Raw genomic sequence first — 56,581 nt, 5'->3', positions numbered from 1 at the left:
CGCGCAACCCCCTTTACAGGAGCTTGGCATGAGTGATGACGAACCCGCACGGGAACCTATCGTCGAGGATGCGCGGATCGATGCGCTCGAAGCGCGGCTTAACGCCGCGCAGAGCCGCGAAGAACAGCGTAACCGGCCGAAGATAACGGGCGCCGATGCGAATTACCGCAGCGGCAATCGTGTCCTCGCCGATCTTCTGGGCGGTATTCTCGGTGGTTCGGTTATCGGTTGGGCCATTGGCTGGTTCACCGAAACCAATCCGTGGGGCCTGTTGGTGGGACTGTTCCTTGGGATAGTCGTGGCCTTCAGAAACATTATTCGCGCGGCAAACCAGCGCCCCGATGCATAATCCCAGCCGGGATTGCTAAGGGCGCTGTTCACATGGATTAGGGACTTACCGGACGTGTCAGCCGAACAGGCCAAGGTCGACCCGATGCACCAGTTCACGATCGAACCGCTTGGCGGTTCGCAGGGCTGGGAAATTGCGGGCTATAACATCGCCTTCACCAACAGTGCGCTGTGGATGCTCATCACCACGGTGGTGCTGTTCCTCTTCGTGCTGGGCGGCATGAAACGCGAACTGGTGCCCGGGCGCTGGCAGATGATGGTGGAAAGCTTCACCGGCTTCATCGATTCCATGCTGGAGGCCAATGTCGGCAAGGCCGGGCGCAAATATGTGCCCTATATCTTCAGCCTGTTCATGTTCATCCTGTTCGCCAATATGCTCGGCCTGCTGCCGCTGGGCATCGTGGGCATTCACCCGTTTACCTTCACCAGCCACTTTACCGTCACCGGCGTGCTGGCGATCCTCAGCTTCACCATCGTGCTGGTGGTGGGCTTCTGGAAGCACGGGCTGCATTTCTTCAGCCTGTTCGTGCCGCAGGGCACCCCGCTGCCGATGATCCCGATCATCGCGCCGATCGAATTTATCTCGTTCATGGTGCGCCCCTTCAGCCTCGGCCTGCGACTGTTCGTGGCCATGATGGCCGGGCACGTGCTGCTTGAAGTGCTGTCGAGCTTTGTTATCGACGGCACCAATGCTGGCTTCCTGTGGGCCGGTGTGGTTGGCCTTCCCAGCTTCCTCCTGATGGTCGGCATCTGCGCTCTTGAGCTGCTGGTGGCCGGTATTCAGGCCTATGTCTTCGCGCTATTGACGTCGCTGTATATCAATGACGCCGAGAATCTTCACTAAGTCCTCATCTTAACAATCTGTCTTTCAAGGAGTTTTCAAATGGAACAAGAAGCTGCAAAGCTCATCGGTGCTGGCCTCGCTGCAATTGGTGCCGGCATGGCCGCCATCGGCGTTGGTAACGTCTTCGGCTCGTTCCTGGAAAGCGCACTGCGCAATCCGGGTGCTGCCGACGGCCAGCAGGGCCGCCTGTTCATTGGCTTCGCCGCTGCCGAGCTGCTCGGCCTGTTGGCATTCGTCGTTGCCATGATCCTGATCTTCGTCGCTTAATCGCTTCGAAATCTGACTACGTCGGCCGGGACCGTCCCGGCCGGCGCCACAATTCCCAGCACCCGTTTCTCGAGAGCTGAAATGCCCCAGATTGCACAGCTTGCCGAAACCTATTCGAGCCAGATTTTCTGGCTGTTCGTGTTTTTCGGCCTCACCTTTTTTGTCATCGGCCGGGGCATGGTCCCCAAGGTGATGGATACGGTGGCCCAGCGCGACCAGCAGATCGCCGGTGACCTTGCCGCGGCCCGCACCGCGCGCGATGCCGCCGACGCGGAAGAAGAGGCCTGGCGGGTGCGTGAAAACGAAAACCGCGCCGCTGCTCAGGCGATCATCGCTCAGGCGAAGGCGGAAGGTGCTGCTGCCTCGGAAAAGAAAGTCGGCGCCGCGCAGAAGCGGATCGACACCAAGGTTGCGCAGGCAGAAGTCAGCATTGACGAAGCCCGTAATGCGGCGCTGGCCGAAGTTGAATCGGTCGCTGTCGAGGCGGCTCAGGACATTGTTGCCCGGCTTGCCGGTGTGATAGTGACCAAGCCCACGGCTGCCAAGGCCGTCAAGGAGGCGATGGCTCATGGCTGATACCGTACCAGAAGTCTTCACCACCGAAGCGGCTGAAGCCTATACCGAAGAAGGCCACGGCGGCGCTCCGACGCATGTCGAACCCGAGCTGTGGGGCCTTGCGCCTTTCCAGGTTGTTTCGGTTGCGATGTTTGTCCTGCTGCTGATCGCGTTTTTCGGTGCCAAGGTTCACAAGACCATTGGCGGCGGGCTCGATGCCCGGATCGCTGCAATCCGCACGCAGCTTGACGAAGCCAAGCAGCTGCGCGCCGAGGCTGAAACTTTGCGCGATGAATACGCTGCCAAGATCAAGGGTGCCGAACAGGACGCCGAAGCCATGATGACCAACGCCCGGCACGAAGCCGATGCGCTGCTCGCCAAGGCCGAAGCCGACAGCACTGCAATGGTCGAACGTCGCAAGCGGATGGCCGAAGACAAGATCTCCGCCGCCGAACGCGAAGCGGTAGAGGAAGTGCGCAACCGCGCCGTCTTCGCTGCCACGACGGCCAGCCGCAAGCTGATCGCTGCCAAGCACGATGCCGAGGCTGACCGCGCGCTCGCCGATCAGGTTATCGCCAACATCTAACCGCCCGTAAGGGATCCGGTTCAGAAATTATCCTTCGCCGCCCGCAGCGCGGCGAAGGTTTCTGCCGCATTGTTACCACCCCAGCGATCCCGTAGAACCGCCGTGTCTGCACGCAGGAAGGGGTTGGTCGCCAGTTCGCGGCCCAAGTCTGTCGGGACCGTAGGCTCGCCCTGTGCGCGCTTGGCGTCGATCTCACTGGCATAGCGCTGCAACTCCGCATTGTCCGGATCGGCATGCAGCGCGAACTTCGCATTCGCCTGCGTATATTCATGCGCGCAGTACAGCGCGGTGTCGGCGGGCAGCTGGCGGATACGGTCAAGGCTGTCCCAGAATTGCTGCGGCTGGCCTTCGAACATCCGTCCGCAACCCAGCGCGAACACGCTGTCGCCGACAAAGGCGATGTTCGCTTGGGGCAGGTGATAGGCGATGTGGCCATTGGTGTGGCCCGACACGTCGATCACGCGCGCCTGCCACTGGCCCAGCCGCGCTGTGTCGCCATCAGCCACCACGGTATCGATTGGCGCAATCCGCTCAACCTCTGCCGGGGCGACCACTGTGGCACCGCTGGCTGCGACGATGGCGGCGTTTCCGCCTGCATGGTCGGGATGCCAATGGGTGTTCCAGATCTGTGTGATCCGCCAGCCCTTGGCCTGTGCCTGACGCAGATATTCCGCGCCGTCGGGCGTGTCTATCGCTGCGGTTTCGCCGCTGTCAGGATCGTGCAGCAGGAAGCCGTAATTGTCCGACAGGCACGGGAACTGATGAATTTCCAACATGGCGGCGCTTGTATCGCTTGCGGTCCATGTAGGAAAGGCCCGCCTGCCGGGTGGGCAAGCGGGCCTTTCGAATGAACCCTGAAAGGGGGAGGAAGGCTTAGTCTTCCTTCTTGCCCTTCAGCGCTTCGCCAAGGATGTCGCCAAGCGAGGCACCCGAATTGGACGAACCGAACTGTTCCACAGCTTCCTTCTCTTCGGCGATCTGACGCGCCTTGATCGAGAAGTTGGGCTTTTTCGAACGGTCGAAACCGATGACCAGTGCGTCGACCTTCTGGCCGGGCTGGAAACGATCGGGACGCTGTTCGTCGCGGTCGCGGCCAAGGTCCGAACGCTTGATGAAGCCGGTCGCGCCGTCTTCGCCAACCTGGACTTCCAGGCCGCCATCGCGAACTTCCAGAACGTTGACGGTAACGACTTCGTTCTTGCGCAGCGAGCTGCCGGCACCGGCTTCGGTGGGCGCGCCCTTTTCGAGCTGCTTCATGCCCAGGCTGATGCGTTCCTTGTCGGTGTCGACGTCAAGCACGATGGCTTCGACTTCTTCACCCTTTCGGTGCAGCGCCAGTGCGTCTTCGCCCGAGATGCCCCAGGCGATGTCCGACATGTGGACCATGCCATCGACGTCGCCGTCGAGCCCGATAAACAGGCCGAACTCGGTCGCGTTCTTGACTTCGCCATTGACCTTGGTGCCCACCGGATGCTTCTCGGCGAACTCTTCCCAAGGATTGCGCTGGGCCTGCTTGAGACCAAGCGAGATACGACGCTTTTCGCTATCGACCTCGAGCACCATGACTTCGACTTCCTGCGAGGTCGAAACGATCTTGCCGGGGTGCACGTTCTTCTTGGTCCAGCTCATTTCCGAAACATGGACCAGGCCTTCGATGCCCGCTTCGATTTCGACGAAGGCGCCGTATTCGGTGATGTTGGTGACGGTGCCCGACATCTTCATGCCAACCGGATACTTGGCGGCAACACCGTCCCACGGATCGCTTTCCAGCTGCTTCATGCCCAGGCTGATGCGCTGGGTGTCTTCGTTGATGCGAATGATCTGAACGGTCACGGTCTGGCCGATTTCGATCATCTCGGTGGGGTGATTGACGCGCTTGTAGCTCATGTCGGTGACATGCAGCAGACCGTCGATCCCGCCGAGATCGACGAACGCACCGTAATCGGTGATGTTCTTGACCACGCCTTCGATAACCTGGCTCTCGGCCAGCTTGTCGATCAGTTCGCTGCGCTGTTCAGCGCGGGTTTCTTCCAGAACGGCGCGGCGCGAAACAACGATGTTGCCGCGGCGGCGATCCATCTTGAGGATCTGGAAGGGCTGCGGCACATCCATCAGCGGGGCGACATCGCGCACGGGGCGGATATCAACCTGCGAACCGGGCAGGAAGGCTACGGCACCGTCGAGGTCGACGGTGAAGCCGCCTTTGACGCGGCCGAAGATGCGGCCTTCGACGCGCTTGCCTTCGCCAAATTCGCTTTCCAGCTTGTCCCAGGCGGCTTCGCGGCGGGCGCGGTCGCGGCTGAGCATTGCTTCGCCGTCGGCATTTTCAACGCGGTCGACATAAACTTCGACTTCGCTGCCGACCGACAGGCCGTGCGCGTCTTCACCGCGCATAAATTCCTTGAGATCGACGCGGCCTTCGCTCTTCAGGCCGACATCGACAACCGCCATGCCATTTTCGATGGCGGTAACGGTGCCTTTGACAACGCGGCCTTCAAAACCGCCATCCTCGGCACCGCCGAGTTGCTCGTTGAGCATTGCTTCAAAATCGTCGCGTGTGGGATTGGCTACAGTCGCCATAAATTGTTAATCCTGTTTACGTCTTGCTACCGGCCGCCGGTTTTACCGGGGTCTTTTCTCCGCACCGGCGGGATTGCCGGATGCGGGCCAAAAGGGCCGAAATGTTTCCGCGGGGCCGGGTGCGCCCGCGAAAGCCCCGGACCAGCGCGCAAGCGAAGGTCATGGGGCGGCCGCGCGCATAGGCGCAAGGCGGCACGAAAGCAAGTGAAAGCCGTGCGGTGGGCGGTGAGACCTGGACCGGGTGTTACACGGTCCTGAAGCAAAAAACTGACTGGTGCGGTGGACCGACGTAACACGGATTCAATTGGGTTGTGCGATGCGGTCATTCGGGCACGCTGGCAAAGCGGCGCGCTGTAGGAAAATCATTTCGTGCGTGCACACTCAACCATGGCAATTGCCGCAGCGATGGCGGCATCCCGGTCCAGCGCGCTGGTGTCGATCACCATCGCATCGGGGGCGGGAACCAGCGGGGCGACGGCGCGGGTACTGTCGCGTTCGTCACGGCGGCGCAAATCGTCTTCGATCGCCTCCAGCGTCACTGCCTCGCCGCGTTCGCACATCTCGGCAAAGCGTCGCTGGGCGCGTGCCGCAACACTGGCCGTGATGAACAGCTTGGCCTCTGCCTCGGGCGCGATGACAGTACCGATATCGCGGCCATCGAGGACCGCGCCGCCCGGCTGCGTGGCGAAAGCGCGCTGGCGTTCGTAGAGCGCGGTGCGGACTGCGGGATGGACCGAGACACGGCTTGCCCAGCCGCCATTGTCTTCGCTGCGCAATTGCGGATCGTCGAGCAAGGCGGCGGGAAAATCGGTCGCTGCCAGCGCATCGGCGCTGTCATTGGGATCGCCGCCATTCAGGAACACCTGCCGCCCGACTGCGCGGTACAGCAGCCCGGTATCGAGATGCGGCAAGCCGAAATGCGCCGCCAGTGCCTTCGCAATCGTGCCCTTGCCCGATGCGGTGGGTCCGTCGACGGCGATGATCATGGGGCTTCTGTCACGCCTGGGCTGCGAGAACGCAGCGCCTTGACGATCCCGAAGGCGGCGATGATCATCCACACGATCTCCAGCACCATTGTCGGCAGGTTGTAATTCACTGTCAGCGACACCGCGAGCAGGGCGGCGCCGATAAAGTTCACTGCATTGAACAGCAGCAGATTCATCCGCGTCGCCATATTGCTATAGGCAAAAGCGGCGACGATGCAGAAGCTGCCGGCGAAACCGATGAGGTCCGCGGCGAAAGACGATATTCCGGGCATTATTGGGCTCCAGCCTTGTCGAGCAAAGCGATGAAATTGGGGAAGCTGGTGGCGATGGGATCGCTGCTGTCGATGGTCACGCCGCTGTCGCTGGCCAGTCCTGCGACTGCCAGGCTCATGGCGATACGGTGGTCGAGGTGGGTGGTGACAGGGCCGCCGCCGGGCAGCGCCGCGCCGCCCGTGCCGGTGATCACCAATCCGTCACCGCATTCTTCGACCTGTGCACCGACCAGTGTCAGCGCCGCTGCCATGGCGGAGAGGCGATCGCTTTCCTTGACGCGCAATTCGTCGAGGCCGCTGGTAGTGGTCGTGCCCTGCGCCAGCGCGGCAGCGACAAACAGCACGGGAAATTCATCGATCATGCTGGGCGCGGTTTCGGGATCGACTGTGATGCCGGTCAGTGCCGAGTGGCGGACGTGCAGATCCGCAACCGGCTCGCCGCCAATCTCGCGCTGGTCCAGTTCTTCGATACTGCCGCCCATCTGGCGCAGCACGTGAAAGATGCCACTGCGGGTTGGGTTCAGTCCGACATTCTCGATCACCAGATCGCTGTCCGGCACCAGCAATGCGGCAACTGCGAAGAACGCGGCGGAAGAGGGATCACCCGGCACCGTGATGTCGCAGGGCGATAGATCGCAGGGGCCGTGGATACGGATAGTGCGCTCGCCGCCTGCCTCCTCGACCGTAAGTTTCGCGCCGAAACCGCGCAGCATCCGCTCGGTATGGTCGCGGGTCGGGACTGGCTCGATCACGGTGGTGATGCCCGGTGTATTCAGGCCTGCCAGCAGAACGGCGCTTTTCACCTGCGCACTGGCGACAGAGAGCCGGTAAGTGATCGGCACAGCGGGCTGCATCCCCTCCATCATCAGCGGCAGTGTGCCGCCGGGGGAGGGGGTGATGCTGGCACCCATCTGGCTGAGCGGGTCGATCACCCGGCCCATCGGACGCCTGGAAAGGCTGGCGTCACCTGTAAAGGCAGCGGTAATGCCGTGGCTGGCGACCAGTCCCATCAGCAGCCGGGTTGAGGTGCCCGAATTGCCCATGTCCAGCGCGCTTGTCGGTTGCAGCAGGCCGCCTACACCCACGCCGTCGACCACCCAGTCATCTCCATCCTGCTCGATCCGCGCGCCCATCTCGCGCAGGGCAGCAGCGGTGGCGAGCACGTCTTCGCCCTCAAGAAGGCCGGAAATCCGGCTGCGACCCACGGCCAGCGCGCCGAACATCAGCGCGCGGTGGCTGATCGACTTGTCGCCGGGTACGCGGATGCGGCCGGTCAGCGGGCCTCGGGAGAAAAAACGATGCGTGGTCAAGCGAGGGGTGCCTTGCTGGAGTGGCGGATGCGCGCGGGTCTTTGACAGTGGCAATGCGTTCTGGCAAGGCGCGCGCGCTGTTGATTCCTGCCTTGCGGGATCCCATCAAGTAAGAGAATTTTTCGCTCCGCCGCACTCGGCGGGGCTCATCTGAGGAATACACATGGTCAAACCGGAATGGGGCACCAAGCGGACCTGCCCGAAGTGTGGCACCCGCTTTTACGATCTGACGAAGGACGAGCCCGTCACCTGCATCGAATGCGGCGAAGAATGGTCGCCCGAGCCGGTGCTGAAGTCGAAGCAGCCGATCCCCTTCGAAGAGGAAAAGAAGAAGGACGCCAAGCCGGATAGCGATCTGGCTGATGACGATCTGGAAGATCTGGCCGACGACGACGAAGAGGCTTCACCAGACAACGAGGTTGATCTGGGCGGCGACGACGATCTTGGGGTCAAGGCCGGCAAGGACGATGACGAAGTCGACAACACCTGATTTTAGCTCTTGCCTTGTGAGGGGTGGCCCCATAAAGGGCCACTCCCGCAAGCATGGCGCGCCTTTCCGGGTGTGCCGCGCAGAATGACTGGGGCCTTAGCTCAGCTGGGAGAGCGCCTGCATGGCATGCAGGAGGTCAGCGGTTCGATCCCGCTAGGCTCCACCATTCGCCTTCGGATGTGACGATATCCCGCTGTTATCGCGGCGTGATTTCAACACACCTGAAAAGACATTCGGGTTTCATCGGGGCATGTCCCCACGCTGGCTGACGAGGTTTCGTCCGCCGGCGTTTTTCGCGTTTCGGGGCTTTCGGGCACTGGAATTGTTTATTTTTACGGTGCCCGTTGGCACCGGCAGGGAGTTGATCGGTCATGTTCGATAGCCTGTCAGACCGGCTTGGTACTGTCTTCGACCGCTTGCGCGGACGCGGCGCGCTGTCCGAACAGGATGTGCGCGATGCGATGCGCGAAGTGCGCGTGGCATTGCTGGAGGCCGACGTTGCGCTTCCCGTGGTGCGCCGTTTCATCGATGCGGTTACCGAAAAGGCAATTGGCCAGGATGTGTTGCGTTCGGTCACGCCGGGCCAGCAAGTCGTCAAGATCGTCGATGACGAACTGGTCGATATGCTGGGCGGGACCGAGGTCGAAGGCCTCACGCTGGATGCCAAGCCGCCGGTCGTGATCATGATGGTCGGCCTGCAGGGTTCGGGCAAGACCACCACAACCGCCAAGCTGGGCAAGCTGCTCAAGGAAAAGCACGGCAAGAAGGCGCTGATGGCGTCGCTGGACGTCAACCGTCCCGCCGCGCAGGAACAGCTGGCGGTGCTGGGCGAACAGATCAGCGTTGCCACTCTGCCGATCGTACAGGGCCAGCAGCCAGTCGATATTGCGCGCCGGGCGATGGATGCAGCCAAGCTGCAAGCCGCCGATATCCTGCTGCTCGACACTGCAGGCCGCCTGCATGTCGATGAGGCACTGATGGCCGAAATGAAGGCGGTCGCCTCGGTCTCAACCCCGACCGAAGTGCTGCTGGTGGTCGACAGCCTCACCGGGCAGGACGCGGTCAATGTCGCGCAGAGCTTCAGCGGCGAAGTGCCGTTGACCGGCGTGGTGCTGACGCGGATGGACGGCGATGCCCGCGGCGGCGCGGCGCTGTCGATGCGCTATGTCACTGGCAAGCCGATCAAGTTTGCCGGCACGGGCGAAAAGCTCGACGCGATCGAAGCCTTCGATCCCAAGCGGGTCGCTGGCCGCATTCTGGGCATGGGCGATGTCGTCTCGCTGGTCGAAAAGGCCGCCGCGACGATCAATGAAGAAGACGCCGAAGCCATGGCGCGCAAGATGGCGAAAGGTCAGTTCGACCTGGACGATCTGCGCATGCAGCTGAAGCAGATGCAGAACATGGGCGGCCTTGGCGCGCTGGCCGGGATGATGCCGGGCATGAAGAAAGCCAAGGCGGCGCTGGCATCGTCGGATATGGACGATAAGGTGCTGATCCATATGGACGCGATCATCGGATCGATGACCGCCAAGGAACGCGCCAATCCCGCGCTGCTGAACGCCAAACGCAAGAAGCGCGTGGCAGCGGGTTCCGGCACGCAGGTGCAAGAGGTCAACAAGGTGCTGAAGATGCATCAGGAAATGGCCCGCGCAATGAAGCAGATCAAGAAGATGGGCGGGCTCAAAGGGCTTGGCGCATTGTTCGGCAAAGGCGGGATGGGCGCGGCGATGCCAGGGCTTGGCGGTCCCGGTGCAGCAGGCGGAATGGGCGGTTTGCCGCCCGGTCTTCCCGGTCTGCCAAATTCAAAGAAATAACAGCAAATTCAGTTTAGTATTCTAGAAAGGTAAGTTTTATGTCAGTTGCAATTCGTCTTTCGCGCGGTGGCGCCAAGAAGCGTCCTTATTACCGTATCGTCGTTGCCGACAGCCGCAGCGCGCGTGACGGCAAGTATCTGGAACAGATCGGCACCTACAACCCGCTGCTCGCCAAGGATGACGAGAAGCGCGTTCAGGTAAACGAAGACCGCGCCCGTCACTGGCTGTCGGTTGGTGCGCAGCCTTCGGACCGCGTTGCCCGCTTCCTCGACAAGGCCGGTGTGCGCGAGCGTGAAGCCCGCAACAACCCGAACAAGGCCGAGCCTGGCGAAAAGGCCAAGGAACGCGCCGAAGAGAAGGTGACCAAGGCAGCCGAAGCCGAAGAAGCCAAGAAGGCCGCTGAAGAAGCCGCCAAGGAAGCCAAGAAGGCTGCCGAGGAAGAAGCCAAGGCCGCTGCTGAAGCGCCTGCCGCTGAAGAAGCTCCCGCCGAGGAAGCCTCGCCCGCAGAGGAAGCCAAAGCTGACGAAGCTCCGGCTGAAGAAGCTAAGGCCGAAGACGCCAAGGCTGACCAAGCCACTGAAGAAAAGTCGGAAGGCTAAGCCTTTCCGATGTCTGACAAGCCCGTCACGCTCGCTGCCATTATTGGTGCGCACGGCGTGACGGGCGACGTCCGCCTCAAACTGTTCGGCGATGGGCTGGATGCGCTCAAGGCGCACAAGAGTTTCAACGAGGGCGCGCTGACCCCCACCAAGCTGCGCAGCGACAACAAGGGCGGCGCGGTCGCCCGCTTCGCCGAATGCAGCGACCGTAATGCGGCAGAAGCCCTGCGCGGCACGGTGCTGACCGTGCCCGTGGCTGCGCTGCCCAAGCTGGACGACGGCGAATTCTATTATTCGGACCTGCTGGGCCTGCCCGTGGTCACCGATAGCGGTGAGCCGGTCGGCACAGTGGCTGCGGTGGAAAATTTCGGCGCGACCGACATCGTCGAAATTCTCAAGCCCGATGGCAAAACCTTTATGGTCCCGCTGACCGGGCAGGCGGTGCCTGAATGGGATCAGACAAGACTGGTCATTGCGGAGCCATTCTGGGACAAATGACGGCGATGACCGCTGTCGGATCAGACCTGTGGCAACGCCTTGCCGCCTATGAAATCGGGCCAGCCGCCACAGCGCTGTCCTTCACCGACCGTCTCGCCCGTGAAAACCGCTGGGACCGCACATATACTCAGCGTGTGATCCGCGAATACAAGCGGTTCTGTTACCTTGCTGTGATCGCCGGGCATCCGGTGACGCCGTCCGATGCGGTGGATCAGGCTTGGCATCTCCATCTGACCTACAGCCGCGACTATTGGGAGCGGTTTTGCCCGCAGGCGCTGGGTGCACCATTGCATCACGGACCGACCGCCGGGGGCGGGGCGGAGCGCACCCGCTATTACGATCAATATGCCGCGACGCTGAAAAGCTATGAGGAGAGTTTTGGCAAGCCGCCGCCTGGCGATATCTGGCCCGCCGCCGCGCGCCGGTTTGGCGTCGATCCAAAGGCTTTCCGGATCAATCCTGCCGATGCTATCATTATGCCGCGCCGCTGGGCGCGGTGGTTGGTTTTGGCGGCAATTCTGGCCGCTGCAATGATATTTCTGGCCGGGAGAATGGCATGATCGAGACGAGTTTTTCCGGCTATTCGGGCGGCGATTTCCTGCTGTTCTATGCCGCCCTTCTGGTGGCTGCGATTGTCGCCGGGCTGTGGATTCCCGGCTTCCTTCGTCCCGAAGGGCGCGGCGGGCAACTGACCGAGGCGACTGGCCTTGCCTATCTGGCGGGCGGCTCCAAACGGCTCGCAGATGCGGTGATTGCCCGGCTGATTGGCAGCGGCGCGATGGAGGTGTCGGGCAAAAGCAGCTTTGCCATTATGCAGGCCGAAGCTGGCCAGAATGCCGCCGAACGCGCGGTATTGCGCGGCGGCGGCGAGGTGAGCTTCAAAGCGGCGCGCGAGACGATCACCACCTATGGGGATAATCTCGATGCCGATCTGGTGGCGCAGGGTTTGCTGATCGAGCCGGGCGAACGCGGGCGGCTGCGGATGATGGCGGTGCTGCCCTATCTGCTGGTTATTGCGATTGGTCTATGGCGCGCCTTTGCAGGCAATGCGCAGGGTGAGCCTATCGGGTTTCTCATCGCCCTGATGGTCCTGACCGCAGTGCTGGCTCTATGGCGTTATATCCGCTTCGATCCGCGCACTCAGGCCGGGCAGGCGTTGCTGGCTGAGCGCAAGGCGGTTTCGGACCGCATTCGCAACGCGCCGACCGGACCAGAGCTTGGCCACAGCGTTGCACTGTTCGGAACGGCGGTACTGGTCGGCACGCCCTATGCCGATTTGCACGCCATGCGCCGGTCAGCCGATGGCGCGGGTTCGATTGGCGATTCGGGCGGCGATTCTGTCGATGGCGGCGGTGCTGGCGGCTGCGGCGGCGGTGGTTGCGGAGGCTGCGGCGGTTAACGCCTGAGCGGCTTTTCCTCCGCAAGATGGTTGCGGATGGTGGTCGCGGCAATGCCTGCCTGACCCATCGCGGCGCTGATCTGGTCCAGTCCGACCACTACATCGCCCGCAGCAAACAGCCCCGGCACGCTGGTTTCCAGATGGTCGCCCACCTTGATGCACCCTTCGTCGGTGACAGCCGCGCCTGCGCCCACCGCCAGTTCGGAGCGGATGTGCGAACCAAGCGCCGGATAGACGCTGTCGAATGCCACACGTTCGCTCTCGGTATCGAAGGCAAGTGTCTCGCCCTCGATTGCAAAATCGCTGCATGGCCCGGCCACCCGGACAATCCCGGCATCGTCCAGCTTGGCCGAACAGGCATCGTCCAGATCATGGTCACCTTGCGGGCTGATCAGTGTGATATCCTTGGTAAAGCTGCGCAGGAACAGTGCCTCGGCGGTCCCGTGGTCGCTGGTGCCCAGCACGGCCACGCGCTTGTCGGTTACCTCATAGCCATCGCAGACCGGGCAATAGCGCAGCAGGCCGCGCGCCAGCGCCGCGTCATGCACATCATCCGCCAGCGCGTCTGGGCGGCGGTTGACCACTCCGGTGGCCAGCAGGACCGAGCGTGCGCGGTAAGTGCCACTGTCGGTGCCGATCACAAAGCCCGCTTCGGTCGCCGCGAGATGTTCGACGCGCTTCTCTTCACGCATCGCCCCATACTTGCGCGCCTGTTCGCGCATGTTACGCAGCAATTCCTTGCCCTCGATCCCCTCGGGATAACCGGCATGATTGTGCGTGCGCGGGATCCACGCAGCGCGGCTGGTCCCGCAATCGAACAGACGGATGGAAAGGTGAAAGCGCGCAAGATAAATCGCCGCAGTCAGACCAGCAGGGCCAGCACCAATGATGATGCAATCGTCGATGGTTTCGGTGTCACTCATTGCGCTTGGTAACGCACGGGATAGCAAAGCGCTCCTAGCCTTGCGCATTTTGCCGCGCTAGGCGATGCGGCATGACCTTCGCCGCCACCATCCTCACGCTTTACCCCGAGATGTTTCCAGGGCCGCTGCGGCTGTCGCTGGCGGGGCGGGCTTATGAGGAGCAGAAGTGGTCGCTCGATACCATCCAGATCCGCGACTTTGCCAGCGACAAGCATCGCACTGTCGATGATACCCCGGCGGGCGGCGGGGCGGGCATGGTGCTGAAAGCAGATGTGCTGGCCGCTGCTATCGATCATGCGCGACTGCTGCAGCCCAAGGCGCCGGTGCTGGCGATGACCCCGCGCGGCAAGCCGATCACGCAGGCGCGCATCCGCGAGCTGGTGGCGGGTCCGGGCGTCACCATCCTGTGCGGCCGCTTCGAAGGCTTCGACGAGCGGATATTTGCCGGACGCGAGGTTGAGGAAGTCAGCCTGAGCGACATCGTCCTGTCGGGCGGCGAACCCGCCGCGCTGGCCATATTAGACGCTTGCATTCGCCTGCTCCCCGGCGTAATGGGCGCGCCGTCGAGCGGTACCGAGGAATCCTTCGAACAAGGATTGCTGGAATACCCTCAATATACCCGACCTCCAGAATGGGAAGGGCGCACGATCCCTGAAGTGCTGCGATCGGGGGATCATGCGAAGATCGCGGCGTGGCGTAAAGCCATGTCGGAAGATCACACACGGTTACGCAGGCCAGACCTTTGGGATCGCCACACTGGTGATCGGGACTGACTTGCCTCTGGCGCGCGGCGGTAAAATAGGAAATTAGGTCATGAACCTGATCCAGCAACTGGAGGCAGAAGCCATCCAGAACCTCGGGAAAGATATTCCCGAATTCCGCGCCGGTGATACCGTGCGTGTCGGCGTAAAGGTTGTCGAAGGCACCCGTGAGCGCGTCCAGAATTTCGAAGGCGTTGTGATTGCCCGGTCGAACCGCGGCATGGGCAGCAACTTCACCGTCCGCAAGATGAGCTTCAGCGAAGGAGTGGAACGCGTTTTCCCGCTGTATTCGCCCATCGTGGACAGCATCACCGTGGTCCGCCGCGGTATCGTGCGCCGTGCGAAGCTTTACTATCTTCGCGGCCGCACCGGCAAGCGCGCGCGTATTGCCGAGCGTCGGGACAACACGCCCAAGAAATAAGGGCAACCCAAGCGGTTTCGAAAGGGGCGCTCCGGATTACCGGGGTGCCCCTTTTTCGTTGCGCTTTGCAGCCCGCATTGCGAGGAGCCGCATGGCGGCGCGGCGATCCGGCATCTTGTGCTCTGGATTGCACTGCGCCGCTTGCCATGATGGGATGAGGGGTTGGTTTTGATATGCGCTCGATTTTATTTGCAGCTACCGCGCTGTTTTCCTCCGCTGGGCTCCACGCGCAGGATGCGGCTGTGAGCCAGCCTGCGGAGCTTACCTTCGAGCGTGTTTTCGCCAGCCCGGGCCTTGATGGACCGGCACCGCGCGGGGTCAAGCTGTCGCCTGACGGGCGCTATCTAACGCTGCTGCGCAACCGTGTGGAGGACAAGGAGCGCTATGATCTGTGGGGCTATGACCGCACCACAGGCGAATGGCGAATGCTGGTCGATAGCGAGCAGCTGGGCACCGGGCGCGAATTGTCCGAGGCAGAGAAAATGCAGCGCGAGCGCGCGCGGATCGGCAGCCTGAAAGGGATCGTCGATTACCAGTGGAGCGCAGATGGCAAGGCAGTCCTCGTGCCGCTGGACGGTGATCTCTATCTGGCGCGGCTGGGCGGCGAGACGGTTCGCCTGACCGACACCGAAGCCAGCGAACTCAATCCCGCGCTAAGCGAGCAGGGCGGCTTCGTATCCTTTGTGCGCGAAGGGCGGCTTTGGGTCGGCCCGGTTGGCGGCGCGGCGCAGCCGATCACACCGCAAGAGGGCAAGGAGACCATCCGCTGGGGCGAGGCAGAGTTTGTCGCGCAAGAGGAAATGGGACGGCTTACCGGCTATTGGTGGCACCCCCAGGACCGCCGCCTCGCGGTCGAGCGGTTCGATGAGAGCGGCGTTGGTGTCGTCACCCGCGCAGCCATCGGCGCAACCGGGACCAAGGTTTTCGAACAACGCTATCCCGTGGCGGGGAGCGCCAATGCAGTGGTCGAGCTTTATGTGATGGACCCCGATGGCAAGAACCGCGTGAAGGTCGATCTCGGGCCGGATACCGACATCTACATCCCGCGCGTCGACTGGTCGCCCGATGGCAATGCGCTGTATGTCCAGCGCCAGAACCGCGATCAGACCGTGCTCGATATGCTCAAGGTTGATCCGGCGACAGGTGCCAGCCAAGTTCTGTTTACCGAGCGAGCGGCGGCGCAGGATTACTGGATCAACCTTTCCGATAATTACAAATGGCTCGATGACGGATCGCTGCTATGGTGGTCAGAACGTGACGGGTACGGGCATTTCTATCGCTTTGCCGATGGCACATGGAACAAGCTGACCAGCGGCGAGTGGGTAGTGACCAAGCTGGTCGGCGTCAATCAGGCGCAGGGGCGCGTGTATTTCCAGGGCACAAAGGACGATGTGCTGGCGCAGCAGGTCTATGGCTTCAGTCTGGCCAATCCCTCCGCGATCACCCAGCTGACGGACAGCGCCTATGTCAATTCGGCGACTATGGACGAGAAAGCGCAGACGCTGCTTGTCTCGCGGTCAAAGCCCGATCAGCCGACGCAGAGCTATATTGCCGATGCAGCGGGTCAGCGGCTCGCGTGGATTGAGGAGAACGCGCTGGATGGGGATCACCCCTACGCGCCCTTCGTTGCCAGCCACCTTATGCCCGAATTCGGCACCATTCGCGCGGAAGACGGGACCACGCTTCATTACAAGATGATCAAGCCAGAGATGGAGCCGGGCAAGCGTTATCCGGTCTATTTCTACCATTATGGCGGGCCGGGTCCGCAATTGGTCCAGCGCAATTGGACCGGCGCACTGGAACAGGCGATTGCTGACAAAGGCTACATCTATTTCGAGCTCGACAATCGCGGCAGCGCAAATCGCGGGGTGGCTTTCGAACAGCCGATCTATCGCGCTATGGGCAGCGTCGAAGTTGCCGACCAGAAGGCGGGCGCGCTGTTCCTCAAGTCGCTGCCGTTCGTCGATCCGGCCAAGATCGCAATAGATGGCTGGTCCTACGGCGGATACATGACCCTGAAGCAGCTTCAGGCCGATCCCGGCCTTTATGCAGCGGGTATCTCGGGCGCGCCGGTGACCAAATGGGAGCTGTATGACACCCATTATACCGAACGCTATATGGGAACGCCTCAGGCCGATGGCGCGGCCTATGCCAAGAGCGCGGTAATCGCGGATTCGGTTAAGATCGCCGATCCATTGTTGCTGATCCACGGCATGGCGGATGACAATGTGGTGTTTGAAAATGCTACTGCACTGATAGCCGAAATGCAGGGTGCGAATGTTCCGTTCGAAATGATGCTCTATCCCGGCTTTACGCACCGCGTGTCGGGCGAGCAGATCAGCCCGCATCGCTACAACACGGTGTTCCGCTTCCTCGAAGCGCATGGGGTGACCCCGCCGCAGTGAGTTTGTGTGATCAGGGCTTCACCTGGCAAAAGCACCGCTGTCATTGCGAAACCGCCACGGGGCGCTATCTCGGCCCGGCAATCTGATTGGAGAAATATTTTGGGTTATCGTGTCGTTGTGGTGGGTGCCACGGGCAATGTCGGGCGCGAGCTGATGCAGGTGCTGGCCGAGCGCGAGTTCCCGATTGATGAGCTGGCGGCGGTTGCCAGCAGCCGTTCGCAAGGCAGCGAAGTGGAGTTTGGCGACACGGGCCGGATGCTCAAATGCCATAATATCGAACATTTCGATTGGGCCGGCTGGGACATCGCTTTGTTCGCGGCTGGATCGGGCGTGGCCAAGGATTACGCGCCCAAGGCGGCTGCGGCGGGCTGCGTGGTAATCGATAATTCTTCGCTTTACCGCATGGACCCGGACGTCCCGCTGATCGTGCCCGAAGTGAACCCCGACGCGATCCACGGCTATGCCAAGCGCAACATCATCGCCAATCCCAATTGTTCGACGGCGCAGCTGGTAGTGGCGCTCAAGCCGCTGCACGATGCCGCGACGATCAAGCGGGTTGTCGTCTCGACCTACCAATCGGTTTCCGGCGCGGGCAAGGCAGGTATGGACGAACTGTTCCAGCAAAGCCGCGCGATTTTTGTCGGGGACCCGATGGAGGCTGTGACCTTCACCAAACAGATCGCCTTCAACGTGATCCCGCATATCGACGTGTTCCTGGACGATGGCTCGACCAAGGAAGAATGGAAGATGGTGGTCGAAACCAAGAAAATCCTCGACCCCAAGATCAAGCTGACGGCAACCTGTGTGCGGGTGCCGGTGTTCGTGGGCCATTCCGAAGCGGTGAGCATAGAGTTCGAAAACGAGATTTCTGCCGAGCAGGCACAGGACATTCTGCGCGAGGCGCCCGGCTGCATGCTGATCGATAAGCGTGAGGATGGAGGCTATATCACGCCCGTCGATGCCGCCGGCGACAGCGCCACCTATATAAGCCGCGTGCGTGAAGACCCGACTGTCGAAAACGGTATCAATCTGTGGTGCGTGTCGGACAATCTGCGCAAGGGCGCGGCGCTGAATGCGGTGCAAATCGCCGAATTGCTCGGGCGCGATTGCCTGAAGAAAGGTTAAGCCGATGCGGTTGGCAGCTCTTGCTATTGTGCCCTTGCTGATCGCTGGTTGCGGCAGCGATGCGCCATCGCCGCTGGAACGCCATCAGATGGAACGCGACGGCACGGCCGCGCTGGCCGATGATACGGTCATACTGCGCGGGCAGGGACTGGCGATCGGCAAAAACGCCTTTGCATTTTCCGCCGATCAAGAGCGGCTTGTTGCTGCGCTTGAAGCGGTGCTGGGATCGCCGCAGCAGCCGATGGCGATGGACGAGTGCGGCGCAGGTCCGATGATCAGTGTTGACTTTCCGGGCGGGCTGACGGTGCAATTCCAGGATGCGGCGTTCGTCGGCTGGTTCCTGCGCGGCGACGATGGTGAACTGGCAACCGACAGCAATATCCGCATCGGCACGCCGCTCGCCGAATTGCAGGCGCGCAGCGGCTATGCCCCTATCGCTGACAGCACGCTGGGCGAGGAATTCGCCTTTGGCGAGCGACTGGGCGGGTTTACCGAGGATGGCGCGGTCTCCGCCCTCTACGCCGGGACGCAGTGCTTCTTCCGCTAGACTAGCGCAAAACTCTGCGCGACAAGGCAGGGCATGACCTTGACCGCAGATCTATTTTTCAGCTTCCGCTCGCCCTACAGCTATCTGTCGGTGGGGCGATACCGCGCCATGATCGAGGAATTCGACCTCGCCATCGCGCTGCGCCCGGTCTGGCCGCTGGCCATTCGTCAGCCCGACTTTTTTGAGCGCAACCACCCCAACTGGCTGGGCTATACCTTCCTTGACATGATGCGCGTGGCACAGTTCCACGGCATCCCCTTTGGCGCGCCGCGTCCCGACCCCATTGTTCAGGATGTGGCGACCCGCAAGACTGCTGATGATCAGCCGCATATCCGGCGCATCACCCGGCTGGGTCAGGCCGCCGCCCGGCGCGGCAAGGGTCTGATCTTCGCGCATGAGGCGGGGCAGCTGATCTGGGGCGGCGCCGACGGGTGGAACGAGGGGGACCATCTGGCCGGGGCTGCCGAACGGGCCGGACTCGATCTGGCTGAGCTCGACGCAGAAGCGGTAGATGATAAGGACGCGCTCGAAACCGAAATCGCCGACAACCAGAACACATTGGAAACGGCGGGTCACTGGGGCGTTCCGACGCTGCTATTCGAGGGCGAACCTTTCTTCGGACAAGACCGCATAGATATGGCGCGCTGGCGCATGGAGCAGAAGGGATTGCAGCGGCGATGAGCGAGAGTGTGACCAAATCCGGCGGCTGCCAATGCGGACGTGTGCGCTATGAAGTCAATCTGGCCAGCCATGACGCCTATTGGTGTCATTGCCGGATGTGCCAGAAAGCGACCGGCGGGATTGCTGCTGCATTTGTGCAGGTGGACGCCGAAAATGTCCGCTGGCTGACGCAGCCTGACTGGTATCGAAGCTCCGCAATCGCGCACCGCCCATTCTGCGCGCAATGCGGCACCCCGCTGGGCTTTGCGTTTCTGGATGGCGCGGGCGGGTTCGATCTCACTATCGGCAGCTTCGATGACCCCGCCGATTTCGTGCCCGTGGCGCACGCTGGGGCGGAAAGCATTCACGAGGCATGGCTGGATACGCGCAGCCTGCCGCGCCATTTCAGCGCGACCACGGAAAGTGTCGCCAAACGCTGGAAAGCGGCCGGGCTGGAGGTGCCGGAGTGAACGTCCTTCGCAAAGAGGTTTTCACCAGCTTCGACGGCACTGAGTTGACGCTGCACCGGATGGGTGAGGGGCGGCCTCTGCTACTACTTCACGGCCTGTTTTCCAGTGCCCAGATGAACTGGATCAAGTGGGGGCATGCCGAGCGGATTGCGGCGCTGGGCTATGAAGTGCTGATGCTGGATTTTCGCGTACATGGCGACAGCGGCGCGCCGCATGATCCGGCGAAGTATCCCGTCAATGTGCTGGTCCGCGATGTCGCGGCGCTGGTCGATCACCTGGGCCTTGATGATTATGATCTGAGCGGGTTTTCGCTGGGCGCGCGCACTGCGCTGCATGGTGTGTCGCATGGAGTTTTGACGCCCGCACGTCTGGTGATCGGCGGCATGGGCACGGCGGGTCTGGGCGAGTGGGAGAAGCGCAGCGTCTTTTTCAAGCGGGTGATCGACGAATTTGACACCATCCCGCGCGGCGATCCGGCGTGGTATTCGGTGCAATTTCTGCGCTCGCAGAAGGTGGATCGGATTGCCGCCCGGCTGCTGCTGGACACCATGCCCGATCTGGACCTTGCGTTGTTGTCCCACGTCACCATTCCCACGCTGGTGGTGTGCGGCGACGAGGACAACGACAATGGCTCTGCTGAGGATCTGGCGGAGCTACTACCCGATGCGACCTATGTCGCGGTTCCGGGGACGCATATGGGATCGGTGACTAAGCCTGAGCTGGGGCAGGCGATTGCCCACTGGCTGGGTGCGGCGAATTGACGCTGCGGCGTGCATTCTTGTGGCTTTGGCCTGCCGGGATGGTGCTGTTCGCAATTGTTGTGATGCTCAGCCTCCCGCTCGTGCAGACCGCAGTGCCGGGCGGCGTCCTCGATCATCAGGCGGCGGGCAGCGCAGCGGAGGTCGACCGGATACAGCAGGTCTGGCGCGCAGCGGGGCTTGAGGGGCAAGCACGGATCGCAGTGCTGGGCGATTTGCTGTTTATCGGCGTTTACGGGCTGGGGAGCCTGCTTGGTGGATTGTGGCTGCGCCGCACCGGGCAGGGTGCTGTCCGCGTGCTCGGAATGATCGCCGCGCTAACGGCCATCATCTTCACTGCGACCGATTATGTCGAGACCATTGCACAGGCGATCCAACTTTTCCGCTTTCAGGGCAGCGACGCGCTGGCATTGCTGGCAGCTGTGATGCGCCCCGTCAAAACCATCGCATTCCTTATTGCCGGTGCCGCGCTGATTTCAGCACTGCTGCTGCGCCGAATTCGCGCGCGCGTGGCTTGATTCCCCGCCTCCGGACGTGCAATCCGGACACAGAGGTTACAAATTACCCAATCTGAGAGGATCGCCCATTATGAAACTCGCATCTGTAGCGCTGTCTGCGCTCGCCATCTCGCTGGCCGCCCCCGCTCTGGCCGACCACCACATGTCCGACACTATGGAAGCGGCAGCAGAATACGCTCTGACTCCGGCTGGCGCGGCAAAGTTTGTCGCCGATGCCGAGAAGGATCTGTTCGCCTATTCGGTGGAATCAAGCCAGGTGAACTGGGTGAACTACAATTTCATCACTGAAGATACCGACGCGATGGCCGCGCGGATCAATGCGGTTGGTACGGAAAAGAGCGTGAAATACGCGCTCGAAGCGGCGAAATATGCCGGTATCGCCGGGCTTGATGCTGATGTGAAACGCAAGCTCGACATCCTGCGCAACGGGCTGGTGTTGCCCGCTCCGACCACAGCGGGCGCCGCGACTGAGCTCAACGAAATCTCCACCAGCCTGTCCAGCCAATACGGTAAGGGCATGGGCGTTCTGAACGGCAAGCCGATCAACGGTTCGGACATCGAGGCGGAGATGGGCAACCTTGATCGCACGCCTGCCGAACTGGCCGAGATGTGGGCCAGCTGGCACAGCAATGTCGGCGCGCCAATGAAGAGCGATTACGCGCGCATGGTCAGTATCGCCAATGAAGGCGCAGCCGAGCTGGGCTTTGACGATACCGGCGCGATGTGGCGTTCGGGTTATGACATGGACCCGGCCGAATTCACCGCCATGACAGAGCGGCTGTGGCAGGAAACCCGCCCCCTTTACGAAGCGCTGCACACCTATGTCCGCACCAAGCTGAACCAGAAACACGGCGATTCGGTGCAGGCCAAGACCGGCCCGATCCGCGCCGATCTGCTGGGCAATATGTGGGCGCAGGAATGGGGCAATATCTATCCGCTGGTCGCGCCTCCCGGTGCGGGCGATGTCGGTTATGATATCACTGATCTGATCGCCGCCAAGGGCCTGAGCGAAGTGGATATGGTCAAGGCGGGTGAGGGGTTCTTCTCCTCGCTGGGTTTTGAACCGCTGCCCGAAACCTTCTGGACGCGCAGCCTGTTCACCAAGCCGGCGGATCGCGATGTGGTGTGCCATGCCAGCGCATGGAATCTCGACAATAAGGACGATATCCGCATCAAGATGTGCATCAAGAAGAATGGCGATGACTTCGTGACGATCCATCACGAGCTGGGCCATAACTACTACCAGCGCGCCTATAACGAACAGCCTTATACCTATCTTAACGGCGCAAATGATGGCTTCCACGAGGCCATCGGCGACATGATCGCATTGTCGATCACACCCGAATATCTGGTGCAGATAGGGATGCTGGACCGGGCAAATGTGCCCACAGCGGACAAGGATATCGGCCTGCTGTTGCGTCAGGCGATGGACAAGGTCGCCTTCCTGCCATTCGGACTGCTGGTCGACAAATGGCGCTGGGGTGTATTCGACGGCTCGATCACACCGGCCACTTACAACAGCGCGTGGCATGATCTGAAGCGTCAGTATCAGGGGATCGTCCCGCCGGTCGAGCGGCCTGCCGATGCGTTTGACCCCGGTGCGAAATATCACATTCCGGCGACCACCCCTTATACCCGCTATTTCCTCGCGCGGATCCTGCAGTTCCAGTTCTACAAGGCGGCTTGTGACGAAGCTGGCTGGGACGGGCCGCTGCACCGCTGTTCGTTCTATGGCAACGAACAGGTCGGCGCGAAGCTGAATGCAATGCTGGAAATGGGCGCATCCAAGCCGTGGCCCGATGCGCTGGCGGCATTTACCGGCACCCGCGAGATGAGCGCCAAACCAATGCTCGAATATTTTGCGCCGCTTAAAAAATGGCTCGACGAACAGAACAAGGGGCAGAAGTCGGGTTGGTGAGCGAAATCGCAAGCAAGGCAAGCAAGCGCGAAACTGAACGCAGGGCAATGGTGACAGTCGGGTGGCGCGAATTGGTCGGGCTGCCCGATCTGGGGCTGGCCGCGCTTCCCGCCAAGATCGATACCGGCGCACGTACATCTTCGCTGCATGGCACCGTGCTTGAACAGTACGAGCGCGATGGCGAGCAATTCGTCCGCTTTGCTGTCGACTTCCCGCAAAGCCATGTCCGGCAAGTGTGCGAGGCGGTCCATGTTGATTGGCGCGGTATCACCAGTTCCAATGGCGAGACGCAGCGGCGCCTGATTATCAAGACCCCGCTGGTGATAGGCGGCGTGAAATTCCGGGCGGAGATCAGCCTTGCTGACCGTTCGGATATGAAGTTTCCCATGCTAATCGGACGATCGGCATTGCGACGGCGCTTTGTCGTTGATTCGGGCCATTCCTGGCTAAAAACAGCCGGGCGCGACCCGGTAGAAGGTCACAAACCATGAAGATCGCCATGCTGGCACGCAATGCCAATCTCTATTCACACAAGCGTCTGGTAGAGGCCGCCGAACAGCGCGGTCACAGCTGCGATATTCTCAACACCACGCGCTGCACGGTGAACATTGCCAGCCACCGCCCAACGGTGATGTACAAGGGTGAGACTCTGTCCGGTTATGACGCGGTTATCCCGCGCATCGGCGCGTCGATCACCAGTTACGGTCTGGCGGTCCTGCGCCAGTTTGAAATGAGCGGGGTCTGGCCGCTCAATGAAAGCGTTGCCATCGGCCGCAGCCGTGACAAATTGCGATCGACCCAGATCATGGCCAAATACGGGCTCGGCCTGCCGCTGACTGCCTATGCCAATGATGCCAAGCAGGCCGAACAGATCATCAAGGCGGTCAATGGCCCGCCGGTGGTCATCAAACTGCTCGAAGGCACACAGGGTATCGGCGTGGTGCTGGCTGAAACATTGAAAGGTGGCGCGTCCATCATCGAGGCTTTTCGCGGCGCCAACATTGCCATCATGGTGCAGGAATTTATCAAGGAAGCAGGCGGTTCGGACATCCGGTGTCTGGTGGTTGGCGGCAAGGTCGTCGCAGCCATGAAACGGCAGGGTGCCGAAGGGGAATTCCGCTCCAACCTCCATCGCGGCGGCACCGCGCAGTTGATCAAGATCACACCTGAAGAACGCTCCACGGCAGTACGCGCAGCCAAGGCGATGGGCCTTAACGTGTGCGGCGTCGATCTGCTGCGAAGCAACCACGGCCCCGTCATCATGGAGGTCAACAGCTCGCCGGGTCTGGAAGGCATCGAAAACGCCACTGGCAAGGATATTGCCGGAATGATTATCGATTTTATCGAGACCAACGCCAAGGCTGGCAAGACCAAGACGAAGGGGGCGGGATAACACCGCGCCTCACGCCGGAACAGGTGTTGTAAATCTTGTCCCCTGCGCTTGGTGGACCACCTACCGGGGGTCTTTTAGAAATAGCTTTCTGCTTTATTTCCGTGCTAAACAAGACACTTACTGTATATTTTGCTGCCTGATGTGTAACCTTTCATTGCTCGTCACTTTAAGACTGAAACTAAGCTCAGTGGGACATGAATTTGCGCGTGACCAGGCAAATAGAATACCAACGATGTGAAGGAGCCTCATTTCGCTGCCAGAGCAAGCCGGTGTAGGACAGCGAAATCTGCGCCACTGCTGCCGACCATCTCCGGCACTACGGCTCGGCAGCGATGGTTGTTCGGTGTTGGCCTTGCCCCTATCGGCACGGTAGACTTGATGCAGACACCATGAGGGTTGGATCATTTCAAGCAAGGGTAGGGAAACACATGAGAGCACTATCGCGAATTGTCTGCGTTATGGCGGTAGCCGGGGCTGCAGCGGCGCCATCGTTTGCCGCCGCGCAAACCGACCCGGCCCAGCCTGTCGTCTTGCCGAGCGAAACCATCATTCGCGTCAAAGGCGAAGGCATGGTGCAATACCGCCCGGAAGTCGTGACGCTAGACATCGGCGTGGCGACGAGCGGCCTGAGCGCCGAACAGGCCCTCGTGGAAAATAACGAGAAGAGCAGCGAACTTGTTGCGGCAATCCGCAAAGCGGGGTTTGCTGCGAATGATATTAAGACCACAAGGCTAAACGTCGAGCCGGATTATGACGAAGATGATGATGACAATCGCATTATCGGCTGGCGGGCGGTAAACAATCTGACTCTGCGCACGCAGCGCCTCGGCGAGGTGGGGGCGGTTATCACGGCGCTGTTTGCCGCCGGCGGCAACACGCTCGACGGACCGACATTCAGCCTTACCGAGGAAACCACGTTGCGCGCGACGCGGGAGGCGGAGGCCAAGGCTTTGATCGAAGCGCGCGAGCAGGCAGATGCCACCGCCGCGGCGCTGGGCATGCGGGTTGCCCGCGTGCTATTGGTATCCGACAGTGGTGTCCGTTTTGACGGAGGCGGTGGCTACATCGTCGTGACCGGTAGCCGGATCAAACAGCCAGCGGTGCCGATCGAACCGGGCGACATCGAAGTTTCCGCATCCTATTCTGTGGAATTTGCTCTGGTCGCTATGTGACCTGTCCATCGCTTACCGAAACGGCGGCTCGTTAAACGCCCGCAGTTTGCGGCTGTGGAGCCTTGGACCTTCTTCGCGCAGTCGCTGGCAGGCGGTGACACCGATCAGCAAATGGGCGGCGATGGCTTCTTCGTAGAACTGGTTGGCCTGACCGGGCAGCTTGATTTCGCCATGCAGCGGCTTGTCGCTGACGCATAGCAGCGTGCCGTAGGGAACGCGGAAGCGGTAGCCCTGGGCGGCGATGGTGGCGCTTTCCATATCGATGCCGACTGCGCGGCTGAGCGACAGGCGGCGGGCCGACTGGGTGTAGCGCAGCTCCCAATTTCTGTCGTCGGTGGTCACCACGGTGCCGGTGCGCATCCGTTTCTTCAGGTTCGAGCCTTGTTCGCCCGAAACTTCTTCGGCGGCGCCCGCCAGCGCCTGCTGGACCTCGGCAATTGCGGGCAGGGGGATTTCGGGCGGGAGCACCGGGTCGAGCACGTGATCGTCACGCAAATAGGCGTGGGCGAGGACGTAATCGCCAATCTTCTGGCTGGGGCGCAGTCCGCCGCAATGTCCGATCATCAGCCATGCCTCGGGCCGCAACACCGCCAGATGGTCACAGATGGTCTTGGCGTTGGAGGGGCCGACGCCGATGTTGACCAGTGTAATCCCTGAGCCCTTCTCCCCGACGAGGTGATAGGCGGGCATCTGGTGCCGCCGCCATGCCGTGTCCGACAGCTGATTACGCGCGTTTGCAGTCTTTTCGGTCAGCAGCATTCCGCCTGCACCGGCCAGCGCGGTATAACCGCCGCTGCCCAGCTGCTCGCCTGCCCAGTCGACGAATTCATCGACATAACGGTGATAGTTGGTGAACAGCACAAAACGCTGGAAATGCTCGGGCGCGGTGCCGGTATAATGCGTCAGCCGTGCCAGACTGAAATCGGTGCGCAGACCATCGAATAACGACAGCGGGATGGTGTCGTCCGGTCCGGCCAGGATGATCCCGTCGGCCAGCTCGTCACCGATATCGGCCAGTTCGGTAGAGGGAAAATGCCGCGCGACCAGATTGGGATCGACCCCGACCAGCTCAGCGCCCGCAGCTCCATCCAGAACATAGGGGAAGGGGATTTCCTGCCGCGATGAGCCGACTTCGACCTCGACCTCGTAATTGTGGCCAATCAGCTCAAGCTGTTCGGCAAGATATGCCCGGAACAGCGCCGGGCGCGTAACTGTGGTGGTATAAAGACCAGCATCGTTAAGGCGCCCGAAGGCGCGATTGCGGTCCTCCGGCTGCTCGCCGCCGCGAAAACGCAGCCGCAGCTCGGGGTAGGCATAGGATCCATCGTTGCGGCGATCCGGCGCGGGCAGGGTTCGGTCACGCCCGAACGCCATCACGTCCTCGCGCAGCCGCTCTACCGCCGCGCTGTACACCTTTTCGAGCCTGTCGAGGATCTGGTCGATTGAATCCATTGGGCCTTGTCTCCTGCCTCTTGTCGTTGATTGCCGTTGCCTTGCCACAAGCACGCGCGGGTTACAAAACCACGGCTGTTACAAAAAGGGCGCGGTCCTTGCAGACCGCGCCCCTGTTTGTTCCGATGACGCAGAGATCAGCTTTCGCTGGTCTCTTCTTCAGCAGTATCTTCGTTGGCAGCTGCTTCGGCGCCTTCTTCGAGCATGTCAGCGGGAATTTCACCCGGCTCCAGCGTCGGATCAACGGATTCGGTGAACCCCGTGCCGCCTGCGGCAATCCGGTCTTCTTCGAACATCGCCGCCATAACATCGACGCCCTGGCGCTGAAGCTCTGCTTCATCGTCCGAACGTGCGACATTGGCCTTAACCGCAACCGTGACTTCGGGATGCAGGTCGACGCGAATGTCGTGCATACCGATGTTCTTGATCGGGTGGCCCATGATGACCTGCTTCTTGTCGATCTCGTGACCCTGTTCGGCCACGGCCGCCACGATGTCACGAACGCTGACCGAACCGTAAAGCTGGCCGGTGTTCGATGCCGCACGGATCAGGACGATCTCGACGCCATCGACATTTTCGCCAGCCTTTTCGGCTTCGACGCGGCGTTCCGCATTGTCCTTTTCAAGACGTTCGCGGTTGGCTTCGAAGACCTTCTTGTTGGCCGCATTGGCGCGTAGCGCCTTCTTCTGCGGGAGCAGGAAGTTGCGGGCGTAGCCGTCCTTGACGGTTACGACATCGCCGATCGTGCCCAGCTTCTCGATACGTTCGAGGAGGATGATATCCATGTCTCTTCTCCTCTTACTTCACGAGATAGGGCAGCAGGCCAACGTGGCGAGCGCGCTTGATCGCCTTGGCGAGCTCGCGCTGCTTCTTGGCGCTGACTGCGGTGATACGCGAAGGCACGATCTTGCCACGCTCGGACATGAAGCCCTGCAGCAGACGCACATCCTTGTAATCGATTACCGGAGCATTCTTGCCCGAGAACGGGCAGGTCTTGCGGCGGCGGAAAAATGGGCGGGCCATCAGTCGCGGTCCTCTCGGTCAGAGCGACGCTTCTTGTCGCGTTCGTTCTTGCGCATCATCACGCTGGGGCCGGTCTCGTGCTCTTCGACACGGACGGTCATGTAACGGATGACGTCTTCGCTGATGCGGGTCTGACGCTCAAGCTCCGCAATAGCGGCGCCCGGAGCTTCAAGGTTGAGCATCACGAAATGCGCCTTGCGGTTGCGGTCGATTTTATAGGCGAGGTTCTTGAGACCCCAGGTCTCCGTCTTGGTGACCTTGCCGTCGTGCGCTTCCACGATTTCGGTGGCGGTGGCGGCCAGTTGATCGACCTGAGCCTGGCTCAGATCCTGACGCGCCAGAAAGACATGCTCGTAGAGAGCCATGTTTCCGGTTCCTTTTACTTCATGCCGATCGCTGGCTGGTCCGCAGGATTGCGGGGCCCCTCCGGCCTTCTTCGATTCCCCTGTGGCCCGCGATGGGGGCAGGGAAGGCGCGCACATAGACGGCTCGCGCGGAAATGCAAGTCTTGCGCGGCGGGGCGTAGCGCGGCAGGGGCAAGTTTGTGTTTGTGCAGGAGGATTTTGCGTGCCCGGTGGATTAGTAGCCCTGCTTGACGATGTTGCGGTTATCGCACGCGCTGCCGCCGCTTCGATGGATGACGTTGCCGCCGCCGCTGGCAAGGCCAGTTCCAAGGCGGCCGGTGTGGTCATCGACGATGCAGCGGTAACGCCGAAATATGTCACCGGGGTCAGCCCCGACCGCGAACTGCCGATAATCGCCAAGATCACACGCGGCAGTCTGATCAACAAATTGCTGATCCTGTTGCCCGCCGCGCTGCTGCTATCCGCTTTCCTGCCGTGGGCAATCACGCCCATCCTGATGCTGGGCGGCGCGTATCTGAGTTATGAAGGTGCGGAAAAGGTGATGGAATGGATCACCGGCGTCGAACATGGCGAGACGCTGGCTGACCCGATCGAGGACATGGCCGCATTCGAGAAACAGCGGGTTGCCGGGGCTATTCGCACCGATCTGATCCTGTCTGGCGAAATCATGGCGATCACGCTGTCATCTGTCGCAGACGAGAGCCTGATGCTGCGCGCCGGAGTGCTGGGCGTGGTGGGCATTGGCATCACGCTGGCGATTTATGGCGCGGTGGCGCTGATAGTTAAGATGGATGATGTCGGGTTGCATCTGGCGGGCAAGCAGTCCCAGACAGCGCAGACAATTGGGCGGGGACTGGTCGCCGGGATGCCACATCTGCTGACGATCCTGTCGATCGTCGGGACGCTGGCGATGCTGTGGGTCGGCGGCGGGATTATCCTGCACGGCATGGAGGAACTGGGCGTCCACGGCCTTCCCGATCTGGTCCACAAGGCAGAACTGGCGGTCGAACACGGCACAGGCGCAATGGGAGGTCTGCTTGGCTGGCTGTCGTATGCGACACTGTCAGCACTGTTTGGCCTGGTGCTGGGCGGCGTGATTGCCGTGGTGCTGCATAAAATACTGGGTGTGGGCAAAACCGATCACTGACAAATAACGACAATTATTACTGCTGAAGCATTCGGTCCCATTTCGAAACGATCTCTGCGTGCGAGTGGTAAAGGGTGTGCCTTAAGGTAAAGACGTATCTGTGAAACAACCTATGATTACAGGGTTGTGGAGGATGTACGTTTGCACAGGGCGATCAGGTTCGCAGTGTTGGTGTTGGCGGCCTGCCTGTTTGGGCATGGCAGTGTCCACGCGCGCGCTCTGGAACTAGCGCCGATAAGCTGCGTCGGCGGAGCCGACACGATGCAATCCGCTCTTGAACTGTCACAAGATGGTTTGGACTGCGGCGATGGCCGGTTCGATACCGATAGCCAATTCGTCCGGGTTTCCAGTGATTTGCGACACGCCTTCCTGCCGGCAGGGGACGCGCTTGACTGGGAAACAAATCCCACCAGTTTCGATGCCATGCTGCTGCGCTTCACTTATGCCGATGGCAGTGAAGCGCTGATCGATGTCGATCCGCAGATGGCCGCGCGCAATTGGCGCGCAAATACCCGCTTCGCAGTGCCGGTCCCGCACGCAAAAGCGATGCTCATAAGCATCGATGCCATGATCGAGCGGCCCCGCGCATTGACGACGATGACCACAGCGCGACTGGTCGAACACAGAGTCGCCGCGCATACCCATTTTTTGCGGGTTGGGTTGACCATGCTGGTGGGCGGGATGCTGCTGGTACCGATCTTTTACAATATGTGGTTTTACCGCGCACTGTCGGCGCGGTTCATGCTGTGGCATTCAGCGATGAGCGCAATGATGCTGCTTTATGTCGCATCGAATTCCGGCCTTGTTTTCGAGATAATGCCGAACCTGCCCTTGCATCTGCGCTTTCAGCTCAATTCGCTCAGTATGACGCTGGCGATCATTTGCGCTGTAGGGTTCACCGTCGACCATCTTGAGAGTGGAATGGTCTCCAGCCGGTGGCAGCGAGCCATCCTGGCAGCGGTATCGCTGGTGTTCATTGTTCAAGTGGTCACCCTGTTCGACATAGAGGCAATACGTCCTGCTTCGCGGCCTCTGTATATCGCCAGCTTCGTTCCGCTTGGAATTACCCTGATGGGGGCATTGGTACTGGCCGCACGGCGGCGGAGCAGGGCGGCGGTGTTTGTCACCATTGCATTTTCGGCGCTGGCGTTGCTGCTGCCTGTCGCGCTGCTCGAAGCCTTGGGGTTCATACATATTGGTGCGGTGCTGGATGATCTGGTGACCGCCGCGCTGGTGCTGATGGTATTGGCCACCTCTGCCGCTGTTGGCGACCGTTTCATGGTCATACGGACGCGTCTGGACCGTGCCCGAAACAGGGTTGCGCAGCTCAGCGTGATGGCAAATACCGACGGACTGACCGGGCTCGCCAACCGCCGTTCGTTTGGGAATGTCCAGCGGCTCCACCGCAGCCACGGCCTGATCGTGCTCGACATCGACCGATTCAAGCGGATCAACGACTCATTTGGTCACCCTGTTGGCGATGCCGTGTTGTGCCACGTTGCGCGGATCATGCGCGAGGCGCTTGAGGACCAGCCCAAGGCCACCGCCTTCCGCCTTGGTGGCGAGGAGTTTGCAGCAATTATTCCAGTGTCGAGCGAGGAGGAATTGCGGCAGCGAGCAGAAGGGCTGCGGGCCAGCATTGCCGCCGGCAAGACTTCGGGGCCGATGGAAATGCCGAACATCACGGTCAGTATCGGCGCAGTGTTGAGTGACGGTTTGCCGCTGGCCGAGGCGTATTCGCTGGCCGACGCAGCAATGTACCGCGCCAAGAGCTGCGGCCGAAATCAAACTGTTCTCGCCAGCGATGAGATACGGCCGGAAGAACGGATCGACCCGCTCGATCTGGCAGACCGCAATATGCGCTTTTAGGACAGCCGCGCGAGCAGGCCCTTGGCGAATGTGGTCAGCGTATCGTCGCGGGCGCCCATCACCACGATCCGGTCCCCCGGTGCGGCCATGCTGGCAATCCTGTCGGCCACGTCCTTGCGGCTCGGTACATATTCCGCCTGGCCGCCAGCGGCTTCGATCAACCTGACCACGCGTTCGCTGCCTTCGCTGCGGTCGACTGTGCCGCCCATATAAACCGGGTCGCACATTAGTACGCGGTCGTCTGGCTCCAATTCTTGCGCAAATGTTTCTGCCAGCTCGTCGCCCATCTGGCGCAGGGGGCCGTAGCCATGCGGCTGGAAGAAGGCGATGACCCGGCCCGAATGCGCTTTCAGTGTCCGCAAGGTTGCGGCGCATTTCTCAGGATTGTGGCCGAAATCGTCAATCACAGTGATGGCCGAAAAACTGGTGCCGACAATGTCGAACCGCCGCGCCAGACCGGCAAAACCCGCAAGTGCCTCGACGGCAGTGGCGACCGGGATCCCTGCCGCCACTGCCCCGGCAATTGCCGCCAGCGCGTTCGACAGATTGTGCCGTCCGGGCAGAGCGAGGCGCAGCGGATGCTCGCTGCCGTCGTGCCGGTCGATCACCATTGCCGCCTGCCGGTTAGGCGATTCAGCAATGCTGCCCGGCACAATTCCGATCTGCGCGCGTGACTGGTCGATGCCGAAGGTCATCGCGTCCTTCGCGCGCGGCAGTAGTGCCAGCGCTTCGGGATCATCGGCATTGATCACCGCAATGCGGCTGCGGCCAAGGTAATCGCCGAACAAAACACGCAATTCGTCCATGCTCTTGTGGTCGAGGCTGACGTTGAGCAGGATGCCGACTGCCGGACGATACAGCGCAATCGAGCCGTCGCTTTCGTCGACTTCGCTGAGGTATAGGCTCAGCCCGCCGACCACTGCGCTGGCATTGGGCCGTTCTGGCGTGACGAAGTTTTTCATCACCGCGCCATTCATGATCGTCGGTTCGCGCCCGCAGGCTTCCAAAATCCAGCCCAGCATTCCGGTCACAGTGGATTTGCCGCTGGTGCCGGCCACCGCCAGTCCTGCGCCGCTGGTGTTGAAGAGGATGGAATTCAGCTCTGCGCGGGTCATGCGCAAACAGCCCAGTTCAGTGGCGCGCACCATTTCGGGCACAGTGTCCTCCACCGCGGCGGAGGCGACAACGATCTGATCGCCCGAGGTGATGCCGCTGCCGTCCTGTGTGTGAAGCGTGAAGCCCTGCGCCTCCAGCGCGGCAAACTTGTCCGGTGTGCGCCCCTGATCGCGGCTACGGTCCGATCCTTCGACCTGCGCGCCGCGGCCTTTGACGATCTGCGCCAATGGCAGCATTCCCGATCCGCCAATGCCGACGAAAAAGAACGGACGGGCGAAGAGTTCTTCGGGCGTTGGGATTTCAGTCATCTAACCTTCGCTATGCAGTTGTGCCTGCGGTGACAAGCGGGCTAAGGCGCGCATTGTGCACAGACCATTCCGCAAGATCGCCATCTGCGCCCCGGCCACCCCATTGCGGCCTGTCTATGCCGAACGGGTCACCGCTTTGGCCAGTGCAGAGTTTCCAGATCTCTCGCTGACATTCCACGACCAGTGCTTCGCGCATGACGGACATTTTGCCGGATCCGATGCGGTGCGTCTGGCGGCACTGCTTGAATGCGCCAATGATCCGGCTTTTGACGCAGTGTGGTTTGCCAAGGGAGGATACGGGTCGAACCGCATTGCGGCCGATTTCATTGCGCAGGTGGATGGGCAGGCCGCGACCAAGGGGTTTCTGGGCTATTCCGACTGCGGCACCCTGCTGGGCGCATTGTACCGCGCCGGGATTGGCCAGCCGGTTCACGCGCCGATGCCGGTGGATATCAAGCGTTCGGGCGGCGAGGATGCGGTTCGCCGGACACTCGCATATATGCTCGGCAGTGATGAGGGGCTGGAGCCGGATATGGGCGGCACCCCTGCGGCGGCCTTCAACCTCTACACACTGGCAATGCTGGTCGGCACCAAGTCGATGCCCAACCTTGCCGGTCACGAAGTGCTGATCGAGGAAATCGGCGAGTATCATTACGCCATCGACCGGCTGATGTTTCACGTAACCCAACACCTTCACGGTATTGCAGGTATTCGTCTGGGGGAGGTTTCTGCCATTCCCGAAAACGACCGGCCATTCGGATCTGATGTCGAGGATATTGTGCGCGATTGGTGCGACCGCAGCGGCATCGCCTATCTGGGCCGTGCGCAAATCGGGCACAGCGCGGCCAACAGGATCGTGCCCTTCGGACTTGAGGCGGGCCGCACCCGCGACTAAGCGGCTGCGCCAAGAGGAGACACTGCATGAACGCGTTTATTTTTCCCGGACAGGGCAGCCAGAAAGTGGGCATGGGCGGGGATCTTGCCGCAGCGAGCCCCCATGCGCGCGCAATATTCGAGGAAGTCGACGATGCGCTGGGGCAGAGACTGTTCGCGATCATGCGCGATGGGCCTGAGGACCAGCTGACCCTGACCGAAAACGCGCAGCCGGCAATTATGGCCAATGCAATTGCGACCTTGCGGGTGCTCGAACAGGAGTTCGGGTTAACGCTGGCGGACAAGGCGCATTGCGTCGCTGGGCATTCGCTGGGTGAATACACGGCGCTGTGCGCTGCGGGCGCGTTCTCGCTGGCCGATACGGCGCGGCTTCTCAAGCTGCGCGGTCAGGCAATGCAGGCGGCGGTTCCCGTTGGTGTCGGCGCTATGGCGGCACTGCTGAGCGCGGATATCGACAAGGCTGGCGCGCTGGCCGAGGCTGCGGCGCAGGGTCAGGTGTGCGAGATCGCCAATGACAATGATCCGGGACAAGTTGTGCTTTCGGGTCACATCGAAGCCATCGAACGCGCGATTGAAATGGCCAAGGATCACGGTATCAAACGGGGCATCAAGCTGCCGGTTTCCGCGCCGTTCCATTGCTCGCTGATGCAGCCTGCCGCTGACCGTATGGCAGAGGCTCTGGCCAAGGTTCAGCCGGGCGCATTTACTGTCCCGCTCTACGCCAATGTTACAGCTGCGCGTGTCACCGATCCAGCGGAAGAACAGCACTTGCTGGTCGAACAGGTCACTGGCCGCGTGCGCTGGCGCGAAAGCGTGCTGGCGATGCGGGAAGCCGGGATCGAGCATTTTGTCGAACTGGGCGGCAAGGTGCTTGCCCCGATGGTCGGCCGCATCGACAAGGAGGCGGCAACCACCAACCTGATTACAATGGACGATTGCGAAGCGTTCGCGAAGGAGATGCTGTGATGTTCAGCCTTGAAGGAAAGACGGCACTTGTCACCGGGGCCAGCGGCGGCATTGGATCAGCCATCGCGCGCGCCTTGGCCAGCCAGGGTGCGCGACTGGCGCTATCCGGCTCGAATGCATCAAAGCTGCGCAGTTTCCGCGAGGAATTAAACCAGCAATACGGTCACGATCATGTCGAGATCACCTGCGATCTGTCGAATACGCAGCAGGTCGAGGAGCTTATCCCGGCCACCATCGACACGCTCGGCAAAATCGACATTCTGGTCAACAATGCCGGTGTCACTCGCGACAACCTCGCTATGCGGATGAAGGACGAGGAATGGGACGCGGTGATGAAGATCAACCTTGAGGCTGCTTTTCGCCTGATGCGCGCGGCGGCCCGCCCGATGATGAAGGCCCGCCACGGGCGGATTGTCACCATCACCAGCGTGGTGGGCGCGACGGGCAATCCCGGCCAGATGAACTATGCTGCTGCCAAGGCCGGGCTTACAGGCATGTCCAAGAGCCTGGCACAGGAACTCGCCAGTCGCGGTATCACTGTAAATTGCGTCGCCCCCGGATTCATCCGTACGGCCATGACAGAAGTGCTGCCAGATGCGCAGAAAGACGCTCTCAACGCGCGGATCCCGATGGGCCGCATGGGCGAGGGCGAGGAAATCGGAGCTGCCGTGGCATTCCTCGCCAGTGACGAGGCGGCCTATATGACCGGCCAGACGCTGCATGTGAACGGCGGCATGGCGATGATGAGCTGATTGCTGACCCAAACCGCGGTTTTATCCCCAAGCGAGTAGTGGGGGAGCGGGCTCCAGCCTTGCCCCCTTTGCCCCCTGCGTTAAGGTCGCGGTCCAATTCCGGCGCTGGCGGGACGATTCCGGCTCGCGGCGCGCAGTAGGGACGAAAGTAGGACCATGAAGGCCACCATTGAACGCGCGACACTGCTGCGCTGTCTCTCCCATGTCCAATCCGTCGTTGAACGGCGGAACACGATACCGATCCTCTCGAATGTCTTGATCGAGGCTGAGGAGGGCGGAACGGTCAAGATCATGGCGACTGATCTCGATCTGCAGGTGATCGAACATATGGAGGCTGCCAGCGTCGAAGGCGCGGGCGCCATCACCGTGTCGGCCCACTTGCTGTTCGACATTGCGCGCAAGCTACCCGAGGGGAGCCAGGTCAGTCTGGAAACCGCCGAGAACCGTATGGCGGTGAAGGCCGGCCGCAGCCGCTTCTCGCTGCCCACGCTGCCGCGCGATGACTTTCCGACCATTGTCGAAGGCGATTTGCCGACCAGCTTTGAAATTCCCGCACGCACGCTGGCCGAAATGGTCGACCGTACGCGGTTTGCGATCTCGACCGAAGAGACCCGCTATTATCTCAACGGTATCTTCCTGCACGTTTCGGACGATGACACGCCGGTGCTGAAGGCTGCTGCGACCGATGGCCACCGCCTCGCGCGTTTCACTCTGCCGCGCCCTGCGGGTGCCGAGGGGATGCCCGACGTGATCGTGCCGCGCAAAGCCGTGGCCGAATTGCGCAAGCTGCTGGACGAAGCGATGGACGCCAATGTCCAGATCGACCTGTCCGCCAGCAAGATCCGCTTCACGATGGGCGGCGAGGGCGGCGTGGTGCTGACCAGCAAGCTGATCGACGGAACCTTCCCCGATTACAGCCGCGTGATCCCGACCGGAAACGACAAACTGCTCAAGCTCGATCCAAAGAGCTTCTTTGACGGCGTCGACCGCGTGGCGACGATCGCTACGGAGAAGACCCGTGCGGTCAAGATGGGGCTGGACAAGGACAAGGTCACTTTGTCGGTCACCAGCCCCGACAATGGCACGGCGGCGGAGGAAATTCCGGCTGAATACAGCGCGGATGCGATGGAAATCGGCTTTAACGCCAATTACCTCAAGGACATCCTGCATCAGATCGATTCCGATACGGTCGAACTGCATCTGGCCGACGCGGGCGCACCGACGCTGATCCGCAAGGATGAGAACTCGCCGGCGCTGTATGTCCTGATGCCGATGCGTGTCTGAACGCTCGCAATGACTACTAACTGCGGCTAGCGTCTCCTGCAAACAGGAGAGAGCAGCGATGGTCCAGCAGGTACATGTCGACAAAAGCGATTTGAGTCAGGCGCAGGTGGTCGATGTCGATCCCGGACCCTTGGCTGATGGCGCGTTACGGCTGGGCATCGACAAATTTTCAGTCACCGCGAATAATGTCACATACGCCATTGCTGGCGATGCGGTCGGTTATTGGAATTTTTTCCCGCCACAGGGCGATAGCACGGATGGCAAAGGCATCGTGCCGATGTGGGGCACGGCTACCGTGATCCAGAGCAATCACCCTGATTTTGTCGCGGGCGAGCGGCTAACCGGCTTCCTGCCAATGGCAACGCAGCTGGATGTGCTGCCCGGCAAGATCAAGCCAAGTCACTTTGTCGACATGGCTGAACACCGCCAGCCGATGAGTGTGTTTTACAACCAGTATCAGCGGCTCGCTAACGATCCCGAACATGATCCGGCGCGCGAAGACGAGAGGATGCTTTTCAACCGCCTTTTCAAGACCGGATTTCTGATCGAAAGCTTCATGCGCCGCGCCGAATGGTACGGGGCCACACAGGCAGTGCTGACCAGCGCGTCTTCCAAGACTGCGCTCAGCTTGGCCAGCGTTGCCAAGCGGCAATCGCCGGGCATCAAGCTGGTCGGGGTTACCTCCGCCAGCAACGTCGCATTTGTTGAGAAGATCGGGCTTTATGACCGCGTGGTCAGCTATGACGAAGTTGCCTCAATCGGCATGGCACCCAGCGTGTCAGTCGATTTCGCGGGTAATCCCGATGTCTTGCGCGCAGTGCACGAGCGGCTTGGCGAACAGTTGAAATTCTCCAGCCTAGTGGGGATCACCCATTCCGAAATTGGCGGTATGAGCCAGGGGCTGCCAGCCGATTTTCCGGGACCGAAACCCGTGTTCTTTTTTGCGCCTGATGAGATGATGACACTGTTCAAGACCGTTGGGCCGGAAGAGGCCGGACGGCAAATGGTGGCAAGCTGGCAGGATTACCTCAAATTGATCGACGGCACAGTCGAGATCAAGCATTACAAGGGGATAGCTGCGGGGATGGAAGCGTTCGTGGCGATGGCCGCCGGCTCGGTTGATCCGAGCCGAGGCATTATTATCGACATCTAGGCGCACTTCCGGCGTCCGTAAAAGGTCTGTCCATCCTGCGGTGAGCTGCAATGGACCGGCTTGGCAGCCTATGCCGCGCGGCGCTCCTCGGCGTCGGTCGCGGGAGCGTCCAGGAATTTCCGCAGGCTGGCCACGCTTTCATCGGCATGAGTCAGCAGGAACAGATGTCCTCCGCCTTCGAACACTTCGAGCGTCGCATTCGGGATCATCCCTGCCAGAATTTTGCCGTTGATCAGCGGGACGATCTGGTCGTCATCGCCCATCATCACCAGCGTTTCCTTGCCGATAAACGGCAGTGCGGGAAGGCTGGTCCATCCCAGCATGGCCAGCAGCTGATAGACGTAGCCGCGCGGGGTAGGGGGCTTGAGGCGGCCGATGTGCTTTGACTTGCCCGACGGATCCTTGGTCATCCCGCCATAGAGAGTGGCGAAATGTTCGTTCATGAATTTGGCGTCGATATAGCGGCGCGGATCAGTCATCTTGCTCAGTGCGGCGGGATTTCCGGGCACCATAAGCATACCGGCTGTTGTTGCCACCAGCACAAGACGCCGGGTGCGCCGGGGATGCTGAAGGGCAAAATGCTGCGCCATCGCGCCGCCCCAGCTGACGCCCATCACATCGACCTGCTTCACGCCAAGCTGTTCCAGAATCCGCGATGCGGTCCACGACATGGTGAACGGATTATAGGGCCATGTCGGTTCTGGGCTGTTGCCCGTGCCTGGCATATCGAACATGATAAACCCGCGTTCTGTCAGCCGTTCCGCAAGCGGCGCAACCGCTTCGATATTCGCGCCGATGCCGTTGAAGAACAGAACCGGCGGATGGTCGCTCTTCTCGCCCAGTCGCCAATGCGCCACACGCAATTTCCGGCCGCCAGCCTCCATCATGGAGACAGTGGCGGTCATGGGTTCGTCTTTCGATGCGGTCACGCGGCAGGGTCCTTGTTGGCTGCTGACAGCAATGTCAGCACGCCTCCATAACGTAAAGACCCGGGGCGGGGTCCAGCGGTTTGTGCGACTTGTTCCCCAAATCCTTGGGTGCCTTCTTCTTGTCACCGGCGCGTTCCTGCACCCATTCCATCCACAACGGCCACCAGCTGCCAGCCACTTCCTCCGTACCTTTCAGCCATTTGTCAGCAGTTTCAGGTAGTTTGCCGTCATCCTTCTGGACATAATAGCGCGCCTTGGGATTGCCGGGAGGATTGAGGATCGCCTGCATATGCCCGGAATGGCTGAGCACATATGTCACATCGTCTGAACCAAATAGCTTGGTCGAACGGTAGGTCGCCTTCCACGGTGTAATGTGGTCGGTCACGCCGCCAAGGATAAACAGATCGCTGGTAACCTTGGACAGATCGATCTTGTGATCGACCATTTCAACCTCGCCCTTTTTCGTAAAGGCGAGCGTTTCGAAAATTGTCAGGAAATCGCCCATCAGGCTGGCCGATAGATTGGTCGCATCGGCATTCCAGAACAATACGTCAAACGCTGGTGGGTCTTGGCCCAAAAGGTAATTGTTGATGACGTAATTCCAGATCAGATCATTGGGGCGCAGCCACGCAAAGCCGCGTGCCAGATCGTCGCCCTTGATGATGCCTTTCTTCGAGGCACGCCGCCGCGCCAGCTTCAGGCCGTTGTCGGAAATCAGACTGCCGGCCTCGATATCGTTTTGCTGTGGATGCAGCACGCACACCATCAGCGTCAGCGCACCGAGCAGATCATCGCCATCGGCGGCCATCTTGCTGGCAAGCATCGTGGCGGTCTGGCCGCCCGAACAACCGGCAGAAACATTGACCTTTTTGGAGCCGGTGATCTTGGCCACAGCCTCCATCGCCTCGCGGCATGAGCGGACGTAATCCGCCATATCCCAATCACCCTGATCCTTGCTTGGGTTTTTCCAGCTGATGACAAAGGTCTGGATGCCATTGTCGAGCTGGAATTTGACCACCGATTTTTCGGGACTGAGATCGTTGATATACATCTTGTTGATCTGCGGCGGGATGGTGAGCTGGGGTATTGCATAGACCTTGTCCGTAGTCGGGGCATATTGCACCAGCTCGAACATATCGGTGCGCAGCACCACCGCGCCCTTGCTGATCGCGATGTTCTCACCGATCTTGAACGGGGTCTTGTTAACCTGGCTGACCATGCCCTTGTTATGGACCATGTCGTCATAGGCGTTCTTGAGGCCCTTGATCAGGCTCAGTCCGCCGGAATCGATTGCCATCTTCTGCGCGGTGGGATTGCCGATCAACGTGTTGGTGGGCGCCAGACTGTCGATGATAATGGTGGAGATAAATTTGGCGCGATCCTTCTCCAGATCGTCCAGCTCCAGCTCTTCCAGCCAGTTGGACATCCCCTTTTGCACGGCGAGGTAATATTGCGCCCCGGCGCGCATGAAGGGATTGAATTGCCAGGCAGGATCTTTGAAGCGCTTGTCCTTGGGATCTGGCGCAATCTCGCTCTTCCCGGTCATGATCTTGATCATGTCCATGCCCATCGTCTGACTGTGGCGCATCAGGCGGGCAGGATCCGAAGCGGTTTCGCGCAGCAGGACCGCTACGGCCCCGAAAATATCCTCGCGGGTTAGCCCGACAAGGGGGCCAAGGGCGCTGGTATGCTGGGCGGCTTCGTCTTCGAGCTTGGCCATGTGGGGCAGATCCTCCGATTATCGAATGTGATAGTTCGTCTTTGCAACGGGTGATGCTGGCGCACGGTTCCGAATGCAAGATGACGCTTGGGTCAGCCGGTCAAACGCCGCGTGCTGCGATCATGCTGGCGACATCGACGAACTTCTCTCGCGGGGCGCCGTCACGGGCTGCGGCGATTTCGGCTTCTTCGATTTTCTGCCAGTCGCGGAAGGTGACAACATCCAGTCCGCGCTCTGCCGCCATCGCATCGAAGCCATCGCGCCCGTCCTTGCGTGCGCCGCCGCCGATATCCTCTGCGATCAGATCCATCACGCCATAGCCATCGGGGCGATTGGTGCCGATAGTGCCAGACGGCCCCCGCTTGGCCCAGCCGACGCAGTATAGTCCGGGCAGGATGCGCCCCTCATCATTGGCGAAGCGGCCCGCGCGCTCGTCAAACGGTACGCCGTCGATGGGTGAGCTGCGATAGCCGATGCAGGAGATAACCAGATCGGCGGGTATGCTGTAGGTCTCCCCGGTTGCAGCAGCTTTTCCGGCAACCACCTCTGTGCGTTTGACTTCGACAGTGGTAACGCGCCCATCCTCGACTAGCAGGCGGGCGGGGCTGGCGAAGAAGTCGAACTCTATCGCAATCGGTTTTTCGCCGCGAATGTTTTCCGGAATGGCCGCGAAATCGCGCAGCAGCGTAACCGATTTGCGCATTCCCGGCTCCAGAATCGCATCATCACCAAGCGGCGGAAGGTCGGTGCCCGCAACATGCGGGCTGGCGCGTTCCAGATGCATCAGCTCGCCCAGTTCCTTGGGCGTCATCATGATCTGATGCGGCCCGCGGCGGCCAAGGATGGTGATGGTCTCGATCTGCGAAGCCCGCAGCGCGTCGAGCGCGTGGGCGACAATATCGGACCCGGCAAATTCATCATCGGTCTTGGCCAGAATGCGCGCCACGTCCAGCGCGACATTGCCCATGCCGATCACCACCGCATTTCGGCCCGACAGATCGGGATCCAGCGCAGCGAATTGCGGATGGCCATTGTACCAGCCGACAAATGCCGCGCTGCCAAAGACATTGGCTGCATCGCGCCCGTCAAGACCCAGCTCGCGGTCGTGCGGCGCGCCGGTGGCCAGCACCACCGCGTCATAGAGGGTCTGTAGCTCGCCAATCGACACATCGCTGCCGACCGAGACATTGCCGACGAAGCGGACATTGTCACCCAGCGCCACCTTTTCGTAACGCCGGGAGACACCCTTGATCGATTGGTGGTCTGGCGCAACGCCGGTGCGGATCAGGCCGTAGGGAACGGGCAATTGGTCGAAGATGTCGACCCGGACATCCTCGCCCCATAATTTGGCGGCAGCTTCCGCCGTATAGTAGCCCGCCGGTCCCGAACCAACGATCGCGATATGCCGCATCCACAAGCCCCCTCGTTTCACTCGCGGTGAAGATGCACTTGTGCGCCCGTGGTGGCAAGCATGGCGAACACTTCTAACGCAGTGCCCAGATATGGTTATCCCTTTGGTAAACTTTCACTCGTAATCAGTCGGCTATGAAAGTTGGGTCGTACCAAGGTTTGGCAACCAGAATACCAAGGGTGTCATAGGGATGGGTAGTTTTTTCTCTCGAGGAGCGCGGGCGTTCGCGAACGGCAGTGATGCCGATCCCGCAGACGCGCCTCTTGTTCCGATTGAGGTTACCGACAAGGAACGCCGGGTTGAACTGCTCGACAGCTTTGAAGCTGCCGGGCTTGGCTGGTTCTGGGCGACCGACGCGCAGGGACGGCTGATTTATCTGTCGCATACCGCCGCACAGAAACTGGGCTGGGATTACGATGCCGTTATCGGCAAGCCACTGTCCGATTTGTTCGTGCCTGAACAGGCTGACGATCCCGATCGGCCAGAGCGCCCGCTGGCGTTCCTTCTCAGCGCCCGCAACTCTATCAGCCAGCTGTCCGTGCGCCTCGCCACTGACAAGACCGAAGCCTGGTGGGAAATCGCTGGAAAGCCGCAATTCGATGCCAAGCAACGCTTCACCGGTTATCGGGGCAGCGCCAAGGATATCACCGCCACGCGTGACACCCAGCGCGATGCCGAACGTCTGGCCCAATATGATTCGCTGACCGGCCTGGCCAATCGCCACCGCATGACCAAGCGTCTGGATTCGACGCTGAAAGCCTATCGCAATGCCAAACGCGCTTGCGCCTTGATGATGCTTGATCTCGACAGGTTCAAGCAGGTCAATGATACGCTGGGTCATCCGGCGGGCGACGAACTGCTGAAACAGGTTGCGGCGCGGCTAGAGCGTATCGTGGGCAACCGCGGTGAGATTGGCCGATTGGGCGGCGACGAGTTTCAGATCATGTTGCCGGACATCGACGACCGCGGAACGCTTGGTGAAATGGGCGAGCGGTTGATCCAGATGATCTCGCAGCCTTATTCGATCAATGGCTCACGCGCGATCATCGGCACATCGCTGGGCGTCGCGATCGCGCCTTACGACGGGCTGGACACCGAAGAGCTGGTCAAGGCGGCCGATCTGGCGCTGTACGCGGCCAAGGGTGGCGGGCGCGGACAATATCGCTTTTATTCCAGCGACCTCAAAGACGGCGCCAAGATGCGCCGCCGCACCGAGGAAGACCTGCGAGATGCTATCGCGAATGATGAATTGGTGATGCATTATCAGCCAATCGTCGATGCGCAGACCTATAAGGTGAAGTGTCTCGAAGCGCTGATGCGTTGGGAGCACCCTGATCGCGGGAATATCCCTCCCAGCGAATTCATACCGGTGGCCGAAGATATCGGCATCATCAAGGAAATGGGCGATTGGGCGCTGCAGAGCGTCTGTCGTCAGGCCCAGGAATGGCCGGTCGAGCTGCGCGTGGCGGTCAATGTCTCTGCCATTCAATTTGCGCATGACGATTTCCCGCAGGTGGTCCAGCGGGCGCTGAACAATTCCGGGTTGAACCCTAGCCGGCTTGAGCTTGAGATCACCGAAAGCGTGTTCATGGGCGATACCGGCCGCACCCAGCGCATGTTTGAAGAGCTTAAAAATCTCGGCGTGCGCTTGGCGCTTGATGATTTCGGCACCGGTTTCAGCTCGCTGAGCTACCTGCGCACTGCGCCGTTCGACAAGATCAAGATCGATCAGAGCTTCGTTCGCGGTGCCACTGAAGAGGGCAATAACAACGCCGCGATCATGAGCGCGATTGTCAGTCTGGCAGCCGCCCTGAAGATGGAAACGGTTGCTGAAGGTGTCGAAACCAAGGACGAACTTGAACTGGTCAAAGAGCGCGGCGCCAGCCATGTTCAGGGCTATATTTTCTCGCGTGCGGTAACGCACGAAGACCTGCTCGAACGGCTTGAGAAGGGCCAGCTTGAATACGAGCCGCGTGGTCCTGCCAAATACCGGGCAGAGCGTATGACAGTGTTCCGCCGTATCGGCCTGATCCACGAAGACTGCCGTTACCGTGTGGTGTTGCGCAATCTGTCAAAGACCGGTGCCATGATCGAAGGGCTGCTGGACGTTCCGCTGGGAACACAAATCGTGCTTGATCTGGGCGGCGGGCAGCTTGCTGTTGCCGTCGTGCGGCGGTCAAAGCGTCAGACCCAAGGTATCGAATTCGAAACACCGCTGATCAGCGACGGGGCCGATGGCCTATGCACGCGTCACCGCGTGTCTCCTTATGAGATCGAGGCCGCAGGTCGTCCGTTGTCAGCGCTGCCGCAGGATGCCTATTCACTCATGGCCTCGGACACACAGGGCCGCGTTCCATCGCGCAAAAAGTTCATGGAAGTGGAAACCAATCCCAAATCCGTACCGTCGCTGTGACCGGCCACGATGGCAAAACACGCGATAATATCGCGCGTCGTTAGGCTAAAACTAACCATTACCTTTTAATCCTCGGTGGCAAGTTAGCACCTTTTCACGAGGCGGAACGATCATGGGGGCCATGCCCTTTTCGGAATTTTTCAAGGGTCGCAAGGGCGGGATCGACACGGATATTCCGGAGGGATCACCGGCGTCAGCAGGCGGCGTATCCGCCACTGACAAGCTCGCAATTCTGGAAGATCTGGAGCGCACAGGCCTAGCCTGGTTTTGGGCCACCGATCCGCAAGGCAAGGTCGCTTATCTCAGCCCCAGCATTGTCGAGGGCTTGGGTAGCCAGCTCGAAAAGCTGCTTGGCCAACCACTGCAACATCTGTTCGTGCCGATCTCGGGCGAGGGTGATGGCCGGTCGCTTGGTCTCAAGCTGAGCACACGGAAGGGCTTCTCCGGCTACACGGTTGAATCTAGTAATCAGAACAGCAAGGTTGTGCTGCGCCTGTCCGGTCGCCCGCTCCATAATGATGCCGGTGACTTCATCGGTTTTCGCGGTAGCGCGCTGGACATAACCGATGAATTTCGCAGCGAGGAAGAAGCCAGCCGCCTGGCACAATTCGATTCGCTTACCGGCCTCGCCAACCGCCACCGCATGGAACAGCGGATCGATTCCACACTGACAACTTTCCGTAGTGCCAAGCGCAGCGCTGCGCTGATGATGCTCGATCTCGACCGGTTCAAACAGGTCAACGATACGCTCGGCCATGCCGCTGGTGACCAGCTTTTGCAGCAGGTCGCCGAACGTCTGCACGCCGTTGTCGCGGGTCGCGGCGAGATCGGCCGTATTGGCGGCGATGAGTTCCAGCTGCTGGTCCCTGATATGGACGATCGCGGCGAATTGGGTGAGATCGCCAAAAAGATCATTCAGATGCTCAGCCAGCCCTATTCTGTCGAAGAGGGTCGCTGCATCATCGGCTGTTCGGTGGGTATAGCCATCGCCCCCTATGACGGGGTTGAGCGCGAGGAATTGATGCGCGCTGCCGATCTGGCGCTTTATGCCTCCAAGAATGGCGGACGCGGCCAATTCCGCTTCTACGCCGCCGACCTCGAGCATGAAGCCAATTTGCGCAGGCGTATGGAAGAGGATCTTGCCGAGGCCATCGAGGCGGGTCACTTCACGGTCGAATATCTGCCTACCGTGTCGCTCAAGGATAACCGCGTCACCGGTCTGGAAGCGCAATATTGTTGGCAGGACGAAGATCGCGGGCGGGTTTCGGCTGACACATTCCTTCCGATCGCCGAGGGCAGTCGCCTGATCATCCCGATTGGCGAATGGGCCATGCGCAAAGCGTGCGAGGAAGCTGTCGACTGGCCTAGTTCGCTGCGCATCTCGTTCGCTGTCAGTCCGGTGCAATTTGCAGCCAATGGCTTTGCTGAAATGGTCGAGACTGTTCTGAAGGACACCGGCCTCGACCCGGCACGACTTGAGCTACAGTTTAATGAAGCGGTGCTGCTGGGCGATGCGGCCAAAGTCGATAAGGCACTGGCGACGCTGTTCAAACTTGGCGTGCGGCTTTCGCTCGACCAGTTTGGCTCGGGTCTGTCCTCGCTCAGCTATTTGCGGCGCGCGCCGTTTGATGCGCTGCGGATCGGGGCTAACTTCTTCGAGCCGGTTATGGGTAGCGAAGTCGGCGATATGGAAATGGTCCGCGCGGTAATCGCGTTGGCCGGCGCCATGGGAATGGAGACCGCAGCGACCGGCGTTCACGCCATGCCGCTGATGGCCCAACTCAAAACCCGCGGTATCGATCAGGTCAGCGGCTTTGTCTTTGCCGAGGCGCTGACTGCCGAACAGGTGCGCGAGGAGCTGGCGCAGGGCGAATGGACGCTCGCCCCCACCGCCACCGGCACCCAGCGGGCCAGCCGCCGTACTGTGTTCCGCAAGATCGGCGTGATCCATGAGGACCATTATTACGATGTCACGCTGCGCAATCTCTCGCGTAGCGGCGCCATGATCCAGGGGCTGGAGGATGTTCCGGCGGGCACCATGTTTGTGCTCGATTTCGGCAGCGGCCAGCTCGCCGTCTGCGGTGTTCGCCGGTCGATGGACGACACGCAGGGTGTCGAGTTCGAGCAGGAGCTGGTCGATGACGGCGCTGGCGGCCTGTGCACCCGTCACCGCGTCAGCCCCTACGAGCTGGCAGCAGCTGGAGCACCGCTGGAGGCGCTGCATGGCAGCAAGAACAGCAGCGCGCGCAGCATGACGTCGGGCAGCGGCTTCGCGCAGTTCAAGCTATCAGACAACGCGCCCAAGCAGGGGCATGCGGCCTAGCAAACCCCGCCGTTCGATTCCGGCTGACAGTGACCCGTAGCACCGCTATTGGCGGCGGCGATGACTGACCTTTCAAAGATCCGCAATTTTTCCATCATCGCGCACATCGATCATGGCAAGTCCACGCTCGCCGACCGGCTGATCCAGCACACCGGCGGCCTTACCGCGCGCGAGATGAGCGAGCAAGTCCTTGATAACATGGACATTGAGCGTGAGCGCGGCATCACTATCAAGGCCCAGACCGTCCGCCTCGACTACACCGCCAAGGATGGCGAGACCTATGAGCTCAACCTCATGGACACCCCCGGCCATGTCGACTTCGCCTATGAAGTCTCCCGTTCCCTCGCCGCGTGCGAGGGCGCGCTGCTGGTGGTTGACGCGGCGCAGGGGGTCGAGGCGCAAACGCTCGCCAATGTGTACCAGTCGATCGAGCACGACCACGCCATCGTCCCCGTCATAAACAAGATCGACCTCCCCGCCGCAGAACCCGACAAGGTCCGCACCGAGATCGAGGACATCATCGGCATCGAGGCGCATGACGCCGTGCTCACCTCCGCCAAATCGGGCATCGGGATCGAGGACGTGCTCGAAGCCGTCGTCACCCGCATCCCCCCGCCAACTGGCAACCGCGACGCCCCCTTGAAGGCCATGCTGGTCGACAGCTGGTACGATCCCTACCTCGGCGTGGTCATTCTGGTCCGCGTGATCGACGGCGTCCTGAAACGCGGCCTGCCGGTCAAATTCATGCAGGGCGGGACCGACCATCTGGTGGACCGCGTGGGTGCCTTCACCCCCAAGCGCGTGGATCTGCCCGAACTGGGCCCGGGCGAGATCGGCTTCATCACCGCGCAGATCAAGGAGGTCGCCCAGGCCAAGGTTGGCGACACCATCACCACGCTGAAAAATGGCGCGGCCGAGGCTCTGCCGGGGTTCAAGGAAGTGCAATCCGTGGTGTTCTGCGGGATCTTCCCCGTCGATGCGGCGGATTTCGAAAAACTTCGCGAAAGCATTGGCAAGCTGCGGCTGAACGATGCCAGCTTCACCTTCGAGGCGGAAAGCAGCGCGGCGCTGGGCTTCGGCTTCCGCTGCGGCTTTCTGGGTCTGCTGCATCTGGAGATTATCCAGGAACGGCTGACCCGCGAATATGATCTGGACCTGATCACCACCGCGCCCAGCGTGGTGTACCGCATCCAGCTGACCAAATCGCGCACCGACCCGGCGCAGGAATTGATGCTGCACAACCCCGCCGATTATCCCGACCCCAACCGGATCGGCCAGATCGACGAACCGTGGATCAAGGCGGTGATCTACACCCCCGACGAATATCTCGGATCAATCCTGAAACTGTGTCAGGACCGGCGCGGGGTCCAGATCGACCTGACATATGTGGGCGGCCGCGCGCAGGTGACCTACGAATTGCCGCTGAACGAAGTGGTGTTCGATTTCTACGACCGCCTGAAAAGCATCAGCCGCGGCTATGCCAGCTTCGATTACGAACAGATCGGCCTGCGCGAAGGCGATCTGGTGAAGATGAGCATTCTGGTCAATGCCGAGCCGGTGGACGCGCTCAGCATGATCGTCCACCGCGACGTGGCCGAAGCGCGCGGGCGCGGCATGTGCGAACGGCTCAAAGACCTGATCCCGCGCCATCTGTTCAAGATACCGGTGCAGGCCGCCATCGGCGGCAAAGTGATCGCCCGAGAAACCATCGCCGCGATGCGCAAGGACGTGACCGCCAAATGCTACGGCGGCGATATTTCGCGCAAGAAGAAGCTGCTCGACAAGCAGAAGAAGGGCAAGGCCCGGATGCGGGAGTATGGTAACGTGAGCATTCCGCAGGAGGCGTTTATTGCGGCACTGCGGATGGGGGAGGAGTAGCTTGGCAAAACGTCACATTCGAAAATTCACCGGCGAATTAACATGTGAGAACTTCGAACGGGTAGCGGACGTCATATTTGAAGACGACATTGTGGCGCTTGATTTGTTGATCGACAGGGCCCTCTTTGAAGAGAGTGTCGAAGGAAGACCAAGCGCGTCCTGTTACGACAACAAGATTGTCGTTTCACGCTCGACTCTGATGGACGGTGGTGTCGAGATTAACATTAATGATGCGTACTCCGCACAATGGGGGACATATCGTGTTGACGGCATTTTCACGGTTAAGCCAGGCGGAATGTTTCAAGGTGTTTCCTGTGTTGGGCTCATACCGACTGATGAGGCCCAAGTGAAGCTCAACCCAGAAGTGAGGATCATTGATATCAGACTTTAGGCGGTAAGGGCGGCCTTTATTGCGTCGACTCCTTCTGGATACCAAAACCACTGACCGCCTAACTCTATTGCAAATCCTTTTCCGGGATTCTTCAGATCGTTTTGCTGCCAAGCGTTGATACAGGATTGTGGATTTGCGTTGGCCACACCGTCATCTTGAAGAAGTTTGACAACTTCCTTCATGCGGTATTTCGGTTTTTCGACTTGTTTGATTGCCATCTCGACGCTCGACCCTACGGGACTGAAGATCACAGCCTGGTCTGCTTTCTTTTCATTATTAACGACATTCGGAACGACATAAACTCGAAATGCATACTCCGGATCATTAAACTGTGAACTGCTCATTTCCTTCTCAACTAACGCGTTCACTACTGCGACAGATTTACTAAGACCTTTAGATGCTTTGAGGATTGAGTTCTGCTTCGAGTTCAAAGCTTGCAGTTGAATTGCGAAACTAAAATCTCGTGATAAGTCAAATCGCCTTCCGAAGCTTTTTCTTGCGAAGCGCACAAAATTGAGTGCGTTTGCCTGAAGCTTTGACTGAACTTCACTGTTTATATCTTCAGTTGCACGATGTTCGATTTCATTTCGCAGAAGAGTGATGAAGCGTAAATTATTTTTCTCTCCTTCGGTTAGCGCCAGTTCGGGTCGAGTAATGCAATAGGACAATTCCCAGTGCTTCGGCTTTCCGTCGATCATAACTGGATCGCCAGCATCATTTTTGTAGACGGGATCTATGTCCTCTTTTCGTAAGCGCGCATGCGCGAGGTAGGTCCACGCAACGACCATTAAGACCACGAAGATTTGCGAACGAGCGAGAAGCGTATTGTTGTTGAATATTGCAACCGCAGAACGTGCATAATCCAAAGCCTGATAAGCAGATAGCTCCTCATCAGACACCGCGTAAATGCCGATCCGTTCAACGACCTCTTCGACCTTTGAATATTGTTCAAGGAAGTCTGCAACTTCCTCAGCACCAGCGGCCTTGATAGCCTTGTACCGCGGTTTTCCCCCATTCCTTATCCAACCCATTTCGCGAGAATTAAAATTTCGCGACAGGTGACTGAAGATGGCTAAAACCTGCTGGTCGTTGAGTTTCTCGTAGGCGATTAAGCCCTTCATCAACGCAACTTCGGCGTCTGAAATTTTCAACTTTGCCACGATCGCTTTACCCCCTTTAACCGCTAGTCCATGACACAACGCGCTAAATATTCAGAAAAGTGGCTGAAAAAAAATGACCTTCGGCGTCTTCATCCACAAGGATGGGTCGATCTACGACGACATTCCCGAAGTGCATTACCAGTTTCCCAAGAGCTATCTCACCCGCGCCCAGCAGATGGTGGGCGACTGGATTGTCTATCGCGAGCCGGTCAAGATCCGGAACTCCAAGGGCTTCTTCGCTGTGGCGAAGGTCGAGGAAATCATACCTGATCCGACAGAGCCTGACCGCTACCATGCGATCATCGAAGAGGGCAGCTATCTGCCGTTTGAGCCGACTGTCCCGCATATCGTGAATGGCGAACAGGTTGAGCGCGGTGTGCTCAATGAGGAGGGCAAAGTATCTGGCCGCGCCCAAGCCGCCGTGCGCCCACTGTCGCCTTCAGACTTCGCGCGTATCATATCGCTTGGCCTGCCCGATGAGAACTTCCTGCCTCGCAGCGATGATGAAGTGGCCGAGGGCAACCGTGTCCGCGAACATCAGACACCGTTCGAAATCGAGCGGCCCATCGTCCAGTCACTCGTTTCCAAGCCCTTCCGCGACCGCGCTTTCCGCCGCGCCGTGATGCACGCCTACGATGGCCGCTGCGGGGTGACAGGCTGGAAGCTGGTCAATGGCGGTGGCCGCCTGGAAGCTCAGGCCGCGCATATCCGACCGGTCGAGCATGGCGGCCCTGACAGCGTGCGCAATGGCCTTGCGCTCTCAGGTACCGCACATTGGATGTTCGACCGTGGGCTGATTGGCTTCAGGGATGATCTTGAGATTATCGTGCATCGCAAGGTCAATGACCGCGAGGGTGTCGAGGCGATTATCAATCCGACGGGTAAGTTGAAGGCTCCAGAGATTGATTCCTATCGTCCGCATCCAAAGTTCCTTTCGTGGCATCGCGAGTTCCACGGGTTTGATACGTAGCATCAGAGCTGTTCCGTAAATTCATTCCAAGGTTCGAGCTTCTTGTTTTCGCCCTCTAACGCCGGGCGGGGCGCATCCGCGCCCCTTGGCTTCCTCGCATAAGCTCGGGCGCGCGGTCGCGCTTGCCTCGCCTTCGGCTCGGGATCTGCGCACGCCGCTGGTCCCTCTATCCCGCCGCTCACCCCAGCGTCTGCCAGTGGTCCTCGTCCTCGTCCCACGGTTCCAGCTCGTCTTCCACTTGCTCCAGGCCTTCCAGCGAGCCCGCTTCCTTCCACTCGGTTCCGCCGCGCAGCTGGACGAAGGCGGGGTCGGTGTCGTGGTCGGGCGGGCCGTCTTCCTCGGCGCGTTTGCGCTGCGCGATTTTGGCGAGCTGGGCCTGCATCGCCTCGATCTCGGGCAGGGTCATTGCCACCGGGTCGAAATGTTCGACGATGGCGGCGTTCATGTCGTCCTTCTCCGCGCGGCTCAACGCAGGCATGGTCATGCTGGCTCCCGATCCGGTCAGCCGCTCGGCCCCGGGGTCGAAATAGCTGGCGGAGAGCCGTTTGCCCTGTTCGTCGCGTGCGTTCATCCTGAGGCAGAACATCAGCAGCCGGTCATTGCGCACGCGGCGGAAGCCCTTGAGCTTGCCCGCGACGAAAACCGGCACCAATTGCCCGTCGATCGCGCGTTCATAGGCCACGTCCTTCAATCGCTGCACGCCCAGATCCAGCGCCGCCTCCCACGCGCGGCGGAAGCTTTCCGAACCGGCCTGGCGGCGCAGGTAATAGGCGCCTTCGGGGCTCATATTGACATGGCGCGCGGCGCGGCTGACGCTGCCGGTATCGGCCAGCGCCCCGATAAAGGCGCGCTGGCGCCGCGGTGTCCAGCCATCATGGCGGAACTTGCGCGGGACGACATCGAAGGCGGGGATGGCCTCCGCTGCGACGGGGGTGCGGATTTCGGCGGGGTCTTTCTTGCGGGTCATGGCGGCTCTCCTGACGATACCTCCGGCGGGAGGCGAATCGGTCAGGGTGAAGCAGAAAACCGGCGTGTAGGAAAATCGGGGGTGGCGGCGCGCGCTGGCGAGGGCGTGGTGAAGCGCTCGGTTAACGCAATTTAAGCACAATTCGCATAGGTTTGCGGCGATGCAGAACCTCAAGCTTGTGGAGCGATCTCCGTTCGTCCTGGCGGCGCTGGTTGCGCTGGTCGCATTGCTGTCGACCATGCTCGGGGCGACGGTCACACAGCATGCGGAACGGATCGCCTCGATCTGGGCGGCCAATGGGGTGGCGCTGGGCGTGCTGCTGCTGCTGCCGCGCAAAGACTGGCCGACGATCATGGTGGCGCTGGTGTTCGCGCTATTCGGGGCCAATCTGTGGATGGGCGACCCGCTTACGCAAGCGGCCTCGCTGGCGTGCGCGAACGGGACCGAGGTGCTGATCGGCGGGATCATCATGCACCGCAAGTTTGGTGCCGAGAGGTCAACGCTGTCACGGCGCTGGCTGGCGCATCTGGTGGTGCTGGGCGGGTTCACGGCGTGCCTGGTATCGGCAACCCTGGCGAGCATTACCCTAGCCGACAGCGGGGAGCGCTTCGTCGATGTCTGGGCGACCTATTACCCCGCGCATCTGATCGGCATTGTCACGCTGGCTCCGGTGGTCGTGGCGCTGCTTGGCGTGAAGCGGGAGCGAGCCAGGTACAAGTTCGGTTCGGGCCTGCCGACCATCATAGCGATGACCGCGTTTGCTGCGGTGATGGTGTTTTCGCAGAACACGTTGCCGATCCTGTTCCTGATGTTCCCGGTGCTGGTGTTCGCAGCGTTCCGCGGCGGGGTTGGCGGGGCAGCCGCCGCAATGTTCGTGTTCACCGCCGTTTCGACTGGCCTGACGATCCGCGGTTTCGGACCGCTGGCGCTGATCGACGGGACCGAGCAATCCCGAGTCTATTTCCTCCAGTTCCTGATCCTGATTGCCAATATTACCGTGCTACCGATCGCGCTGGCACTGGCTGACCGCGAGGATGCCCATGCCGCCGCCACCGCGTCAGCGCGCGAAGCGCTTGAGGCCAACCGCGCCAAGGGGCAATTCCTGGCCAATATGAGCCATGAAATCAGAACCCCGCTCAACGGCATCATGGGGTTTTCCGAAGTTCTGGCAGCCAGCAAACTGGATGCCACGCAATCCCAGCAGGTCGACAGGATCCACACCGCCGCACAATCGCTATTGCAGCTGCTCAACGATATTCTGGACCTTTCGAAAGTCGATGCGGGCCATATGTCGGTGGTCGCCGAGCCACTGTGCCTGGCGGCGCGGATCGAGGACTGCACCGCTCTGGTTAAACCCATTGCCGAGGCCAAGGGCATTACAGTCATTCACACCATTGATCCGGCGCTGCCCGATTGGGTGACAAGCGACAATCTGCGGTTTCGCCAGATCGTGCTCAATCTGCTGGGCAATGCGGTGAAGTTTTCCTCCGGCGGAACTGTCGAGATCGCTGCGAGCCCTTCGGCAGAGAATACGCTGGCCGTCACCGTCACCGATGAGGGGATCGGCATTCCGGCTGATCTGCTGGAGCGCATTTTCGAGGAATTCGTTCAGGCTGACGATACCACTGCGCACAAATTTGGCGGCACCGGGCTGGGGCTGTCGATCAGCCGGAAACTCGCCATGCTGATGGGCGGGTCGCTGACGCTGGAAAGCGTGCCGCAACAGGGCACCACAGTGATTCTGCAATTGCCGCTGATCGCTGCGGAAGCGCCTGCGCCCGCCGAGCCGGATGCTGCGCCCGAGCGCCAGACAAGCATCGGCAAGCTGCTGCTGGTGGATGATCTGGAAATCAATCGCGAAGTAATCTGCGCGATGCTGGATCGGGAAGGGCACGGGTGCCACCAGGCGGAAGACGGGGCGCAGGCTGTTGCGATGTGTGCCGAAGCCGACCGCTCCGGGGACCCGTTCGAAACGGTGCTGATGGATGTCAGAATGCCGGTGATGAACGGCCTAGAAGCGACGAAGCAGATCAAGAACGGATCGCTGCGCTGTGTGCCTCAAGTTATTGGCCTGACCGCCAATGCGGATCCCCGCGACGTCCAGAACTGTCTCGCAGCAGGCATGGACGATGTGGTGTTCAAGCCAGTTTCCATTGCCAAACTGATGGGCGCTCTGGACCGCAATTCACAATCACCATCGACGCGTGCACCCACTACCATATCACCCCGCCCAAGCCGGAGCAGCGAACGGCTATCCCGATTGCGTCCTAAATATCTCGAAAAGAAGCGCGAATCTCTCGAACGGCTGTCCGAACTTATCCTTTATGGCCAGGTAGAAGGAAGCTCGCTTGCAGAGATCGCTGAAATCGCGCATCAATTGGCCGGTTCGGCGGGCATGTTTGCAGACTCGGCATTTGGCGAGGATGCCTATGGATTAGAAACTCTTATTGCTGCCCAAATTGACGGGCAGCCAGACGATCCTGACACTTCGGCGATACATCTCGCCTTCCAGAAACTTCATTCAAGCGTTTGAGGAACACGGTCATGGCACGGATCATATACGTTGAGGACGACGAGCTGGTCGGCCAATTGGTCATGGAAACCCTGGCCGATGAAGGACACGCCATCGGGATTGTCGGTGACGGGAAATCGGCGCTCCAAATTATTGCCACCAAAAAGCCTGATCTGGTCATTCTGGATGTAGGTCTGCCGGAAATGGGCGGGATGGAAGTGCTTGCAGCGATGCGGCGTAACCAGGATTTGTACCTTACTCCGGTACTGATGCTGACAGGGCGCCAAAGCGCCAATGACGAAGCGATAGCCATATATACTGGAGCGACCGAATATCTCAGGAAGCCGTTTGATCCGGACCAATTGGTGGTGGTGGTGGAAGACCTGTTGAAACCGCGAAAAGGAACGTCCGCGCCAGTGCTCAAGCCGGTCTGATCCTGGAACGTTACCCCTTCGCGTTCTGCTCTAGCTAAGGCACCTGCGATGCGGGCAGGCATAATATGAGTTGCGGTGTCGTTCTCATCGTGCTCCGCCTCCTCGGCATAACAGAAGAGATTCCGGCCACCGTTCTTGGCGCGATATAGCGCGACATCGGCGCGGCTGAACAGCGCGCGCCAGTGTGATTCCTGCCCCAGTTCGCCTTCGGCAATCCCGATGCTGACCGTGACCTGATCGCCGTGCGGCATGAGGTGGCTGCGAATTTCGGAGACCAGCGCCACCGCGACCGCCTCGGGCAGCGCCTCGCGCGTGCCCAGCAGTGCAAACTCTTCGCCCCCCAGACGCGCTGCACTGACATTGTTGCCCGAACGCAGCTGGATCAGGCGCGCAATTTCGGCAAGCACCTGATCGCCCATGTCGTGACCATGCCGGTCGTTGATTGCTTTGAAGAAGTCGATGTCGATCAACAGCATTCGGTATGTTCCGGGAACTGTGCCCAGCGCCTCGGCAAAATCGAGCAGCGCGCGGCGATTGAGCAGGCCAGTCAGTGGATCAGTGAGCGCGAGATTCTGGCTGTGTCGCTTGAGCCGCAGCAATTCGAGCACCTGGCGGTGATGCGTGTTGATCATCCACCACTGGAACACACCCGAAAGGATCAGGCTTACCCCGGCGGCGAAGTCCATTGCCGAACCCGAAAACAGCAGCAATAAAGAAATCGGAGTGAGATCGATCACCAGATTGAGGATCGCACCGAGCCGGATACTGGCCAGGCAATATGCGGTCGCCAGCGCACCCATTACCAGAATCATCGGGAAGTGCAGGCGTTGCTCACCTTCGGCGCCATGCCAGCTGAGCACACACCAGAGGCTGCAGATTATCGCGCCGAAACATGAGGAAACCGAAGCTTCGACAACAAACTTTGCCGCTCGGCGCGGGTTCGTTTCGAAGTCCAGCTTCCGGCTCAACATTGCAAAGCCGTACAGGCAGTAAATACCCATGATCGAGGGCAGGCCCCATTTGACCAGCCAATGGGTGTGCTCTCCGGCAGCGAAAATTGCGATTGGGGCGGTTATAAACAGCGCCGCGAACAGCCAGCGCGCCTGACGCTGCAACTGGATCGCCGCAGACACCACATAATCTTCGCGAATGTCCTTGGGCAAGTCCGGTATCGCCAGACTCATAAGTTGGTTTGTAATTCGTCCCATGTCCTTGGTTTAGGGTTAAAAAACCCCTAATTTCCTTTTAACCGGCAAGAGCATCGCAGTAGCTGGCACATCTGTTAACCATGTTCGTCTAGCCCACCACCCTTTTCCAATGAATAGGATAGAAAATATGGCTAACCAATCACCACAAGACCCGACCTTGCCGCAGAACGATACGCCGTCACAAAACGCGGCGCGATCACAGCAACTCCAAAGTGCACAGGCAATTTACCAGTGGACCCAGGCTTGCCCCGCGCTCCCCTAAGTTCCCGTTGTCGCCAAGCTTCCTGCGGCTGAAACGCCAACTCTGGAATGGTGGG

Annotated in this window: 54 protein-coding genes, 1 tRNA gene and 2 pseudogenes (1 of these 57 only partly in view); 40 read left to right on the top strand and 17 right to left on the bottom strand. The window is 60.5% G+C overall.

Annotated features, from left to right (window positions below):
• Positions 1-28: 28 nt before the first annotated feature.
• The 5 genes from FEV51_RS02785 to FEV51_RS02765 all read left to right on the top strand — a co-directional run bounded on the left by FEV51_RS02785 (position 29) and on the right by FEV51_RS02765 (position 2,600).
• Positions 29-349, top strand: a complete 321-nt coding sequence (locus FEV51_RS02785) for an AtpZ/AtpI family protein (protein ID WP_138615695.1) — start codon at positions 29-31, stop codon at positions 347-349.
• Between the two features lie 54 nt (positions 350-403).
• Positions 404-1,192: a F0F1 ATP synthase subunit A gene (locus FEV51_RS02780; RefSeq protein WP_281281589.1), complete on the top strand. Its 789-nt coding sequence runs from the start codon at positions 404-406 to the stop codon at positions 1,190-1,192.
• A 39-nt stretch (positions 1,193-1,231) separates the two neighbouring features.
• The gene (locus FEV51_RS02775) at positions 1,232-1,459 is read left to right on the top strand and encodes a F0F1 ATP synthase subunit C (protein WP_138615694.1); all 228 of its coding nucleotides are present in this window, start codon (positions 1,232-1,234) and stop codon (positions 1,457-1,459) included.
• A gap of 81 nt (positions 1,460-1,540) precedes the next feature.
• Positions 1,541-2,035, top strand: a complete 495-nt coding sequence (locus FEV51_RS02770; RefSeq protein WP_138615693.1) for a F0F1 ATP synthase subunit B family protein — start codon at positions 1,541-1,543, stop codon at positions 2,033-2,035.
• Positions 2,028-2,600 carry a F0F1 ATP synthase subunit B family protein gene (locus FEV51_RS02765; RefSeq protein ID WP_138615692.1) on the top strand — a complete coding sequence of 191 codons (573 nt, stop codon included), beginning with the start codon at positions 2,028-2,030 and terminating at the stop codon, positions 2,598-2,600. Before FEV51_RS02770 ends, FEV51_RS02765 begins: the two co-directional genes overlap by 8 nt.
• Before the next feature lie 20 nt (positions 2,601-2,620).
• Here the strand turns inward: FEV51_RS02765 and gloB are convergent, their stop codons facing one another.
• The 5 genes from gloB to aroA form a co-directional block, all read right to left on the bottom strand.
• Positions 2,621-3,376, bottom strand: a complete 756-nt coding sequence (gloB, locus tag FEV51_RS02760; RefSeq protein WP_138615691.1) for a hydroxyacylglutathione hydrolase — start codon at positions 3,374-3,376, stop codon at positions 2,621-2,623.
• A gap of 97 nt (positions 3,377-3,473) precedes the next feature.
• Entirely contained in the window at positions 3,474-5,180 is a 1,707-nt protein-coding gene (gene rpsA / locus FEV51_RS02755; RefSeq protein ID WP_138615690.1) for a 30S ribosomal protein S1, read from the bottom strand.
• A gap of 362 nt (positions 5,181-5,542) precedes the next feature.
• Positions 5,543-6,166: a (d)CMP kinase gene (locus FEV51_RS02750; protein WP_138615689.1), complete on the bottom strand. Its 624-nt coding sequence runs from the start codon at positions 6,164-6,166 to the stop codon at positions 5,543-5,545.
• Positions 6,163-6,438 (bottom strand): CBU_0592 family membrane protein, encoded by a 276-nt coding sequence (locus FEV51_RS02745; RefSeq protein ID WP_138615688.1) that lies wholly within the window; start codon positions 6,436-6,438, stop codon positions 6,163-6,165. Before FEV51_RS02745 ends, FEV51_RS02750 begins: the two co-directional genes overlap by 4 nt.
• A complete protein-coding gene (aroA, locus tag FEV51_RS02740; RefSeq protein ID WP_138615687.1) occupies positions 6,438-7,748 on the bottom strand; it encodes a 3-phosphoshikimate 1-carboxyvinyltransferase in 1,311 nt (436 codons plus the stop codon). Before aroA ends, FEV51_RS02745 begins: the two co-directional genes overlap by 1 nt.
• A 163-nt stretch (positions 7,749-7,911) precedes the next feature.
• On the opposite strand from aroA, the gene FEV51_RS02735 reads away from it, so the two are divergent.
• From FEV51_RS02735 to FEV51_RS02705, 7 genes are all read left to right on the top strand, one after another.
• On the top strand, positions 7,912-8,238 hold the full coding sequence (locus FEV51_RS02735; protein WP_138615686.1) for a TIGR02300 family protein: 327 nt from the start codon (positions 7,912-7,914) through the stop codon (positions 8,236-8,238).
• Positions 8,239-8,328: 90 nt separating this feature from the next.
• Positions 8,329-8,404, top strand: a tRNA-Ala gene (locus tag FEV51_RS02730).
• A 205-nt stretch (positions 8,405-8,609) separates the two neighbouring features.
• Positions 8,610-10,052 (top strand): signal recognition particle protein, encoded by a 1,443-nt coding sequence (gene ffh / locus FEV51_RS02725; RefSeq protein WP_138615685.1) that lies wholly within the window; start codon positions 8,610-8,612, stop codon positions 10,050-10,052.
• 38 nt (positions 10,053-10,090) lie between these two features.
• Positions 10,091-10,651 carry a 30S ribosomal protein S16 gene (gene rpsP, locus FEV51_RS02720; RefSeq protein ID WP_138615684.1) on the top strand — a complete coding sequence of 187 codons (561 nt, stop codon included), beginning with the start codon at positions 10,091-10,093 and terminating at the stop codon, positions 10,649-10,651.
• Between the two features lie 9 nt (positions 10,652-10,660).
• A complete protein-coding gene (gene rimM, locus FEV51_RS02715; RefSeq protein WP_138615683.1) occupies positions 10,661-11,149 on the top strand; it encodes a ribosome maturation factor RimM in 489 nt (162 codons plus the stop codon).
• A gap of 5 nt (positions 11,150-11,154) precedes the next feature.
• On the top strand, positions 11,155-11,709 hold the full coding sequence (locus FEV51_RS02710; RefSeq protein ID WP_138615682.1) for a glycine-rich domain-containing protein: 555 nt from the start codon (positions 11,155-11,157) through the stop codon (positions 11,707-11,709).
• On the top strand, positions 11,706-12,548 hold the full coding sequence (locus FEV51_RS02705; protein WP_138615681.1) for a TIGR04222 domain-containing membrane protein: 843 nt from the start codon (positions 11,706-11,708) through the stop codon (positions 12,546-12,548). Before FEV51_RS02710 ends, FEV51_RS02705 begins: the two co-directional genes overlap by 4 nt.
• Here FEV51_RS02705 and FEV51_RS02700 read toward each other — a convergent pair.
• Positions 12,545-13,471: an NAD(P)/FAD-dependent oxidoreductase gene (locus FEV51_RS02700; RefSeq protein WP_138615680.1), complete on the bottom strand. Its 927-nt coding sequence runs from the start codon at positions 13,469-13,471 to the stop codon at positions 12,545-12,547. The genes FEV51_RS02705 and FEV51_RS02700 overlap by 4 nt on opposite strands.
• Positions 13,472-13,542: 71 nt before the next feature.
• Here FEV51_RS02700 and trmD point away from each other — a divergent pair, with 71 nt between their 5' ends.
• The 13 genes from trmD (at position 13,543) to FEV51_RS02635 (ending at position 25,619) form a co-directional block, all read left to right on the top strand.
• Positions 13,543-14,244 (top strand): tRNA (guanosine(37)-N1)-methyltransferase TrmD, encoded by a 702-nt coding sequence (gene trmD, locus FEV51_RS02695; RefSeq protein ID WP_138615679.1) that lies wholly within the window; start codon positions 13,543-13,545, stop codon positions 14,242-14,244.
• Between the two features lie 40 nt (positions 14,245-14,284).
• Positions 14,285-14,653: a 50S ribosomal protein L19 gene (gene rplS / locus FEV51_RS02690; protein WP_138615678.1), complete on the top strand. Its 369-nt coding sequence runs from the start codon at positions 14,285-14,287 to the stop codon at positions 14,651-14,653.
• Between the two features lie 173 nt (positions 14,654-14,826).
• A complete protein-coding gene (locus FEV51_RS02685; protein ID WP_138615677.1) occupies positions 14,827-17,058 on the top strand; it encodes a S9 family peptidase in 2,232 nt (743 codons plus the stop codon).
• A gap of 99 nt (positions 17,059-17,157) precedes the next feature.
• Complete coding sequence (locus FEV51_RS02680; RefSeq protein ID WP_138615676.1) at positions 17,158-18,183, top strand: aspartate-semialdehyde dehydrogenase; 1,026 nt, start codon at positions 17,158-17,160, stop codon at positions 18,181-18,183.
• A gap of 4 nt (positions 18,184-18,187) precedes the next feature.
• The gene (locus FEV51_RS02675) at positions 18,188-18,730 is read left to right on the top strand and encodes an aspartate-semialdehyde dehydrogenase (RefSeq protein ID WP_138615675.1); all 543 of its coding nucleotides are present in this window, start codon (positions 18,188-18,190) and stop codon (positions 18,728-18,730) included.
• A gap of 33 nt (positions 18,731-18,763) precedes the next feature.
• Positions 18,764-19,411: a 2-hydroxychromene-2-carboxylate isomerase gene (locus FEV51_RS02670; RefSeq protein WP_138615674.1), complete on the top strand. Its 648-nt coding sequence runs from the start codon at positions 18,764-18,766 to the stop codon at positions 19,409-19,411.
• The gene (locus tag FEV51_RS02665) at positions 19,408-19,860 is read left to right on the top strand and encodes a GFA family protein (RefSeq protein ID WP_138615673.1); all 453 of its coding nucleotides are present in this window, start codon (positions 19,408-19,410) and stop codon (positions 19,858-19,860) included. Before FEV51_RS02670 ends, FEV51_RS02665 begins: the two co-directional genes overlap by 4 nt.
• A complete protein-coding gene (locus FEV51_RS02660) occupies positions 19,857-20,621 on the top strand; it encodes an alpha/beta fold hydrolase (RefSeq protein ID WP_425466587.1) in 765 nt (254 codons plus the stop codon). The genes FEV51_RS02665 and FEV51_RS02660 overlap by 4 nt, the downstream gene beginning before the upstream one ends.
• A 38-nt stretch (positions 20,622-20,659) precedes the next feature.
• Positions 20,660-21,136: a hypothetical protein gene (locus tag FEV51_RS02655; RefSeq protein WP_138615671.1), complete on the top strand. Its 477-nt coding sequence runs from the start codon at positions 20,660-20,662 to the stop codon at positions 21,134-21,136.
• A gap of 70 nt (positions 21,137-21,206) precedes the next feature.
• Positions 21,207-23,054: a M2 family metallopeptidase gene (locus FEV51_RS02650; RefSeq protein ID WP_138615670.1), complete on the top strand. Its 1,848-nt coding sequence runs from the start codon at positions 21,207-21,209 to the stop codon at positions 23,052-23,054.
• Positions 23,051-23,545, top strand: a complete 495-nt coding sequence (locus tag FEV51_RS02645; protein ID WP_342773721.1) for an ATP-dependent zinc protease family protein — start codon at positions 23,051-23,053, stop codon at positions 23,543-23,545. The genes FEV51_RS02650 and FEV51_RS02645 overlap by 4 nt, the downstream gene beginning before the upstream one ends.
• On the top strand, positions 23,542-24,447 hold the full coding sequence (rimK, locus tag FEV51_RS02640) for a 30S ribosomal protein S6--L-glutamate ligase (protein WP_138615669.1): 906 nt from the start codon (positions 23,542-23,544) through the stop codon (positions 24,445-24,447). The genes FEV51_RS02645 and rimK overlap by 4 nt, the downstream gene beginning before the upstream one ends.
• 428 nt (positions 24,448-24,875) lie before the next feature.
• Positions 24,876-25,619: an SIMPL domain-containing protein gene (locus FEV51_RS02635; protein WP_171033016.1), complete on the top strand. Its 744-nt coding sequence runs from the start codon at positions 24,876-24,878 to the stop codon at positions 25,617-25,619.
• A 12-nt stretch (positions 25,620-25,631) separates the two neighbouring features.
• Here the strand turns inward: FEV51_RS02635 and FEV51_RS02630 are convergent, their stop codons facing one another.
• The 4 genes from FEV51_RS02630 to rpsF form a co-directional block, all read right to left on the bottom strand.
• Positions 25,632-27,071 (bottom strand): AMP nucleosidase, encoded by a 1,440-nt coding sequence (locus FEV51_RS02630; protein WP_138615667.1) that lies wholly within the window; start codon positions 27,069-27,071, stop codon positions 25,632-25,634.
• Between the two features lie 137 nt (positions 27,072-27,208).
• A complete protein-coding gene (gene rplI / locus FEV51_RS02625) occupies positions 27,209-27,856 on the bottom strand; it encodes a 50S ribosomal protein L9 (RefSeq protein WP_138615666.1) in 648 nt (215 codons plus the stop codon).
• A 13-nt stretch (positions 27,857-27,869) separates the two neighbouring features.
• Entirely contained in the window at positions 27,870-28,094 is a 225-nt protein-coding gene (gene rpsR / locus FEV51_RS02620) for a 30S ribosomal protein S18 (RefSeq protein ID WP_138615665.1), read from the bottom strand.
• Complete coding sequence (gene rpsF, locus FEV51_RS02615) at positions 28,094-28,459, bottom strand: 30S ribosomal protein S6 (protein WP_138615664.1); 366 nt, start codon at positions 28,457-28,459, stop codon at positions 28,094-28,096. Before rpsF ends, rpsR begins: the two co-directional genes overlap by 1 nt.
• Positions 28,460-28,661: 202 nt before the next feature.
• Here rpsF and FEV51_RS02610 point away from each other — a divergent pair, with 202 nt between their 5' ends.
• Together FEV51_RS02610 and FEV51_RS02605 are read left to right on the top strand one after the other, a co-directional pair.
• Positions 28,662-29,606: a DUF808 domain-containing protein gene (locus FEV51_RS02610; protein ID WP_138615663.1), complete on the top strand. Its 945-nt coding sequence runs from the start codon at positions 28,662-28,664 to the stop codon at positions 29,604-29,606.
• A 261-nt stretch (positions 29,607-29,867) separates the two neighbouring features.
• Complete coding sequence (locus tag FEV51_RS02605; RefSeq protein ID WP_138615662.1) at positions 29,868-31,475, top strand: GGDEF domain-containing protein; 1,608 nt, start codon at positions 29,868-29,870, stop codon at positions 31,473-31,475.
• Here the strand turns inward: FEV51_RS02605 and FEV51_RS02600 are convergent.
• On the bottom strand, positions 31,472-32,899 hold the full coding sequence (locus FEV51_RS02600) for a glutamate ligase domain-containing protein (protein ID WP_138615661.1): 1,428 nt from the start codon (positions 32,897-32,899) through the stop codon (positions 31,472-31,474). The genes FEV51_RS02605 and FEV51_RS02600 overlap by 4 nt on opposite strands.
• A 55-nt stretch (positions 32,900-32,954) precedes the next feature.
• Here FEV51_RS02600 and FEV51_RS02595 point away from each other — a divergent pair, with 55 nt between their 5' ends.
• From FEV51_RS02595 to FEV51_RS02575, 5 genes are all read left to right on the top strand, one after another.
• A complete protein-coding gene (locus tag FEV51_RS02595; RefSeq protein WP_171033015.1) occupies positions 32,955-33,794 on the top strand; it encodes an LD-carboxypeptidase in 840 nt (279 codons plus the stop codon).
• Between the two features lie 26 nt (positions 33,795-33,820).
• Positions 33,821-34,759 carry an ACP S-malonyltransferase gene (gene fabD / locus FEV51_RS02590; RefSeq protein WP_138615660.1) on the top strand — a complete coding sequence of 313 codons (939 nt, stop codon included), beginning with the start codon at positions 33,821-33,823 and terminating at the stop codon, positions 34,757-34,759.
• The gene (fabG, locus tag FEV51_RS02585; RefSeq protein WP_138615659.1) at positions 34,759-35,511 is read left to right on the top strand and encodes a 3-oxoacyl-ACP reductase FabG; all 753 of its coding nucleotides are present in this window, start codon (positions 34,759-34,761) and stop codon (positions 35,509-35,511) included. The genes fabD and fabG overlap by 1 nt, the downstream gene beginning before the upstream one ends.
• 156 nt (positions 35,512-35,667) lie before the next feature.
• A complete protein-coding gene (dnaN, locus tag FEV51_RS02580; RefSeq protein WP_138615658.1) occupies positions 35,668-36,795 on the top strand; it encodes a DNA polymerase III subunit beta in 1,128 nt (375 codons plus the stop codon).
• 58 nt (positions 36,796-36,853) lie between these two features.
• Positions 36,854-37,948: a DUF2855 family protein gene (locus tag FEV51_RS02575; protein WP_138615657.1), complete on the top strand. Its 1,095-nt coding sequence runs from the start codon at positions 36,854-36,856 to the stop codon at positions 37,946-37,948.
• 68 nt (positions 37,949-38,016) lie between these two features.
• Here FEV51_RS02575 and FEV51_RS02570 read toward each other — a convergent pair whose 3' ends face one another.
• The 3 genes from FEV51_RS02570 to FEV51_RS02560 form a co-directional block, all read right to left on the bottom strand.
• Positions 38,017-38,877 (bottom strand): alpha/beta fold hydrolase, encoded by an 861-nt coding sequence (locus FEV51_RS02570; RefSeq protein ID WP_246034399.1) that lies wholly within the window; start codon positions 38,875-38,877, stop codon positions 38,017-38,019.
• A gap of 34 nt (positions 38,878-38,911) precedes the next feature.
• Positions 38,912-40,597 carry a PHA/PHB synthase family protein gene (locus FEV51_RS02565; RefSeq protein ID WP_138615656.1) on the bottom strand — a complete coding sequence of 562 codons (1,686 nt, stop codon included), beginning with the start codon at positions 40,595-40,597 and terminating at the stop codon, positions 38,912-38,914.
• 100 nt (positions 40,598-40,697) lie between these two features.
• A complete protein-coding gene (locus tag FEV51_RS02560; protein WP_138615655.1) occupies positions 40,698-42,008 on the bottom strand; it encodes an FAD-dependent oxidoreductase in 1,311 nt (436 codons plus the stop codon).
• Between the two features lie 190 nt (positions 42,009-42,198).
• Between FEV51_RS02560 and FEV51_RS02555 the strand changes: the two genes are divergently transcribed.
• The 4 genes from FEV51_RS02555 (at position 42,199) to FEV51_RS02540 (ending at position 49,013) form a co-directional block, all read left to right on the top strand.
• Positions 42,199-44,421, top strand: coding sequence for an EAL domain-containing protein (locus tag FEV51_RS02555; protein ID WP_138615654.1), 2,223 nt, complete (start codon positions 42,199-42,201; stop codon positions 44,419-44,421).
• A gap of 112 nt (positions 44,422-44,533) precedes the next feature.
• Positions 44,534-46,744 (top strand): sensor domain-containing protein, encoded by a 2,211-nt coding sequence (locus FEV51_RS02550; RefSeq protein WP_138615653.1) that lies wholly within the window; start codon positions 44,534-44,536, stop codon positions 46,742-46,744.
• Between the two features lie 60 nt (positions 46,745-46,804).
• The gene (gene lepA, locus FEV51_RS02545; RefSeq protein ID WP_138615652.1) at positions 46,805-48,622 is read left to right on the top strand and encodes a translation elongation factor 4; all 1,818 of its coding nucleotides are present in this window, start codon (positions 46,805-46,807) and stop codon (positions 48,620-48,622) included.
• Position 48,623: 1 nt separating this feature from the next.
• Positions 48,624-49,013: a hypothetical protein gene (locus tag FEV51_RS02540; protein ID WP_138615651.1), complete on the top strand. Its 390-nt coding sequence runs from the start codon at positions 48,624-48,626 to the stop codon at positions 49,011-49,013.
• Here the strand turns inward: FEV51_RS02540 and FEV51_RS02535 are convergent.
• Entirely contained in the window at positions 49,010-50,173 is a 1,164-nt protein-coding gene (locus FEV51_RS02535; RefSeq protein ID WP_138615650.1) for a DUF3644 domain-containing protein, read from the bottom strand. The genes FEV51_RS02540 and FEV51_RS02535 overlap by 4 nt on opposite strands.
• A 73-nt stretch (positions 50,174-50,246) precedes the next feature.
• Between FEV51_RS02535 and FEV51_RS02530 the strand changes: the two genes are divergently transcribed.
• Positions 50,247-51,143 (top strand): HNH endonuclease, encoded by an 897-nt coding sequence (locus tag FEV51_RS02530; RefSeq protein WP_138615649.1) that lies wholly within the window; start codon positions 50,247-50,249, stop codon positions 51,141-51,143.
• 178 nt (positions 51,144-51,321) lie between these two features.
• Here the strand turns inward: FEV51_RS02530 and FEV51_RS02525 are convergent, their stop codons facing one another.
• The gene (locus tag FEV51_RS02525; RefSeq protein ID WP_138615648.1) at positions 51,322-52,110 is read right to left on the bottom strand and encodes a hypothetical protein; all 789 of its coding nucleotides are present in this window, start codon (positions 52,108-52,110) and stop codon (positions 51,322-51,324) included.
• A gap of 160 nt (positions 52,111-52,270) precedes the next feature.
• On the opposite strand from FEV51_RS02525, the gene FEV51_RS02520 reads away from it, so the two are divergent.
• Together FEV51_RS02520 and FEV51_RS13460 are read left to right on the top strand one after the other, a co-directional pair.
• Positions 52,271-54,643: an ATP-binding protein gene (locus FEV51_RS02520; RefSeq protein ID WP_138615647.1), complete on the top strand. Its 2,373-nt coding sequence runs from the start codon at positions 52,271-52,273 to the stop codon at positions 54,641-54,643.
• An 11-nt stretch (positions 54,644-54,654) separates the two neighbouring features.
• Entirely contained in the window at positions 54,655-55,056 is a 402-nt protein-coding gene (locus FEV51_RS13460; protein WP_425466591.1) for a response regulator transcription factor, read from the top strand.
• 119 nt (positions 55,057-55,175) lie between these two features.
• On the opposite strand, the pseudogene FEV51_RS13455 reads toward FEV51_RS13460, so the two are convergent.
• Positions 55,176-55,688 (bottom strand): annotated as a pseudogene (locus tag FEV51_RS13455) (GGDEF domain-containing protein); the annotation flags it as partial.
• Between the two features lie 892 nt (positions 55,689-56,580).
• On the opposite strand from FEV51_RS13455, the pseudogene FEV51_RS13275 reads away from it, so the two are divergent.
• A pseudogene (locus tag FEV51_RS13275) lies at position 56,581 on the top strand (lipoxygenase family protein) (it continues 1,751 nt past the right edge of the window).

This window comes from Qipengyuania marisflavi, from assembly GCF_005884405.1.
Classification (GTDB): domain Bacteria; phylum Pseudomonadota; class Alphaproteobacteria; order Sphingomonadales; family Sphingomonadaceae; genus Qipengyuania; species Qipengyuania marisflavi.
The sequence above is the reverse complement of the archived record's forward strand: the minus strand, read 5'-3'. Positions and strand labels throughout refer to the sequence as shown.

What these genes read in the sequence shown, in the direction of transcription:
- FEV51_RS02785 (WP_138615695.1), top strand. Translation starts at nt 29, where the DNA reads ATGAGTGATGACGAACCCGCACGGGAACCTATCGTCGAGGATGCGCGG.
- FEV51_RS02775 (WP_138615694.1), top strand. Translation starts at nt 1,232, where the DNA reads ATGGAACAAGAAGCTGCAAAGCTCATCGGTGCTGGCCTCGCTGCAATT.
- FEV51_RS02770 (WP_138615693.1), top strand. Translation starts at nt 1,541, where the DNA reads ATGCCCCAGATTGCACAGCTTGCCGAAACCTATTCGAGCCAGATTTTC.
- FEV51_RS02765 (WP_138615692.1), top strand. Translation starts at nt 2,028, where the DNA reads ATGGCTGATACCGTACCAGAAGTCTTCACCACCGAAGCGGCTGAAGCC.
- gloB (WP_138615691.1), bottom strand. Translation starts at nt 3,376, where the DNA reads ATGTTGGAAATTCATCAGTTCCCGTGCCTGTCGGACAATTACGGCTTC.
- rpsA (WP_138615690.1), bottom strand. Translation starts at nt 5,180, where the DNA reads ATGGCGACTGTAGCCAATCCCACACGCGACGATTTTGAAGCAATGCTC.
- FEV51_RS02750 (WP_138615689.1), bottom strand. Translation starts at nt 6,166, where the DNA reads ATGATCATCGCCGTCGACGGACCCACCGCATCGGGCAAGGGCACGATT.
- FEV51_RS02745 (WP_138615688.1), bottom strand. Translation starts at nt 6,438, where the DNA reads ATGCCCGGAATATCGTCTTTCGCCGCGGACCTCATCGGTTTCGCCGGC.
- FEV51_RS02735 (WP_138615686.1), top strand. Translation starts at nt 7,912, where the DNA reads ATGGTCAAACCGGAATGGGGCACCAAGCGGACCTGCCCGAAGTGTGGC.
- ffh (WP_138615685.1), top strand. Translation starts at nt 8,610, where the DNA reads ATGTTCGATAGCCTGTCAGACCGGCTTGGTACTGTCTTCGACCGCTTG.
- rpsP (WP_138615684.1), top strand. Translation starts at nt 10,091, where the DNA reads ATGTCAGTTGCAATTCGTCTTTCGCGCGGTGGCGCCAAGAAGCGTCCT.
- rimM (WP_138615683.1), top strand. Translation starts at nt 10,661, where the DNA reads ATGTCTGACAAGCCCGTCACGCTCGCTGCCATTATTGGTGCGCACGGC.
- FEV51_RS02710 (WP_138615682.1), top strand. Translation starts at nt 11,155, where the DNA reads ATGACCGCTGTCGGATCAGACCTGTGGCAACGCCTTGCCGCCTATGAA.
- FEV51_RS02705 (WP_138615681.1), top strand. Translation starts at nt 11,706, where the DNA reads ATGATCGAGACGAGTTTTTCCGGCTATTCGGGCGGCGATTTCCTGCTG.
- FEV51_RS02700 (WP_138615680.1), bottom strand. Translation starts at nt 13,471, where the DNA reads ATGAGTGACACCGAAACCATCGACGATTGCATCATCATTGGTGCTGGC.
- trmD (WP_138615679.1), top strand. Translation starts at nt 13,543, where the DNA reads ATGACCTTCGCCGCCACCATCCTCACGCTTTACCCCGAGATGTTTCCA.
- rplS (WP_138615678.1), top strand. Translation starts at nt 14,285, where the DNA reads ATGAACCTGATCCAGCAACTGGAGGCAGAAGCCATCCAGAACCTCGGG.
- FEV51_RS02685 (WP_138615677.1), top strand. Translation starts at nt 14,827, where the DNA reads ATGCGCTCGATTTTATTTGCAGCTACCGCGCTGTTTTCCTCCGCTGGG.
- FEV51_RS02675 (WP_138615675.1), top strand. Translation starts at nt 18,188, where the DNA reads ATGCGGTTGGCAGCTCTTGCTATTGTGCCCTTGCTGATCGCTGGTTGC.
- FEV51_RS02670 (WP_138615674.1), top strand. Translation starts at nt 18,764, where the DNA reads ATGACCTTGACCGCAGATCTATTTTTCAGCTTCCGCTCGCCCTACAGC.
- FEV51_RS02665 (WP_138615673.1), top strand. Translation starts at nt 19,408, where the DNA reads ATGAGCGAGAGTGTGACCAAATCCGGCGGCTGCCAATGCGGACGTGTG.
- FEV51_RS02655 (WP_138615671.1), top strand. Translation starts at nt 20,660, where the DNA reads ATGGTGCTGTTCGCAATTGTTGTGATGCTCAGCCTCCCGCTCGTGCAG.
- FEV51_RS02650 (WP_138615670.1), top strand. Translation starts at nt 21,207, where the DNA reads ATGAAACTCGCATCTGTAGCGCTGTCTGCGCTCGCCATCTCGCTGGCC.
- rimK (WP_138615669.1), top strand. Translation starts at nt 23,542, where the DNA reads ATGAAGATCGCCATGCTGGCACGCAATGCCAATCTCTATTCACACAAG.
- FEV51_RS02635 (WP_171033016.1), top strand. Translation starts at nt 24,876, where the DNA reads ATGAGAGCACTATCGCGAATTGTCTGCGTTATGGCGGTAGCCGGGGCT.
- FEV51_RS02630 (WP_138615667.1), bottom strand. Translation starts at nt 27,071, where the DNA reads ATGGATTCAATCGACCAGATCCTCGACAGGCTCGAAAAGGTGTACAGC.
- rplI (WP_138615666.1), bottom strand. Translation starts at nt 27,856, where the DNA reads ATGGATATCATCCTCCTCGAACGTATCGAGAAGCTGGGCACGATCGGC.
- rpsR (WP_138615665.1), bottom strand. Translation starts at nt 28,094, where the DNA reads ATGGCCCGCCCATTTTTCCGCCGCCGCAAGACCTGCCCGTTCTCGGGC.
- rpsF (WP_138615664.1), bottom strand. Translation starts at nt 28,459, where the DNA reads ATGGCTCTCTACGAGCATGTCTTTCTGGCGCGTCAGGATCTGAGCCAG.
- FEV51_RS02605 (WP_138615662.1), top strand. Translation starts at nt 29,868, where the DNA reads ATGCAATCCGCTCTTGAACTGTCACAAGATGGTTTGGACTGCGGCGAT.
- FEV51_RS02600 (WP_138615661.1), bottom strand. Translation starts at nt 32,899, where the DNA reads ATGACTGAAATCCCAACGCCCGAAGAACTCTTCGCCCGTCCGTTCTTT.
- fabD (WP_138615660.1), top strand. Translation starts at nt 33,821, where the DNA reads ATGAACGCGTTTATTTTTCCCGGACAGGGCAGCCAGAAAGTGGGCATG.
- fabG (WP_138615659.1), top strand. Translation starts at nt 34,759, where the DNA reads ATGTTCAGCCTTGAAGGAAAGACGGCACTTGTCACCGGGGCCAGCGGC.
- dnaN (WP_138615658.1), top strand. Translation starts at nt 35,668, where the DNA reads ATGAAGGCCACCATTGAACGCGCGACACTGCTGCGCTGTCTCTCCCAT.
- FEV51_RS02575 (WP_138615657.1), top strand. Translation starts at nt 36,854, where the DNA reads ATGGTCCAGCAGGTACATGTCGACAAAAGCGATTTGAGTCAGGCGCAG.
- FEV51_RS02565 (WP_138615656.1), bottom strand. Translation starts at nt 40,597, where the DNA reads ATGGCCAAGCTCGAAGACGAAGCCGCCCAGCATACCAGCGCCCTTGGC.
- FEV51_RS02560 (WP_138615655.1), bottom strand. Translation starts at nt 42,008, where the DNA reads ATGCGGCATATCGCGATCGTTGGTTCGGGACCGGCGGGCTACTATACG.
- FEV51_RS02555 (WP_138615654.1), top strand. Translation starts at nt 42,199, where the DNA reads ATGGGTAGTTTTTTCTCTCGAGGAGCGCGGGCGTTCGCGAACGGCAGT.
- FEV51_RS02550 (WP_138615653.1), top strand. Translation starts at nt 44,534, where the DNA reads ATGGGGGCCATGCCCTTTTCGGAATTTTTCAAGGGTCGCAAGGGCGGG.
- lepA (WP_138615652.1), top strand. Translation starts at nt 46,805, where the DNA reads ATGACTGACCTTTCAAAGATCCGCAATTTTTCCATCATCGCGCACATC.
- FEV51_RS02530 (WP_138615649.1), top strand. Translation starts at nt 50,247, where the DNA reads ATGACCTTCGGCGTCTTCATCCACAAGGATGGGTCGATCTACGACGAC.
- FEV51_RS02525 (WP_138615648.1), bottom strand. Translation starts at nt 52,110, where the DNA reads ATGACCCGCAAGAAAGACCCCGCCGAAATCCGCACCCCCGTCGCAGCG.
- FEV51_RS02520 (WP_138615647.1), top strand. Translation starts at nt 52,271, where the DNA reads ATGCAGAACCTCAAGCTTGTGGAGCGATCTCCGTTCGTCCTGGCGGCG.
- FEV51_RS13460 (WP_425466591.1), top strand. Translation starts at nt 54,655, where the DNA reads ATGGCACGGATCATATACGTTGAGGACGACGAGCTGGTCGGCCAATTG.